A 57671-nucleotide genomic window follows, 5' to 3' on the forward strand; every position below is an offset into this window, starting at 1 on the left:
TTCCCCAACCCCGCAGATCACACCGTGTCGCTACACAACCTCAACCAACCTCCCTGGGCAGTACAGCTAGCGCTGTGCTAAGCAGCGGCTCGGCGTCGCCGGCGGCGAAGTCGGCCGCAGCGAGCGTGCTCGCGCAGACGGGTACCCGGGACCAGACCGGGGCACGAGCTGCGTCGAACGCCGCCCGCACGCTGTCGTCGCCAACCGCGACGAAAGCGCAGCGGTCGGCGGCCGGCAGCGCGCTGTCGCAGACGCCGTCCCGGAAGAGCCGCTAGCTCCTCCGTCGTCGCCGTCGGGACCGCCGGCCAGGACCTGCGCCGCAGGCTGGCGGTCCCCACGGTCGTCCGAGTCACTCGCGTGCCGTCATGCCGCGCGAGGTTCGCCGTGCCCCAGGTCGTGTTCTCGGCCTGCCCCACCTCACAGAAAGGGTCACTGCCGTGACCGCAGCACCCAAGAGCGTCGCGTCCGCGTTCGAGACGTTCAACAGCAACATCAGCCTCAATCCCGCCGACAGAGCCCGCGCTGAGCACCGACATCGCGACGTGGCGTCGGTGCTCGCCGATGCGCGTCTCGCGGCCAGCACGTTTCTCCAGGGCAGCTTCGCCCGCAAGACGATGCGCAAGCCGCTCAAGGACGTCGACATCGTCGTCGTGCTGCCCGCGGAGATGGAGCCGCGCTGGAGGACTGCGAGCGGGGCGCGCACCGTCCACGAGCTTTTCAAGGAACCCTTGCGTCGCCGCTACGGGGCGAAGATGAGCTTCGATCAGACCGCGCAAGCCGGCAAGGCGCTCCAGCTGTGTTTCGACGACGTCGACTTTACCATCGACCTGGTCGCCGCGTTCGACACGGGCGACCCTAATTGGGTCGACATCGCCAACCGCCACGAAGGCCTGTGGGAGCCGTCGAACATCCGCCAGCTGGTCCGTGTCGTCGCGGAGCGGAACCAGGCCACCGATGGGCGGTTCATCCACCAGGTGCGAATGGTCAAGGAGGCAGTCGCGCAGGACGACCGGCTGGATGGGCTCTGCGGCTTGGCGACCGAGTCGCTGACCTACGCCGCCGTCACGCAGAAGATGCCGCACTTACGGGCGGTGGCCGCCACCCTGCGGTACGCGGCCACGGCCGTTGCCGGCCAGGTGCTCGACCCGACCGGCGTCGATGACCTGTCGGCGAAGTGGACGCCGCAGCAGCGAGCTGCGTGGGCTTACGCGTTGGACGTCGCCGCACGCAGGGCCGAGGAGGCGCTGCGCCTGGAGCGGGACGGGCAGTTCACGGATGCGATCGCGACCTGGTCGGCACTGCTCGGCGAGGACTTCCCGGACGCGCCCGCCGGGCAGAGCGCCGCGGACATGATCGCGGCCATGGCATCCGGCGGGACCGTCACCTCGACCGGCCGGGTCACCTCGTCGGTCCACGGGGCCGGCGGCGGCCGCCCGGTGCGGGCATGGCGTACCCGCTGAGCGCGGTGCTCGCCGAACCTGGCACGGCGGCGCGCAACATCGAACACGACGGCATCGTGTTCGGCGTGCGCGCCGCCACCGGGCGCGCGACCCCCTATGGAGCCGCCATCCTCGAGCTGACGATGGAGCCGCAGGAGGCGTTGCGGGCCGAGGGCTACCAGCCCGAACGGGTCCGTGTCGTGGTGCTCCCTGACGAGCGCACCTTCGCCTACGTGCTGTCCGGGCGCGGGCGGCAGTTTAAGCACCGCAACCCCGCGCCGAGCCGCAGCCTGTGCTTGTTCTACGACAAGGACGACCCGGCGCTGCGATGGCTGCCGTCCGACGGGCTGGCCGAGTACCTCACCATCGTGCGCAGGCACCTGGTGTTCGAGGAGGTGTGGCGGCGCACCGGTAGCTGGCCGTGCGAGGACACGCCGCACGGCTCCGCGCCGCAGGGCGGCGCGCATCCGGTGTGCACCCCGCAGATGCGAGCTCTCGCGCGGGACTGGGCACGGTGGGCGGCATGAGCGCGCTGGTCCTCGCCTCCGGGTCCTCCTCCGGTGCGCTCACGGTGACCGTCGTGACGGCGGTCCTCGGCTCGAGCGTTGTCGCCGGGCTGCTGACCGCCTTCCTGACCGGCCTGCGCGGCTTGGCCACGGCGCGGCGTGACCAGTACGCGGCTGCCATCGAATCCCTCGTCGCGTGGGCGGAGTACCCGTACCGGGTCCGTCGCCGGGTCGATGACGCGCCGGAGACGCTGAGCCGGCTGGCCGGCCTGGGGAGTGACCTCCAGGAAAGCGTCTCGCGGCACCGCGCGTGGGTCGGGGCGGAGAGCCCGGCAGTTGGTGAGGAACTCGGAAGGGCCATCGAGGCCCTCCGGTCGCGGATCGGGCCGGCTATCGCTGAGGCGTGGCGTTCGGGTCCGGTGACCTCGGCGGCCGAGATGATCGTGGCGCCGTTCGGGCCGGGTGACCTGAGTCCGGGACTGGACCGGCTCCACTCGGCGATCAAGTGGCGCTTTGGGCTGCGGCGCGTCGTCCCGAACTGGTTCGTCCGCTGGCGGCTGACCTCGGCAGGACAGCTGACCCTGCCGCCGAGCCCCGGCCCGGCTCCGTCAACCGCGCCCAGTGGCGGTCCTGTCTGACGTCGTCGGCAAAGTCGCTCGCCGGCGCCACGTGCGTGGAGCTTCGCCCACGTGGCGCCGTCAGCCCCGCCGACCACCGTCACCAACGTCATGACCAAGTACAGCTAGAACGCAAGCTCGAACGGTACGAAGCCGAGGCCCACAAGTTCCGTAGTAGTGACCGGGGTACCGGGCAGTGGCGCGCTCACCTGGCTCACGGCTGCGCTCGACGCCAGCGGATAGGTCGTTCGTCAGGAACGCGCTCGAGCTGGCCGTGGCCTTCCGGTCCGGCCGAGGTGTTGTGCGCGTTCTGCTGCCGGAGCCCCAGTGACCGCGCCACCTCAGATGCGGAGAGTCCGTGGACGCTGTCGAATCCACCGAGCGCCAAGACGGCCTGCTGGCGAGGCCCGAAGCGCCGGGAGAGGATCGGACCCGACGCGGTGATGACTCCGCCTCCTTCGCAGCGTCAAGGGCGGCGGGCGGTTCCGGAACGTCGGCGGAGTGGATGTCCCGGAGTGGCGTGCTGAGCGTGGCGGCTACCCGGGACAGCCCCGCGAGCGCCTCGGCCCACCCGAGGCGCAGCGCTTCCTCGTCCTTCGGCCGATTCACTAAGTTCACCAGAGTGCCGTCGGCGACTGAGGCGAGCCCAGCAAGTCTGCAAGTCGTGTCCGGTTAGTTCTCGGACGGACATTCGGATGACCGTTGCCAGCTGAGGTCGACGCCGAGGGATGTCACCGGACCGCTCACCGGTGGCACTCCCCGGTGGCCACCATCACCGCAGTGGCCCGGAGATCCGGCGGCCTCGACGTGTCCCCGCCGAGGCGGGGAGGGGCCTCGTGTGGCGGGGCTCGGCCGCAGACGGTCCGGCGGCGACGGATGCTCGTCCGTCGGACGCGGACGCGGACGGACCCTGCTCGTCACGACGATGGCGTCACCGGTCGACGGTGACGTCCGTGCCTGCGCCCAGGCCCTGGACATCCGGAACGAGCCGGATCGCCTCGTCATCGACGCGGTCGAGCAGCCGGGCACGCTGCCGCTCCAGTGGTGCGCGGCGCTCCGCCGGCGCGACGGCGACGAGGTCGTCGAGCGCGGCAAGCAGGCGGCGCGCGACGAGTGGCGACGATTTCGACAGCTCGACGAGCTCGTCGAACGCGATCGCGACGTAGCCGTGCCATGCCACCTCGCGGGTGACGAGCCGCAGCACACCGTCCGCATCGTGGTGGAGCCCGTCCGGCAGCCGTCGCACGCACAGCTGTCGCAGTGCGTCGTGCAGCCGATCGATGGCCTGCACGGCAGTGACCGGGTCGTCGTACGGACTGGAAGCGATGCCGCGCTCGGCGATGTCGACGAGCTTTCGGAGCCCGTAGGACGCGTCACCGATGTGGCTGCGCTCGTTGTCCAGCAGGACTGCGCGGCGCACCAGGCGCCGATCGGGCGCGGTGCCCTTCCGGCTGCGGAGGAGCGGGGCGTCGCGAGGCACGAAGTCTCCCATCCTCACCAGCATCTCGAAGCAGTCGTCCCCGCGCCTGGCCGCATCCACCAGAGCGGCGGAGTCCACGACGACGACCACCCCCGCATCCCCGGACACCACCGTCGCGCTGTCCTGGAGCACCGGGTGCTCGACCGCGAACAGTCGGTCGATCTCCGCGCGCAGATTGTCCCCCACCAGGTCGATGAGCCCGGCGACCCGGAGCGACTGGCCCGCGACATGCACGTACCGGACCAGCGCGACCAGGCTGGCGAGCAGCAGCAGGTATGCGGCCGCGACCGTCACGGTCGGAACCTGGTGGCCGGGGTCCGCCTGGTCGTCGACCTTCGCGACGGTGACCATGCAGAACAGGAATGTCGCGGCGAACAAGCCGTGCGCCAACTGGCTGCGCCGGTCGGCCAGCAGCGCACGGACGATGCGGGGGGAGAACTGCTGCATCGCCAGCTGGACGCCGAGCGTCATCACGGTCAGCACGATGGTCGTGAGGGTGAGCATCGCCGACGCCGCGGTGCTCAGGACGGTCTGTACCGCGGTCGGCGTCCCGAGCACCGAGGTCGGGAGCAGGTCGTAGCCCACCGCGCCGTCCACGACGAGCAGGACGGCTGCCGCCACGGCGCCGGCGGCGATACAGGCCATCGGGACCAGCCACAGACTGTTGGCCCGCCAGCGGTGCTCCAGCGTCGGCCGTCGCGAGATCACGGCCGTGGCCACCGCGGGTCGGCAGCCCGACCCGTCCTGCCGCGGATGCCGCTCGATCCCGCCGACCCGCAACCCGCCGCTGTCGCCGGCCGCGGCGGAGAAGGGCGCCGGCAGCTGGGTCGTAGCGTCCCACCTGCGGCCGGCCCCGACCCGGTGGTGCACACCGGGCGACGGCCACTGCCGCCGCTGACGGCCGGATGCCGGCCCGGGCGCGGTATCCCGACGACTGCGCCCGTGGTGACCAGGCCCGTGCGGCCGCCGGGCCAGGACATCAGCCGGCCCTCGCGGACCGGGTCGGCTCCCATCGGGGTCCGCCGTCCGTGACACATTGAAGCGACCGGCTTCCGGGCGACGAGGTCGCGCACGGAGCGCACCACGGCGGGCTTCCCGCGCGGCCGGCCGGTGTCGACCGTGCAGCCCGGCAGCACCACCGCGTCGACGTCGACCGGCGACACGTCGATCGAGCCGTCGACGGCGCAGGTGTCGGCGCCCTCCGGATCCGGGTCATCAGGCGAGATGTGGCCCGGGTGGATCGAGAAGAACGGCGTCCCGGTCCCGACCCCGTCGAGCGCGCGGCGCGGCTGCACCCGCTCCACCCGCGCCCTCCGCTGCACCCGGTCGGCGGCCAGGAGTGCGGCCTGTCGCCCGGTCAGCCCGCCGGCCACGTCAGCCCGCCGGCCATGTCAGTTCGCCGGCCCGGTCAGCCCGCCGGCCACGTCAGCCCGCCGGCCACGTCAGCCCGCCGGCCACGTCAGGCACCGGCCATCGCCGGCTTGAGGACGACCTTGGTCCAGCCGTCGTCGCGGGCGTCGAAGTGCTGGTAGGCCTCCGGTGCCTGGTCGAGGGGCAGCTCGTGGCTGACGATGAAGGACGGTTCGGCTCTGCCGGCGGCGATGAGGTCGCGCAGCTGTCGGTTGTACCGCTTGATCGGTGCCTGGCCGCTGCCGATGTGCTGGCCCTTGAACCAGAACATGCCGAAGTCGAAGGCAACCTGGCCGTTGCGGGCGAGTTCGTCGGAGGCGCCGGGGTCCTGGGGCACGAACACGCCGATCGCGCCGATCCGCCCGGTGAACCGCACTGAGTTCACCAGCTTGTTGAGGGTGTCGTTGGGGTGTTCGTTGCCGTCGGGGTCGTGCGCCTGGTAGCCGACGCACTCGCAGCCGTTGTCGGCGCCCAGGCCCATGGTCTGGTCGAGGACGGCCTGGACGGGGTCGACCTTGGAGTCGTCGATGGCGATGGCGCCGATGGATTCGGCCAGCCGGAGCCGGTCGGGGTGCCGGTCGACGACCATCACCTTGCCGGCGCCGCGGAGGGTGGCAGACAGGGCGGCCATCAGCCCGACGGGTCCGGCGCCGTAGATGACGGTCTGGTCGCCGGGTGAGACGCCGGCCAGCTCGGTGGCGTGGTAGCCGGTGGGGAAGATGTCGGCCAGCATCACGTAGTCGCTGGCCCGCTCGTCGGCGTCCTCACCCAGGCGCAGGCAGTTGAAATCGCCCCACGGCACCCGCAGCAGCTCGGCCTGCCCGCCGGGCCAGGGACCCATGTCGGCGAAACCGTAAGCGGCGCCTGCCATGTGCGGTTCCGGTTGAGCGGTCAGGCAGTAGTTGGTCAGTCCGCGCTCGCAGTTCTTGCAGTGTCCGCAGGCCACGTTGAACGGCAGCACGACCCGGTCGCCGACCTGCACCTTGTCCACGCCGTCGCCGACCTCGACGACCTCGCCCATGTTCTCGTGCCCGAACCACCGACCTGGCTCGAAATCGGTCCGACCCTCGTACATGTGCAGATCCGAGCCGCAGATGTTCGTGGTCGTGATCCGCACCAACACATCCGTCGGCCGCTCGACCCGGGCATCCGGCACCTCCTGCACACTCACCCGACGCGGGCCCTCGTACACGACAGCTTTCACGGTGTGCCTCCTGGCGGAACGGTGAGGAGCGCGCCGGCCGAGCGCGGCGCGACGGACCGGTCGGACGACGGCTCCGGCCACCGCCCCACGCTGCTCCTCGGCGCGCCGCTGCGGAATCGGTCGTTCTGCCGATGGTGGCGGGCGTCGGGCGCCTGTTGGCTCACGTGGAACGGCCGCAGTGGAGGAGGCACGGATGATCAACGGCACCGTCACGGTGCACCCGCGGGCCGACTCCTCGCTCCGGCACGATCCTGTGACCCGCGGTCTCGGCTGGGTCAGTGCGGCACTGGGAGTCGTGCAACTCCTCGCACCCGCAAGGTTCGCCCGGAACCTGGGAGTGGGCGACGCGCCCCGTCACCGCCTGACCAGCACCCTGGTCGGGATCCGGGAGCTGGGCGTCGCGGGCGGGCTGCTGGGTCTGCCGCACCCGGCGTGGCTGTGGGCCAGGGTCGGCGGCGACGCCATGGACCTGAGCTTGCTGGTGCGGGCGCTGCACGACCACGACGGCCGCGGCCTGTCCCGCACGGTTGCCGGTACCGCCGCCACCGTCGCCATCACGCTGACCGACCTGTACGCAGCAGTCACCCGTACGACGAGGAGGACGTCGATGGAACTGAGATCGACCACCACGGTGACCGGGACCCCGGACGAGGTCTACCGGTTCTGGAGCCGGCTCGATCGGCTGCCGACCTTCATGGCGCACCTCGAGGACGTCCGCATGACCGGTGAACGCCGGAGCCACTGGCGCGCGGCCGCCCCCTTCGGTCGCGACGTCGAGTGGGACGCCGAGACGACCCAGGACGTACCGGGGGAGCGCATTGCCTGGCGGTCACTGGACGGTGCCGACGTCCCGAACTCGGGCGAGGTGCGCTTCGTGCCCGCGCCCGGGGGACGCGGCACGGAACTGCACGTCACCCTGACCTACGACCTCCCCGGTGGTGCCGTCGGCAAGGCGGTGACCAAGTACTTCGGCGAGGAGCCCGCCCAACAGCTCGACGACGACCTGCGCCGGTTCAAGCAGGTCTTCGAGGTCGGCGAGGTCGTGCGCAGCGACGGCGCGCCCCACGGCAAGCGGGCCCGCAAGGAATTCCCGCAGCATCCCGCCCGCCCGCTCGACGACGACGAACGCAAGGAGGTCCTGGCGTGAAGGCGAACTGCTGGATCAGCCCGAACACCGTCGAGGTCACCGACGTCCCGGATCCCACGATCCTGAACAGCCGGGACGCGATCGTGAGGATCAGCTCGACGGCCATCTGCGGCTCCGACCTGCACCTGCTCGACGGCTACGTGCCGACGATGCAGAAGGGCGACGTCCTCGGGCACGAGTTCATGGGGGAGGTGGTCGAGGTCGGCCCGGGCGTCGATCGGGACAAGCTGCGGGTCGGCGACCGCGTGGTGGTCCCGTTCCCGATCGGCTGCGGCGCCTGTTCCGCCTGCCGGAACGAACTCTGGTCCTGCTGCGAGAACACCAACCCCAACGCCGGCGTCGCGGAGAAGATGTTCGGCCACCCGGTGGCCGGCATCTACGGCTACTCGCACCTGACCGGCGGCTTCGCCGGCGGGCAGGCCGAGTACGCCCGCGTGGTGCTCGCCGACGTCAACCCGTTGAAGATCGAGTCCGACCTCACCGACGAGCAGGTGCTGTTCCTCTCCGACATCCTGCCCACCGGCTACATGGGTGCGGACATGTGCGAGATCACCGACGGCGACGTGGTGGCGGTGTGGGGTGCCGGGCCGGTGGGTCAGTTCGCGATGGACAGCGCCCGGGTGCTGGGTGCGGCCATGGTGATCGCCATCGACGACGTCCCGTACCGGCTGGAGATGGCCGCGTCCCAGGGCTACCGCACGATCGACTTCTCCGACACGGACGTCCGGTCGGCGCTGCTGGAGCTGACCGGCGGCCGCGGCCCGGACAAGTGCATCGACGCGGTCGGTCTCGAGGCGACCCACGGCGCGGCTCACGTCGAGCTCTACGACCGCGTCAAGCAGGCCGTCCGGTCCGAGACCGACCGGCCGCACGCGCTGCGACAGGCGATCACCTCCTGCCGCAGTGGGGGCATCGTCTCGGTCATCGGCGTCTACGGAGGCTTCGTCGACAAGTTTCCGGCCGGCTCGTGGATGAACCGGTCGGTGACCTTGAAGACCGGACAGTGCCACGTCCAGCGGTACATGCGCCCGCTGCTCGAACGGATCGAGGCAGGTCAGCTCGACCCCACCCGGGTGATCACCCACCGATTGCCGCTCGTCGAGGCCCCGCGCGGCTACGACATCTTCAAGCACAAGCAGGACCGGTGCGAGAAGGTGGTTCTCAAGCCGTGACCCGGGCAGCGACGACGACCATTCCCGGTGCCGGGTCGAAGGACTGCCCGCTCCACTCGTCGGCCTCCACACGGCAGGACGCCCCGTCCGGGGTCTACCATCCCCAGCGCGGGGTCAGCGACGGCGAACAGACGACCAGTTCCGCTGCGCCCCTGCACCGGGAGCCTCGATGGGCGATGTGCGTGCCCTTGAACTGGCCGAGATCGCAGCCTCGGCGGGGACGTTGCGTGAGCGGGCCGAGGAGATGCTGGACCGGCTGGGTCGTCTGACGCCGTTCGACGCCGCCTGGATGGCGCTGACCGAACCGCTCGGCACCGGGTACCGGTCCCTGGCATCGATCGCCCTCGACGAGGTGACCGACCGTTTCCTCGGCGGGCCGACGATGGCGGACGACATCGACAGGACGCGGACGAACCGTCCCGGGCCTCCGCTCAGTCCGTCCGACCTGCCGTTCCCCGCCGCGGAGTTGGTCACCTGGGCCGAGTGCCTGGTCCCCGCCGGTTTCCAGCAGGCCCTCGCGGTGGCGCTGTACACCTCCGACCGTCGCCACGTCGGCTTCCTGACGCTGCTCTCCAGCTCCGCCCGGCCCCCGTCGCCGGCCAGCCGGCAAGTACTGCAGGACCTGACGCCCGTCCTCGCCCGCGCCATCGACCCCCTGCGGTCCCTGGCCATCTCCGCCCGACTGCTGAACGGCGCGACCGCCGGTGCGGCGCTCTGTCGTGACGGGAGCCACTGCCTGCTCCCGGGACTCCGGCAGGACGAGCTCCTGGTCGACGGCTCGCCGGTCACCGAAGTGGCGCGGGCGTACCTGGCCGACGGTCAGGTCTTCGCCTCCTTCCTGTGGCCGTCCAGGGATCGCCAGGCGCCCGACAGCCATGTCCGGGTGACTGTCCTGGCCGCGTCCGGGGACACCCCGGCGGGCCTCATGGGCGCCGTCGTGCTGAGCCGGGCGATGGACGTGCACGGCCTGACGCCCCGTGAACTGGTCGTACTCGGGTTGGTGATCGAAGGGCGGTCCAACCAACAGATCGCACATGCCCTGGTGGTGACGCCGCGGACCGTGGCCACCCACCTCGAGCACATCCTGGTCAAGCTCGACGCGCCGACCCGGACGCTCGCCGCCGTGCGGGCTCATGCCCAGGGCCTGTACGTCCCCTCGTACCCCGCCGCTTCCTGACCGGCGTCCCCACCGTCCCGGGCAGGCACCCAGCGTCGTCGCTGTCGCAGCGAACGGTCCGACACGCCGCACCGCTATCCGTCCGCCAGCCGGCCGAGCGCTGCGTCGCGGGGCCGGCACGTCTGTCGGGTCGTGCCGACCGGCCGCCCCACGGCGACGCGCGACGCCGGCGATGGCAGGCTGGAGGTGGACCACCCGGTGGCCTGCCGACGACATTGCTGCCGGCCGCGTCCGTCGCCGCTGGTACCGCCGGGCCCCGAGCTGAGGAGATGTCATGGGTGCGCTGATGAGGGTGATCGAGCGGCTGGTGTCGATGCTGGCCCGCCGCAGGGTGCGCCGGGACGAGACGGGCGGCGGCCGCCGCCGCTGACCGCGCGGAACGCGAGGGAGCGTGGGGATCGGCTCCCGGTCACGCCGGCTCCCGGCGGTACGGTCGGCCCATGGGTTCCCCGTCGACGTCGACCGAGATCACCGCCATCTCCGATCAGCTGGTCGCGGACATGGCGGCGGCGAGCCCGATCCTCGCCACCTACGTGGGCGTGCGCGGTCACGACCACGTGCTCGACGACCTGTCGCCCGCGGGGCTGGAGCGCAACCACCAGATCGCCGTCGACGCGCGTCGCCGGTTCCAGGACGCCGTCGCGGTCGACGAGCGGGACGAGGTCGCCCGGGCCGTCGCCGTCGAGCGTCTCGAGGTGGAGATCGACCGGTACGAGTCCGGGTGGGCGCACGCCACCCTCAACGTGATCGAGTCGCCGGTCCAGCTCGTCCGGCAGATCTTCGACCTGATGCCGACCGACACGGCCGAGGACCGCGAGGCCATTGCGGCCCGCCTCACCGCCGTCCCCGCGGCCCTGGCCGGCTACCGGACGTCACTGGCTCTCGCTGCCGATCGCGGCCAGGTGTCCGCGGTCCGGCAGATCGACAAGGCGGCGGAGCAGTGCCGCGTCTTCGCCGGACGGGACGGCGGCGGCTTCTTCACCGAACTGGTCGCCGGGATGGGCCAGGAGGGGACGCTCGGCGAGCGGCTGCGATCCGGTGCGGACGCCGCCGCCGCCGCCTACGCCGACCTGGCCGTGTTCCTCGTCCGCGAATTGCGCGGCGTCGCCCCGGAGCGCGACGCGGTCGGCCGCGAGCGCTACGTGCTGGCCTCCCGCGAGTTCCTCGGCGCCACGGTCAATCTCGAGGAGACCTACCGGTGGGGGTGGGACGAGTTCCTATCGCTGGAGCGGGAACTCACCGAGGTCGCTCACCGGATCACCTCCGGCGAGGGGCCGGTGCGGGCGGCCGAGGTGCTCGACGCGGACCCGTCCTACCGGGTCGAGGGCACCGACGGGCTCGCCGCGTGGATGCAGCAGCTGTCCGACCAGGCGATCGACGAGCTCGGTCGTTCCCACTTCGAAATCCCCGAGCCCATCCGGACCCTGGAATGCCGGATCGCACCGCCGGGCGGCGGGGTCGGGGCGTACTACACCGGTCCCAGTGACGACTTCTCCCGCCCCGGCCGGATGTGGTGGTCGGTCGAACCCGGCCGGACGACCTTCCCGACGTGGCGGGAGGCGACGATCGTCTACCACGAGGGCGTGCCCGGCCACCACCTGCAGGTGGCCACGGCGGTGCACGAGCGCGGGCTCACGGACTTCCAGCGGCTGCTCGCCGGCACGTCCGGGCACGCCGAGGGCTGGGCGCTGTACGCCGAGCGGCTGGTGCGCGAGCTCGGCTACCTCGAGGACGACGGGCGTCTGCTCGGGCTGCTCGATTCGCAGCTGTTCCGCGCGGCGCGCGTCGTCGTGGACATCGGGATGCACCTGGAACTGCCGATCCCTGCGGGCACCGGCTTCCACGAGGGCGAGCGCTGGACGCCGGCGCTCGGCCTGGAGTTCCTGCTCACCCGGACCCTGACGGACCCGGCGCACGTCCGCGACGAGGTGGACCGCTACCTCGGCTGGCCGGGCCAGGCGCCCAGCTACAAGGTGGGGGAGCGGGTCTGGCTCACCGGTCGTGAGGACGCGCGCCGCCGGCACGGCTCCGCGTTCGACCTCAAGGACTTCCACACCCGCGCCCTGCGGCTCGGCGGCATGGGCCTCGACCCGCTCGCCGCCGCGCTCGGCCGGCTGTAGCCGCCGCGGCGGAGGGCGCAGTCACGGCCGCTCCGGCGCGTGCGGGCACACCCGCCGGTCGGCCGGCGCACCGGCCCGTCAGTGCTGGGTGCCGGCCGCGTCGAGCGGCAGGGTCCGCCCCAGCACGCCGAACGGCCGCGGGTCGCCGGTGAACCGGTAGTCGCGCAGCAGATCCCCGAAACCCATCCGGCGGTACAGCCGCCACGCCCGGTTGGTGCCCTCCGGGGTCGACAGCAGCACGGCGGCCTCGCTCCGGTCGCTGAGCAGGGCGGTCAACACCGCCTGGCCCAACCCGGCGCCCTGGCTGTCCGGCCGCACGTGCAGCTCGGTGAGCTCGAAGAAGTCGGCCAGCCAGCCCCGGCCCTGCTCGCCGAGTCCGCGGCCGACCTCGGTGTACCACCACTGCCCCGGGCGACCGGTGTACCCGTAGCCGACGGCGTGCGCCGCCCCGGCCGCGTCCACCGCCACCACCGACGCGAACCCGTCCCGGCGGCTGTGCTCGTCCCAGAGCGCGACGCGCGCCGACTGGATGCCGTCCGGATACCGCATGGCGGCCAGGTACAGCTCGACCAGCTCGGGCAGCCGCGCCCGGAAGTCGGCCGGCCGGAGACGCTGCAGCGTCACCGCGGGCCTGGCACCGACAGCGGATCGCGGTTCGCCCGACGACATGAACTCATCCCATCACGGCGTTGCACGACAGCAGACGGGTGGTCGGGATCCCGCGGGTCGCGTCCCGGAACGGATCCTGGCGCCTGCGGACAACAGTGGGTAGTATCGAACACAAGTTCGAAGACGCGGGGAGGCTGTCGTGGTGGTCGTGGCGATGGACGAGCGGCGAGCGGCCCGGCCCGCCGGCCGGCAGACGGTGTCCCGGGGCCGGCGGGCTTCCGCGGTCGACCGGACGGGGCAGCTCACGCTCACCGGCTCGGTCGCCGGCCCCGCCCGGTCGGCGACCGCCGTGCGCCGTGGACCGGTGCCACAGGCGGCCCGGGATCTGCTGGCCGATGCCGGACGCGGGCTGGGTGCGGCCATCCGGGCCACCGAGCCGGCCGACCGGTATGCGACGGCACACCTGGCAGCGCTGCGTGGTGCCGCCGCCGTCCTGGCTGCCCGGGCCCGCCCGCGCCGGGGACGCCGCGCCAGCGCGTGGGACCTGCTGGTCGGGGTGGCGCCGGAGCTCTCCGAGTGGGCTGCTTTCTTCGCCAGCGGCTCGGCGAAGCGGCAGGCCGCGCAGGCCGGGATCGGCCGGTCCATCTCGATCCGCGAGGCGGACGACATGGTGCGCCAGACCGGGGCCTTCCTGGACCTGGTGGAGGCTGCGATCAGCTGACCGGTAGGCCCGGAAGGTGTGCCGGCGGGCGACGGCGGGTGATGCGCCGGGGTCGCGCCGGGGTCAGGCCGGGGTGGCGGCGGCCACGGGGGGTCGCTTGCCTGCCTTGGCGCCGGTGCGGAGCAGCCGGTCGAGCAAGGTGTCGAACATGCCCGCCACCTCCTTGGCGCCCGGCGTCGGCCAGCGGTGGATCGGGACGGCGGCGCCCTCGGCCTGCTGCACGGCGCTCCGGTCGGGGAGCACCGGGTTGAGCACCAAGGGCCCGAACAGCTCGCGGAGTTCGGCCAGACGGAACTCGTGCTCGGCGGCCCGGGGTCGCACGCGGTTCACCACCACTCCCAACGGCTGCAGCCGGCCGCGCCCGGTGCGTTCCCGCTGCACCGCCTCCAGTGCCCGTTGCACGCCGGTGACGGCGTACAGCGACGGTTCGGTGACCAGCACGGCGCGGTCGGCGGCCACCAGCGCGCTTCGGGTGAGCTGGCCGAGCGAGGGCGGGCAGTCGACGAGGACCAGATTCGGCAGTGGGTCGAGCTTCTCGAGCCCCTCGGCCAGCCGCGCCAACCTCTTGTTGCCGGGATCGGGGTCGTTGTGGGCCTCGGTCTGCTCGCTGCCCGGCAGCACCCGCAGGTGCTCGCTCCACGGGGAGGTCACCAAGGCCTTGCGCACCACCGACCGCCGCGGATCGGCCAGCACCGAGGCGACACCGATCGCCGACGGGGTGACGTCGACGGTGGCGGTGGCATTGCCCTGCGGGTCCAGGTCCACCAGCACGGTCTCGATCCCGCGGTGGATCGCGGCCGACGCGAGCCCGACGGTCACCGTCGTCTTGCCGACGCCGCCCTTGAGGCTGAGGACGCAGGCGACGAGCACCGGGCCACGCTAGCCGACGTCCGCGGCGCTGACCGGGAACCGGCGCCGCGCCGGCCGGGTGCGCCTGCGTCACATCCGGCCACACAGGCCGGACCCCGACGCGGCCGCCCTGCCGGCGGGTCCGGCGACGTGGCGGCGGCGACCGGATGTGCGGGAGGGCTCGTCGCCGTGCCGGTCGCGATGCACGTCGCGCGGGGACACCCGATCCCTTCGAGGAACTCGTCCCGGTACCGGCCGAGCTGCCCGCGGCACACCGGTCGACTCGTGCGCTGCACACCGGGCACCGGCCGCCGTACCGTGCGGCGGACGGCCGGGGCACGGTCACAGCGGGCACAATCCGAGGCATCGTGCGGAGAGGGGACAGCGTGGACATCAGCAGCCGGTGGGGCGCCGACCCCGTCTGGCGGGTGCTCGCCGACCTCGTCGCAGCCCGGCCGGGCCTGCACGTCCTGGACGTCGGCGGCGGCAGCGGCACGGTGGCCGTGCCCCTGGCGCTGTCCGGCTGCCGGGTCACCGTCATCGACACCTCGATCGACGCCCTGGCCATCCTGCGCCGCCGGGCGGTCGACGCCGGCGTCGCCGACCGGGTCGAGTCGGTGCAGGCGGACGCGGACGGGGTCGGCGACGTGGTGGCGGCCGGGACCGTCGACCTGGCGCTGTGCCACCACGTCCTCGAGGAGCTGGACGACCCGGCACGGGCGCTCGCCGGCGTCGCGGCGACCCTGGCGCCGGGAGGGACGGTGTCCATGCTCGTCGCCGGCCGGTTCGCGGCCGTGCTCGCGCAGGCGATGGTGGGCCGGTACGCATCCGCCGCCGCCGTGCTCACCGACCCGGCCGGACGCTGGGGAGCCGACGACCCGCTGCGCCGGCGGTTCGGCGCGGACGAGGTCTCCGAGCTGGTGGCCGCGGCCGGCTTGACGGTCCGCCGGATCACCGGCGTCGGTGTCGCGTCCGGGCTGGTCCACGCCTGCGCCCGGTCCGGCTCCGCACCCGACGACGACGCACTGGCCGAGCTGGAGATGCTGCTCGGCGAGCACCGGCCGCTCCTGGAGATCGGCACCGACCTGCACGTGCTGGCCGGCCCGGCCGGCTGAGCCGATGGGCCAGACGCCGGGCCCCCGCCGGCACGTCACCGCCGACCCGGACGCCGTCGACGACACCGCGTGCACCGTGCTGCACGTCGACATGGATGCGTTCTTCGCCTCGGTCGAGCTCCGCCGGCAGCCCGAGCTGCGCGGCCGCCCGATGATGGTCGCCGGGCCGAGCCAGCGGGGAGTGGTGCTGTCGGCGACCTACGAGGCCCGCCGGTACGGCATCCGCTCGGCCATGCCCACCTCCCGCGCCCGGCTGCTGTGCCCGGACGTCGTCGTGGTCGCTCCGGACCACGACGCCTACCGCGCCGCGTCGCGGGACGTGATGCGGCTCTTCCACGACGTGACGCCGGTCGTCGAGCCGGTGTCGATCGACGAGGCGTTCCTCGACGTCACCGGCGCCCGCCGGCTCGCCGGCCGGCCCGGGGCGATCGCCCGCGACCTGCGGCGCCGCATCGCCGACGAGCTGGGGCTGACCGCCACCGTCGGAGCCTCAGCGACCAAGTTCGTCGCCAAGCTCGCGTCCGGGCTCGCCAAGCCCGACGGGCTGCTCGTCGTGCCGCCGGCCGACGTCCGGGCGCTGCTCGGACCGTTGCCCGTCCGGGCGCTATGGGGCGTCGGGCCCAAGTCCGCGGCGGTGCTCGAGTCGCTGGGCATCCGAACGGTCGGCGAGGTGGCCGACACGGATCCGGCCCTGCTGGCCAGGGCGCTCGGGCCGGCCGCGGGCGCCAAGGCGCACGAGTTGGCCCGGGGCATCGACCCTCGCGCTGTCGAACCCGACGTGGCCGAAGGCTCCATCGGGGCCGAGTCCACCTTCGAGACGGACATTGCCAGCCGGACGCGGATGAGCCGTGAGCTGCTCGCCCTGGCCGAACGCACCGGGCGGCGTGCCCGCCAGGCCGGCGTCAGCGGCCGGGTCGTCGTGCTCAAGGTGCGCTACTCCGACTGGTCGACGGTCACCCGCGCTGTGACCTTGGACACAGCCACCGACACGAGCCGGACCGTGCACCGCACCGCCGAGCAGCTGCTGGACCGGCTGGGCTGGGCCGGGCGCCGGGTGCGCCTGCTCGGCGTCCGGCTCGAGGGACTGGTGCCGACCGCGGAGGTGACCGAACAACTGCAGTTCGGCGCCCCGGAGGGACCGCCGGAGTGGCGGGTCGCCGAATCGGTGATGGACCGCGTCAGCGAGCGCTTCGGGCCGACCGCCGTGCGCCCGGCGTCGCTGGTCAGCGGGGGTCCGCGGCCCGATCGCGAGTCACCCCCAAAGAGAGACCCGGTCCGCTAGAACAAGCCGCCCCGTGCTCGTATCCTGGTGTCGAAGGCGCCGATCGGCGTCCCTACGTGACCACAGTTGGTCCGGTGCCGGAGGAGGTCCGATGCCGCTCTCCGAGCACGAGCAGCGAATGCTCGAGGAAATTGAACGGGCGCTGTACCAGGACGACCCGAAGTTTGCGACGAGCGTCAACGTCGGCCGGTTGCGCCGGCGCCGGCCCATCCTGGCCGGGGTCGCCTTCGTCATCGGGCTGTTGATGCTGGTCGTCGGCGTGATCGCCACCCAGTCCGTGCTGGCTCTCGGCGTCGTGGTGAGCGTCCTCGGCTTCTTCGTCATGGTGGGGTCGGTGGCCCTGTTCATGTTCGGCCAGCCCGGCAGCCGGGCCGCCAAGACCACCTCGACCGAGAACACCCGGACCTCGTCGTCGCTGTCGGAGCGGATGGAAGAGCGCTTCCGCCGCCGCTTCGACGAGCAGAGCTGACGCCGGCCGCACCGATCCGCCGGTCGTAGCGGGGACGTCCCGGTCCGACCACCCGGGCAGGAGTCGCTCGGCGCCGGACCAGGCCGTCCGCACCCGGGCGCCCGGTGTCGTCGCCCCGGTCAGCACTCTGCTACGCGCCGACAGCACCTCGGCCGCCGGGACCGGTCCTCACCACGCCCGCCCGAGTTCCAGCAACGAGCCGCTATCCGCGGTGCGGCCCCGGGACCGTATCTGGTGCCGTCAGAGCCTGGCCCGACCGTCCGGCCGCGGCCCTGTCCCGCCAATGCATGAGCAAGGCAGCCCGCGCACTGTCCGGCCACCTCCCGACTCGCTCTGTCGCCCGCCCGCCACGTCCGCAGCAACGACCGCGCAGCGTCGCGCGAGTCCACCGCCGAGGACGGTCCGAGCGGCGCGCGCCGACGGTCGACCCGATGCCTTCCGGAACTGGCGTTCCGGACGGCCCTGCCGCGACGTGAGCCGGAGCCCCGGACCGGGCCGCGACCAGCCGGCGACCGGGCCGACCGGAGCCGACCCGTCGGCCGGTGGTCCTCGTTGCGTGGCGCCGGCGGTCACCCACCCGTGGCCCTCGTCGAGAACGGCCCGTCCCGGATACCGGTCGACAGCCCGACGGTGGCGGTCACCTGCGCAGGAACAGCCGCGGAGCAACGCCGGGCCCGCGGACGAGCCGGGACGCAAGCGGGCGTGCCCCGCGTCCCCGCCCGATCCCGGGTCAGCTCCGGCGCAGCGACCGGGGGAACCAGCGGTCCAGCGGGCGCAGCGGCTCCTGCCGGGCCAGGCCCTCGGTCACCGCGCGCACCGCACCGACCAGTTCGGCCGGTCGGGTCGCCACCGCGGTGCCTCCCTCGGCCACCCGGCGGACACCTTTGGCACCGGCGTCGACAGCGCCGGCCGCGGTCGCGTCTGCCCCGCCCGCCGGTCGGCCACCGCGGGCAGGGCCGCCGGCAGCGCCGCCGGAAAGGCCGGCGGCAGCACCGTCCGGGCCGTCCGCGCTGCCGCCACCCGGGCCCTGCCCGGAGCCGTCCGCGCTGCCGTACCACTCGGTCTCCACCGCCTGCACCGCGGCGCGCAGCAGGCCGCGACCGTGGTCGTCCAGGTGGGCGCGCCGGGCGAGGCGGTTGGCCACCACCCGCGCGGACTCCGTCGGTTGCGCCAGGATGCCGTGGTCGGTGGCCACGTCCTCGATCTCCGCCCATGCCGCGGCGGCCGCTCCCGGCCCGTGACCGGCAGCCAGCTCGAGCCGCCGGCGTCGCCGGGCGGACCGCAGCCAGGTCGGGGCGCCCAGCAGGGCGCCGACCACCACGATGACCGCCAGGGTCCAGAGCACGACGCGCCAGCCGGTGGACGACCCGGGATCGGCGGCGTCGGCGACGCCCTGCGCGCTGGCCTGCGTCGACGGTGCCGTCCTGGTGCGCTCGCCGTCCGGGTTCGCCGTCCGGCCGGTCGAGGAGGTCTCGGTGTCCTCGGTCGGCGCCGCGCTGCTGCTCGACGCCGTCCCCGCGGCCTTCGGGGAGAAGCCCTGCTCGCCGCCCTGCCCGTTGGTCAGCGGCGTCGGGTCGAACCGCACCCAGCCGTTGGTGTCGAACGCGACCTCGACCCACGCGTGGGCGTCGTTGCTGTCGATCAGGTAGGAGCCGTCCGGCTGCTGCTTGCCCTGGGTGAAGCCGATACCCACCCGCGTCGGGATGCCCAGCGCCCGCAGCATGACGGCCATCGCCGTCGCGTACTGCTCGCAGTAGCCCTGCTTGTTGTTCAGGAAATCGACCAGGGCGTCGCCGCTGTCGCCGGTGGGCACGGTGAGCGAGTAGGTGAACCCGTTCGACGGGTCGGTGAAGTACTGCTGCAACGCCAGCGCCTTGTCGAACGCCGTGCTCGCCGACGCCGTCACGTCCTGGGCCAGCTTGCTGACCGAGGGGGACAGGCGTCCGGTCTCGGTCAGCGCGCCGCCGGGGGTGACGGTGTCCTGCTCGAGCTCGGCGTCGGTCGGCCGCTGGGTGCGGACCTGCAGCCGGTACGTCCCCGGGTTGACCGGGTCGGTGCGGTGCGCCGTCCCCAGCGCGACGTCGTAGTCCCAGGCCTTGCCGAGGCCGGTGATCGCGTCCGTGCCGCCGTACAGCGGGAGGAAGCGGTCCCGGAACGCCGGGTACGACGTCACGGTGACCGTCGCGTCGTCGATGGTGTCCTGGCTGCCCGGCAGCGAGCCGTTGATGTCGCTGGCGTCCGACCGCAGGTCGCCCAGGGACCAACCCTGACCCGGCGTCCAGGTGGTCAGGGCCACCGTCCGCAGGTAGTCGGGCTGTTTGAGACCGCTGACCCGCAGCACGTCCTTGGGGTCGCCGCGCAGCAGCGTGCCGTGCAGCGTGGTGAACGGCGACAGCCCGACGGTGCTCGCCTGGACGTCGCTGCGCGGCAGCCGGCCCTCGGTGCCCACCCCGGTGACGGCGTCGGCGAGGGCCAGCGCCACCACCACGGCGAGCGCGCCGATGACCACGCCGCGCCCGGCCAGCCCGACCCCGGCGCGCACGTCGGACCGGCGTCCCGGGTGACCGGCCACCGCGAGCAGCACCAGGTACGCCGCGGCGGGCGCGACGAAGCTGTACCAGGGCAGCATCTGCCCGGCGATCGCGGCCGGCACGGAGTACAGGCAGAGCAGCGGCAGGGCCACCAGGGCCGGCGCCTTGGCCTCGGCCACCAGGAAGTCGACGATCAGGGCCGCCAGCCCCACCGACAGCGCGATCAGGAATGCCAGCTCCGGCGTGGACGGGGCCGGTGGCACCGTCGTCCGGATCTGCTCCCACGCGCCCGACAGCAGGGTCTGCGCCTCATGGTACGCCGACACGGACGGCAGCACGCCGCCGATCCCGGACGCGGTGAACAGCGACGTCAGCGCGATGGCCATGGCGACGAGCTGGGCGAGCACGGTGACCACCGGGGGCGTGCGGATCATCCGGCAGCCCAGGCCGATCAGCACGACGACCAGCACGACCTCGACCAGCGGCAGCACCCAGCTGGTGCCGTCCAGGACGGTGGGCAGCGCGGTCGTCCCGGCGAGCAGCGCGACGGCGCCCACCAGCGAGGCGGCGACGGGCACGCTGTCACCCCGTCGCGGCTGCGGCGCCGGACGGGGTCCGGCCGGGGGACGGCCGGCAGGACCGCCGAGCCCCGGGTCCGGCGGCACTCTCCGGTCGAGGGTCGGCGCGCTCACCGGCGACCTCCTGCTGCGACGTACTCGGTGCCGACGGCGCAGGCCCGCCGCCAGGCGGCGGCCAGGTCGTCGCCGCGGCGGACGGTGACGACCCGCCAGCCCGCCGAGCCCAGGACGCGGGCCGCCGTGGGCGGCGCCAGGTCGACCGGTGGCTGCGGGGTGGGGGAGGCCCAGTCGTCGGCCGCCAGCACCAGGGCGATGCCCTCGGCCGACCGGGGACGGGAGGAGGCCAGCAGCACCGCGTCGGCCGCCGTCATGTCGGCGACGACGGCGACCACGAGCCCGGACCGGCCGACGCCGCCGGGCTGCAGCGCGGCCGAGGGGTCCGCGGACAGGTCGGCGAGACCGGCGAGCACGTCGTCGGCGACGTCGTGGCCCTGCGCCAGGACGGACCCGCGGTGCGACACCAGCCGCAGCTGGTGGTCGGCGGCCAGCAGGTGCAGGGAGACGGACGCGGCGAGCACGACGGCCGTCTCCAGGCTCGACCCGGTGTCGACGCCGCGGTGCGCCGCGGCCCGGTGGTCCAGCAGCACGGTCGCGCCGCCGTGCGACACCGGCTCCTCCAGCCGGACGACGAGGTCCTCCTGGCGGGCGGAGGCGCGCCAGTGGATGGTTCGGATGTCGTCGCCGGTGCGGTACGGGCGGACGCCGACGTCGGGATCCCCGCCGACCGTGCCGACCCGGGCGCGGCCCGACGCGGCCGACCGGGTCCCGGAGCTGCGCGGCATGCCGGTGAGCGGCACCACGGTCGGGACCACCAGGACCTCCCTCCGGGACGTCAGGGACCGGTGGTCCTCCCACAGGTCGAACGGGTCGTACACGCGCACCAGGGGCGGGCCGAGGGTGAGCCGGCCGCGGCGAGTGGCGGTGAGCGGATAGCTGACGGCCACCTGCTCGCGGGGCCGGACGGCGGGGAGCAGCGCCCGGGTGCCGGCGGTCAGACCGGGCACCGGCTGCTCGACCAGCTCCAGCGACGGCGTGCGGGTGGCGCCGTCGTTGGTCAGCACGAGGGTGACCTGCCCGGCGGTGCCCGGCCGCAGCCGGTCCGGCAGCACTTGGTGCTGCGCGCTCACCTTGACCGGCCGCAGCGCCGTGACCAGGACGGCGACGACCGGCAGCGCGCAGGCGAGCAGCGCGACCCGGAGCAGGTCGCGCTCGTCCAGCACGACGGCGCAGATGCCGGCGGCGACACCGCCGGCGAGCAGGCAGCGGCCCCGGGTGGTGAGCCCGCGGGCGACGGCGCGGCGGCCGGTGGTGCGGTCAGCCACGGGCACCCCGGGGGACCCGGAAGCGGCCGAGCACCGCCCGCACGACGTCCTCGCCGGACCGGTGCGCCGCGTGCGCCTCGACCGTCAGCAAGAGGCGGTGGGCGAGCACCGGCCCGGCCAGCCGCTGCACGTCGTCCGGCAGCACGAACGCGCGTCCGTCGAGCGCGGCAGCGGCCTTGGCGGCGCGCGCCAGGTGCAGCACGGCGCGGGGCGAGGCGCCCAGCCGCACCTCGGGCATGGTGCGGGTGCCGCCGACGATGTCCACGACGTACTGCCGCAGCTCGGGAGCCAGGTGCACGCGGGCGACGGCGTCGATCAGCGCGGCCACGGTGGCGGCGTCGGCCACCGGGACGATCCGGTCGAGCGGGTCGACCAGCTCCCGCCCGGCCAGCATGGCCACCTCGGTGGCGGGGTCCGGGTACCCGATCGACGTCCGCGCCAGGAACCGGTCGCGCTGCGCCTCGGGCAGGGGGTAGGTGCCCTCCATCTCGACCGGGTTCTGCGTGGCCAGCACCAGGAACGGGCGGCGGAGCGGGTACGTGGTCCCGTCCACCGTCACCTGCCGCTCCTCCATGCACTCCAGTAGCGCCGACTGCGTCTTGGGCGAAGCCCGGTTGATCTCGTCGGCGACGACCACGTTGGCGAACACCGGGCCGGGCCGGAACTCGAAGGTGCTCTTCTGGCGGTCGAAGATGCTGGCACCGGTGACGTCGCTGGGCATCAGGTCCGGGGTGAACTGCACCCGGGACACCGGCACGTCGACGGCCCTGGCCAGCGCCTTGGCCAGGGAGGTCTTCCCGGTGCCGGGCACGTCCTCGATGAGCAGGTGTCCCTCGGTCAGCAGGGCCACGACGGCCAGCCGCACGACGTCCGCCTTGCCCAGCACGACCTGGCCGACCGTCGCCGCGATGCGCCCGCCGATGCCGGCCACGGCATCGACGCCGAGCTGGGGGGTCGGGTGCGGGGACCCGTTCGCCAGGTCGACTCCGTGGGGCAGGGGTCGATCCATGTCGAGGTGCTGAGCCACTGTGGCGTTCTCCGGTCCGTCGAGCGATGTCCGGCCGGACCTGCGGCAGGTGGCGGACGTCGGGGATCCGCGGAGGCCCCCGTGTCCGGCCCCGCCTCACAAGTCTGCCAGCCGTCCGCGTCGGGCACCGGGTCTCCGAGCCACCCGGCAGCGCGACCGCGCGGTGGTCGATCGACGTCACCACCGCCGGGCGCCCGGCCGCGGTGCACGGGTGGGACCTGAGTGGCGCACGGTGCGCGCAGACGTCCCGACGCAGCCTGCGGGGCGGTGCTGGCGACGGTGGTCGCGACGGTGCCGGTGACGATGCAGGACGCCGCGGACACCGTCCGGGCGCCGCCCCCCACTTCGCCCCACCGCTTCACCGCCCCGTGCCCGCGCTCCGGGACGCCGCCGACGTCATCGCAGCTCACGAGCCTGGGGACGGGCTCGACGGCCTGGGCGGCTCGGGGGCGCGGAGCGTTCGTCGCCAGCGCCGCGAAGGCGGCCCAGCTGGGGAAATGGCCCGCCGGGACGACGCGCGGAGGAAAGGGGCAGAGAGTGGGGGACGGTGGGGTAAAGTGTGGCCAACCGATCGGGAGGAGGGCTCCGTGACGACACCACTCGCCACGGAACTCGGCGGCTCCCGGCGGAGGTCCGGACCGGGGGAGGTGCGTGCTGACCGATCGATTCGTCGGCACCTACACCCCTCGGCTGGACGACAAGGGCCGGGTCACCCTGCCGGCCAAGTACCGCGATGCGTTCGCCCCCGGTGTCGCCGTGAGCCGGGGGCAGGACCACTGCCTGTACGTCTTCACCCCCGACGGCTTCCAGCGGTTCGCGGAGCCGGCGATCACCGCGTCGGTGACCGACCAGGGCGCACGCGCCTTCCAGCGCTACCTCCTGGCCAACACCGATGAGCAGCGCCCCGACGCGCAGGGCCGGATCAGCATCCCGGCCCGGATGCGCGAGTACGCGGGACTGGTCAAGGACGTGGTGATCCTCGGCGTCGGCGACCGGATGGAGATCTGGGACGCCCAGGCCTGGGCGGACTACGAGGCAGCCCAGGAGGCGGCCTTCGCGCAGCCGGAGACCGGACTGCTCGGCGGCTGACGCAGGACCGCACCACCGCACCACCGGCACCACCGCACCACCGCCCTGCCTGCACCACCACCGCACCGGGCACCACACCGCACCACCGGCACCACCAGCAGCAATCGGCAGCACAGCGGGCCGGACCTGTCGTCCGGCTCCGGGTCGCTCCCCGCGGCCCGGCCCGCATCCGCAGGTCCTGGCACGACTTCCCCCATGCCAGGCCCGTGCGGATGGGGACCCGACCGCGGGGCCCACCCACCGACGTCGGAGAGCGAGGACGGCATGGCGGGTGTGGACCCCGGATCCGCCACCCCGCCCCAGCCGTCCCGTCCCGACCCGGCCTCCCCGGCCGATCCGGCCCCTGCGGACATCGGGGCACTGGACCGGCTGCACGTCCCCGTGTTGGCCGACCGGGTCGCCGAACTGCTCGCCCCCGCCCTTGACGGACCGTCCCTCCTGGTCGACGCCACGCTCGGGATGGGCGGGCACACCCTGCTGCTGCTCCGCGCCCACCCCGAAACCCGGGCCGTCGGCATCGACCGCGACCCGCAGGCCCTGCGCATCGCCGGCGCCCGACTGGCCGCGGCCGGCGTCGCCGACCGCGCCGTGCTGGTGCACGCCGTCTACGACCGGATCGGCGAGGTGCTCGACGAGCACGGCCCCGCCGACGGCGTCCAGGCCGTGCTGTTCGACCTGGGCGTCTCGTCGCTGCAGCTGGACGAGGCCGACCGCGGCTTCGCGTACGCGCAGGACGCGCCGCTGGACATGCGGATGGACCCGACCACCGGGATCACCGCCGCGGACGTGCTGAACACCTACTCGGCCGGCGAGCTGGCGCGGGTGCTGCGCGAGTACGGCGAGGAGCGCTTCGCCGGCCGGATCGCCGCCGCCGTCGTCCGCGATCGGCAGCACGCGCCGTTCGACCGCAGCGCCCGGCTGGTCGATCTGGTCCGCGCGGCCATCCCCGCGCCGGCCCGGCGCACCGGCGGCCACCCGGCCAAGCGGACGTTCCAGGCCTTGCGCATCGAGGTCAACGACGAGCTGGGCGCCCTGCGGCGCGCGGTGCCGGCTGCCGTGCGTCACCTCGCAGTGGGTGGCCGGATCGTCGTGCTGTCCTACCACTCGCTCGAGGACCGGATCGTCAAGCAGGCACTGGCGCCGCTGACCCGCTCCACCTCGCCGGTGGACCTCCCCGTCGACCTGCCGGGCCACGAGCCCGAGCTGGCCTGGATCACCCGTGGCGCCGGCGCGCCGTCGGACCAGGAGATCGCCGTCAACCCGCGGGCGGCCTCCGCCCGGCTGCGGGCCGCTCGACGCCTACGGAAGGCCGCTGCATGAGCCAGGCGCTGACCCGACCACCGCGGGACCCGGAACACCGGACACCCGACGACCCGGCGATCGAGCCGCAGCGGGATCGCGATGCGGGACCCGCCCGGCGCGCCGCGGCGTCGAGCCGGTCCGGCAGCCGGGCCTACGACCGCCGGGAGCGGCGGGTCGGCCGGATCAGCGGCGACCGGCTGCGGTCCACCGGCGCGCCGATCCGCGCGGCCCTGGCCCGGGCGCCGTTCGTGCTGCTGGTCATGGCGCTGCTGGCCGGGGGTGTGGTCGGGGTGCTCTGGCTGAATACCATGTCCGACGAGAACGGCGTCCGCGCCGACCGCAGCCGGCAGCACCAGGCGGCGCTGCAGCTCGAGATCGAGGCGGCGCAGCGCGACGTCGCCTCGCTCGGGTCGATCCCGCGGATCGCCGCGGCCGCGGCGGCGCTGGGCCTGGTACCGGCCGGCGGCGACCCGGCGATGATCGTCCCCGATCCGAACGGCGGCGCCGCGAAGGTCTACGGCACGCCGACCCCGGTCCCGGAGCCGGCCTCCGTGCTGGCCGCCAAGGCGGCGCAGGCGGCCAAGGACGCCGCGGCCCGCAAGGCCAGGGCCGACCAGGTCAAGGCCAAGCGGGCCGCCGCTGCGGAGGCCGCGCGCAAGGCCGCCGAAGCAGCCGCGCTGGCCAAGCTGACCCCCGAGCAGCGCGCCGCCCGGGCCGCCGCCGAGAAGGCGGCGCAGCAGGCGGCGGCGAAGAAGGCAGCGCAGCAGGCGGCGGCCCAGAAGGCAGCACAGAAGGCGGCGCAGCAGGCGGCGCAGAAGGCGGCGCAGAAGGCAGCGCAGCAGGCAGCAGCGAAAAAGGCGGCGCAGCAGGCTGCAGCCCAGCAGGCAGCGCAGCGGGCGGCAGCGCAGCAGGCAGCGCAGCAGGCCGCAGCCCAGCAGGCGGCACAGCAGCGGGCCGGCCAGCAGCAGGCCGCCGCGCAGCCGACCACGCCCGGCACCCAGGCCCGCACCTCGCCAGCCGCCGGACAGCCCGACTCCGGTCTCGGCGCCGCCGGCCAGCTCGCCGAGCAGCAGCTCGCCGCCGCGTCCGGCGCCGGCAGCAGCACGCCGCCCACCACGGGCGGGACCGCACCGACCACCGCAGCGACAGGGGGCACCAGGTGACCGTGCAGTGGTCGGACCGGCGGACGGACGCGGCACCCCGGATCCCCGCCCAGGGCTGGGGTCCGGACCGGGGCGGTGACCCGCGCCGGGACGGGGCGCCGCGACGCGGAGCGGTCGCGCCGCAGCGCCCCCGCCCGGCCGACGGCGCACCGGATCCGCGCCGGGCGGCGGACCCCACCGGCCGCGCTGCCCGTACTGATCGCACCGGCGGCACCGGCAGCACTGCCCGGACCGGCCGTGCCACCGCGACCGGCCGCGGCTCCACCGCCGACCGCGCCACGGCGACCGGACGCGCCGCCGGCCGCACCGCCGACGACGGCCGCAGCCTCCGCCGGCCCGGTCCCGGCCGCCGGGACGCCGCGGCCGCCCCGGACGGGCTGGACCGTCCGACCCCTGGTCGCCCCGCCGGCGCCGCGGCGCCGCAGTCCCGGTCCGGACGCCGGCCGGGGGCCGCGCCGCTGCGGTCCGCGCGGCCCACCCGCCCGGCGCCGTCCGCCGGTCGCGTCGCGGACGCCCGGGACGGCGGCCCTCGGCCGGCCCGCCGGTCCCGCCCGGCCGCCTCGCACCGCGGCCGCCGGACCCGGCGGGACCGCGCAGGCCGTCCGGTCTCGCCGTGGCGCACCCGTGGGGCGCTGGTCGTCCTGGTGCTCATGCTCGGCGCCGCGCTGGTCAAGTTGACCTTCATCCAGGGCGTCGACGCCCACGCGCTCGCCTCGGTGGGCATGGAGCAGCGCGAGACGACGACGAAGCTGTACCCCGTCCGCGGGTCCATCGCGGACCGCAACGGCACCCAGCTGGCCTTCACCGTCGAGGGACGGGCCGTCGCCGGCCGCCCGCAGCTGTTCACCGACGACCCCGCCGGCAAGCCGACCTACGACCTCGACGGCGATCCGCGCGCAGCCACCACGGCGGACCAGAAGCGCCAGCAGGTGGCCGACATCCTGGTGCAGATGCTCGGCGCCAAGACCGCGTCCGGCACCGGTGTCGACCGGGCCGAGGTGCTGACCCGGCTGCGCGACACCAGCAAGAAGTACGTCTACCTGGCCCGCGGGTTGATGCCGGCGCAGGCCGACGCGGTCATGGACCGGATCGGCACCGTGCTGCCCGCCGCCGACATCGACGCGGTGGCGCTGGAGCGGCAGGACCTGCGGCAGACCCCCGACGGCGACGTCGCCGCCCCGATCGTCGGGTCGACCGGCTGGGGTGGCGTCGGGGCCTCCGGCATCGAGGCCTGGTTCGAGAAGCAGCTCGCCGGCTCCGCGGGCTCGCGGGTGCAGCAGGTGGACCAGCACGGCCGCCCCATCCCGGGCACCGTCAGCGACGACGTCCCGGCCGTCGACGGCACCGACCTGACGCTGACGCTGGACGCCGACCTGCAGTACACGACCGAGCGGATGCTCGCGGCGCAGGTCGAGGCCTCCAAGGCGGTCCGCGGCTGCATCGTCGTCAAGGGCATCAGCGACGGACAGATCTACTCGATGGCCTGCTACCAGCCGGGCAAGACCACGCGCGAGGTGGGCAACCTCGCCATCTCCGCGCCGATCGAGCCGGGCTCGGTGAACAAGGTCGTGACGTTCGCCGCCGCGATCGAGCGCGGCCTGATCAAGCCCGACACCGTGCTCCACGTCAAGGACAACATCCTGATGGGCGGGCACGTCGTGCACGACGCCTGGGGGCACGACCCGGTCGACATGACCGCCACCGGCGTCCTCGCCAAGTCGTCCAACGTCGGCACCCTGATGATCGCGCAGAAGCTCGGCGAGGACGCGTTCGCGCAGGAATTGACCCGCTTCGGGCTCGGGCGCAAGACCGGCATCGAGCTGCCCGGCGAGTCGTCCGGCCAGGTGCCCAAGCAGAGCCAGTGGTCGGCCACCAGCTTCGCCAACCTGCCCATCGGGCAGGGCCTGTCGATGACGCTGCTGCAGCTGGTGGACATGTACCAGGCGATCGGCAACAAGGGCGTCATGATCGCCCCGACGGTGGTCAAGTCCAGGACCACCGACGGCGTCACCACCGCGACCACCCCGCGGGTGACCGGCCGGGTGATGTCGGCCGGCACCGCGAGCACCCTGCTCACCATGCTCAAGGCCACCGTGCAGGGCGGCAGCCTGGCCTACGACGGCACCGGCGCCAGGGCCGCCATCCAGGGCTACCAGGTGGCCGGCAAGACCGGCACCGCGCAGCAGGTCGACCCCAAGACCGGCGGCTACTCGCGGACGAAGTACAACGCCACTTTCGCCGGCATCGTGCCGGCCGACAACCCCAGGTTCGCCATCGCGGTGTGGATGGACGCGCCGCAGGTGGAGACGGAGGGTGGCGGCGCCGCCGCGCCGCTGTTCCACGACGTCGCGTCGTACGCGTTGCGCGCGGAGAGCGTGCCGCCGTCCAAGGAGGCGGCGCCCGTGGTCCCGCTCTACCTGAACCTCGACAGGTAGCCTCGTCGTCCGTGTGTGCCGCCTCCGCTCCCGCGCCGCCGCGGCCCCGCCGGGTCGTGCCGGTGCCGCTGACCCGGCTCGCCGCGGTCGCCGGCGCCGCCGCGCCGCCCGGTGCGGCGGACGTCGCGGTGCAGGGCATCACCCTGCGGGCGCAGCACGTCCGGCCCGGTGACCTGTTCGCGGCCCTGCCCGGCACGCGCGTGCACGGCGCCGCGTTCGCCGACGACGCCCGGCAGGCCGGCGCCGTCGCGGTGCTCACCGATGCGGCCGGCGCGGCCGCCGTGGCGACCAGGGACGCCGCCGACGGGGCTGACCGCGCCGACGGCGCTGGAGGCGCTGCCGCGCTGCCGGTCCTGGTGTGCCCCGACGTCCGGGCGGTGCTGGGGGACGTCGCGGCCGCCGTCTACGGCGATCCCAGCCGCCGGCTGGCCGTCCTGGGGGTCACCGGGACGTCCGGCAAGACGACCACCTGCTACCTGCTGGAGGCTGCGCTGCAGGCCGGCGGCGATCCGGTCGGCCTGATCGGCACCGTGCAGACCCGGATCGGCGGCCAGGCGTCGCCCAGTGCGCTCACCACCCCGGAGGCACCGGACCTGCAGGCCCTTTTCGCGGTGATGGCCGAGCAGGGGGCGCGGGCGGTGGCGATGGAGGTGTCGTCGCACTCGCTGGAGCTGGGCCGGGTCGCCGGCACCCGGTTCGCGGTCGGCGCGTTCACCAACCTGTCGCAGGACCACCTGGACTTCCATCCCGACATGGAGTCCTACTTCCGGGCCAAGTCGCTGCTGTTCGACGGCCGGTCGGACCGGGCCGTCGTCGACGTCGACGGCCCCTACGGCCGCCGCCTGGCCGCGACGGTGCCCGGTGCGGTGACCGTCTCCGGGACGGGGTCGACGCCGGCCGACTGGAGCCTGGCCGAGCTGCGGCCGGTTGCCGGCGGCACCCAGCAGCTGTGCATCCGGCGCCCCGACGGTCCGGTGCTCGACGTGTCGCTGGCGCTGCCGGGACCGTTCAACGCCGCCAACGCGGTGCTGGCGCTGGCCTGCGTCGCCCGCTCCGGCACCGGCGTCGACGTCGATGCGGCCGCACGGGCGCTGGCCACCGTGGTGGTGCCCGGCCGGATGGAGCGGGTGGACGCCGGGCAGCCGTTCCTGGCGGTCGTCGACTACGCGCACAAGCCGGCCGCGCTCGAAGCCGTGCTGGAGGCGGTCGGGGCCGGCCTGACCGGCCGGCTGATCGTGGTGGTCGGCGCCGGTGGCGACCGCGACCGCGGCAAGCGCCCGCTGATGGGCGCCGCCGTCGCGGCGTGGGCCGACCTGGTCGTGGTGACCGACGACAACCCCCGGTCCGAGTCGCCCGCCGCCATCCGCGCCGCGGTGCTGGCCGGCACCCGCGGTGCGATGCGCCGGCGCCCCGGGCAGGCCGACGTCCGCGAGGTGGGGGACCGGCACGAGGCCATCCGTGCCGCCGTCGCCGCCGCCCGTGCCGGCGACGTCGTGGTGGTGGCCGGCAAGGGCCACGAGACCGGCCAGGAGGTGGCCGGCGTGGTGCACGAGTTCTCCGACCGCGACGAGGTCCGGGCCGCGCTCGCCGGCCGGGGCTTCGACGCCGGGCACGACGGGACCGCCGCATGATCCCCTTGACCGTGCGGCAGGTCGCCGAGGTCACCGGCCTGCCGGTGCCCGACGCCGGCGACCCTGCCGTGGACGACGTGGTCACCTCGGTGGAGTTCGACACCCGCCGGGTCGTGCCCGGTGCGCTGTTCGTGGCCCTGGCCGGGCAGCGCGTCGACGGTCACGACCTGGCCGGCGCCGCCCGGGCGGCCGGTGCGGTCGCCGTGCTCGGCAGCCGGGACCTGCCGCCGGACGCCGGCCTGCCGCTGCTGCGCGCGGCCGACGGCACCGCCGTCCTGGACGCGCTGGCCGCGCTCGCCCGGCACAGCGTCACCGAGCTGGTCCGCGCGACCGGGCTGACCGTCGTCGGGCTGACCGGGTCCTCGGGCAAGACCTCCACCAAGGACCTGGTGGCGGCCGTGCTGCGCGCCGGGGTGGCCGGTGCCGACCCGGAACGGGGCGGCAGCCCGGTGGATCCGGCGACCGCGGTGGTGGCACCGCCGGAGTCCTTCAACAACGAGCTCGGACATCCGTACACCGTGCTGCGGGCCGACGCCTCCACCCGCTACCTGGTCCTCGAGCTGTCCGCCCGCGGCCGCGGGCACATCGCGGCGCTGACCCGGATCGCGCGACCGCGGATCGGCGCGGTGCTCAACGTCGGCTCCGCGCACCTGGGCGAGTTCGGTTCGGTCGATGCCATCGCGCAGGCCAAGGGCGAGCTGGTCGAGGCCCTGCCCTCGGCGGCGGAGGGCGGCGTCGCCGTCCTGAACGCCGACGACCACCGGGTCCTGGCCATGGCGAGCCGCACGGCGGCCCGCGTGGTCACCGTCGGCACCGGGGACGCCGACGTCCGCGCCGAGGACGTCACGGTCGACGACCTGGCGCGGGCCGGCTTCCGGCTGGTCACCCCGCAGGGGTCCGCCCAGGTCCGGCTCGCCGTCGCCGGGGTGCACCAGGTCGGCAACGCGCTGTCCGCCGCCGCCGTGGGGCTGACCGTCGGCATGTCGCCGGACGCCGTCGCCGGCGCGCTGTCCGCCGCCCGGCCGGCGTCGCGCTGGCGGATGGAGATCCGCGAGCGTCCCGACGGGGTCACCGTGATCAACGACGCCTACAACGCCAACCCGGACTCGGTGCGCGCCGCGCTCCGGTCCCTGGCCACCATCGGCGAGCACCGCAGGACCGTCGCCGTGCTCGGCGAGATGGGCGAGCTGGGCGACGCCGCCCGGGACGCCCACGACGCCATCGGCCGGCTGGCCGTGCGGCTGGGCATCGACCAGGTCATCGCCGTGGGCGACGGGGCCCGGGCGCTGTACCTGGGAGCGCACCTGGAAGGCTCCTGGAACGGGGAGAGCCGGCTGGTGCCGGATGTCGACGCCGCCGTCGCGGCGGTGCTCGAGACGGTGCGACCGGGAGACGTGGTGCTGGTGAAGGCGTCCCGCGCGGTGGGGCTGGAACGGGTGGCGCAGGCGCTGCTCGCCGACGGGCCCGGTGGGGATCCGGCCGGCGACGCCGGGCCGCCGGCGGCGGGGGACAGCGCGTGAAGTCGATCCTCGTCGCGGCCGTCGTCGGGCTCGTCGTCTCGATCCTGCTGACCCCGTACCTGATCAAGGTCTTCTCGCGGCAGGGCTTCGGCCAGGAGATCCGCGACGACGGCCCGAAGACCCACCTCGGCAAGCGCGGGACCCCGACGATGGGCGGCACGGCCATCGTCATCGCCATGTGGGCGGGGTACGCCGCCGCCATCGCGGTGCAGCTGTTCACCGGCGGCATCGGCCCGACCCTGTCCGGCATCCTGCTGCTGTACCTGACCACCGGGCTGGGCGTGGTCGGCATGCTCGACGACTGGATCAAGATCCGCAAGCAGCGCAGCCTCGGTCTCGGCAAGCGGGCGAAGCTGATCGGCCAGACCTTCGTCGCGGTGTCCTTCGGCGTGCTGGCGCTGCTCGGCCGGACGACCGCCTACCAGCGCAGCGACGGCACCACCTCGCCCGGCCTCACCCCGGCGTCGACCGCCCTGTCGTACACCCGGGACCTGCGGTTCCTGTCCTTCGGCGCGGTCGGGTTCGTCATCCTGGCGGTGCTGCTCATCGCCGCCTGGTCGAACGCGGTGAACTTCACCGACGGCCTGGACGGGCTGGCCGCCGGGACCACGGTCATGGCGCTGGGCACGTACGTCTTCATCGGCTTCTACCAGTTCCGCAACGCCTGCTGGAACCCCGACCTGTCCGGCGCCGCGCTCGGCGGCTGCTACGAGGTCCGCGACCCCCTGGACATCGCCGTGGTCGCCGCCGGTGCGCTCGGCGGCTGCATCGGGTTCCTGTGGTGGAACGCCCACCCGGCGCGGATCTTCATGGGCGACAGCGGTTCGCTGGCGCTCGGCGGGCTGGTCGCGGGGCTGTCCATCCTGACCCGCACCGAGCTCCTGATGGTCGTCGTGGCCGGGCTGGCCGTCGTCGAGATGCTGTCCGTCGTGCTGCAGATGCTGGTCTACAAGGCCCGCAAGGTCCGGGTGTTCAAGATGGCACCGTTCCATCACCACTTCGAGGTCGGCGGGTGGACGGAGACCACGGTGATGGTCCGGTTCTGGCTGCTGGCCGCCATGTCCGCGGCCCTGGGCGCCGGGCTGTTCTACGCCGACTGGCTCGCCCGCACCGGCGGATGACCGGCTCCGACGCCGGTGCCGGTACCGGTGGCGGCCCCGAGGCCGGTGCCGGTGCCGGTACTGGTGCCGACGGACCTGCCGCGGCGGTGCCCGGTACCGGCCGGGTGCTCGTCGCCGGCGCCGGCGTCTCGGCGCTGCCGGTGCTCCGTCACCTGCGCAGCCTCGGCCGGCCGGTGACGGTCTTCGCCGACCGGGCGGTCCCGCAGCTGCCGGCCGACCTGGCCGGCGACCCCGGCGTGGTCGTGGCCGGCGCGCTCGCCGCACCGCCGGCCGGCGTCGACCTGGTCGTCACCTCGCCGGGTTTCCCGCCGACCACCCCGGTGCTGCAGGCGGCCGCGGCCGCCGGCATCCCGGTCCTCGGCGAGGTCGAGCTGGCCTGGCGGCTGGACAACACGGGCACCGGTATCACCCACGGCACCGGCACCACCCACGGCACCGGCACCACCGACGGCACCGACGGCACCGCAGCGGCTCCCGGCGACCGGGGCAGCCGCCGGCCCTGGCTGGTGGTCACCGGCAGCAACGGCAAGACCACCACCGTCGGGATGCTAGAGTCGATCCTGCGGGCCGCCGGCCGCCGGGTGACCGCCTGCGGCAACGTCGGCTGGCCGGCGCTCGAGGCGGTCCTGGCGTTCCCGCCCCAGGACGTGCTCGCCGCGGAGCTGTCCAGCTTCCAGCTGCACTGGTCGCCGTCGGTGCACCCGGACGCCGGCCTGGTGCTCAACGTCGCCGAGGACCACCTGGACTGGTACGGCGGCTCCATGGCCGCCTACGCCGCGGACAAGGCCAGGGCACTCACCGGGGCGGTCGCGGTCGCGGTCGTCGACGACCCCGGCGCGGCGGCGCTGCTCGAGGCCGCCCCCGCCGGCCGCCGCGTCCCGGTGACCGCCGGCCCGCCGCCGCCCGGCGGCCTCGGCGTCCGGGACGGAGTGCTGGTCGACGACGCCTGGGGTGCCGGCCCGCTGCTGCCGGCGGCCGACGTGCGGCCGGCCGGCACGCACAACGTCACCAACGCGCTGTCGGCCGCGGCGCTGGCCCTGTCGGTCGGCGTCGACGCCGCGGCCGTCGCCGCCGGGCTGCGGTCCTACGCGCCGGGCGCGCACCGGAACACCGTGCTGGCCACCGTCGACGGGGTCCGGTACGTGGACGACAGCAAGGCCACCAACCCGCACGCGGCGCTGGCCTCGCTGACCGCCTACCCGAGCGTCGTGTGGATCGCCGGCGGCCAGCTCAAGGGCGCGTCCGTGGACGAGCTGGTGCAGACCGTGCGGGACCGGTTGCGCGGCGTGGTGCTGCTCGGTGTCGACGCCCCGGTGATCGACGCCGCTCTGGCTCGACACGCCCCCGAGGTCCCGCGGATGCACGTCCCGGGCACCGATCATCGGGTCATGACCGAGGTGGTGCGCGCGGCCGCGCGGGTGGCGACGACCGGCGACACCGTCCTGCTGGCCCCGGCCGCCGCATCGCTGGACATGTTCCCGTCCTACGCCGCCCGCGGCGCCGCGTTCGCCGAGGCGGTCTCGCAGCTGGCCGGGACGCCGGCGGGTGCGGCGGAGTGAGCGAGCTCACCACCGGTCGACCCGCACGCCCCGCCTCCGGCGGTCCCGCCCGCCCGTCGGGTGGGCGGCCTCCGGCGGCCCGGGCCGGCGCGCCCGCGAAGCGCCCGCCGAGCCGGGTCCGCCGCGTGCTGGGCGGGGTCCGCGGGGCCGCCCGGGACTGGCTGGACCGGCCCATGACGTCCTGGCACCTGATCCTGGCCGTCTTCGCGCTGCTGCTCGGCTTCGGGCTGCTCATGGTGCTGTCCGCGTCGTCGATCGTCTCGTTCAAGCAGGGCTCGGGATCGGCGTTCGCGACGTTCGAGAGCCAGGCGGTCTACGCGGTCATCGGCTCCGTCGGGTTCGTCTTCGCGGCCCGGGTGTCGCCCCGGTTCATCCGCGGGGCGTCCTTTCCCGCCGTGCTGGTGTCGCTGTTCCTGCTGGCGGCCGTGCTGGTGATCGGCAAGAAGATCAACGGCGCCCGCAGCTGGATCGGCGTCGGCTCCGCCACCTTCCAGCCCAGCGAGCTGGCCAAGGTGGCGCTGCTGGTGTGGATGGCCCACGTGCTCGCCGCCCGCCGGCACACCCTGCGGTCGCTGCGGTCGCTGCTGTTCCCGGTGCTGCCGGTGTTCGTCCTGATGGTGGCGCTGATCATGATGCAGCCCGACCTCGGTACGACGGTCAGCCTGTGCATCGTGTTCTTCGCCGTGCTGTGGTTCGCCGGCGCGCCGATGTGGATCTTCGGGCTGCTCGCCGCCGGCGGCATCGCCGGCGTCGTGTACCTGTCGACCTCGGCCGGCTACCGGGCCGCCCGCATCCTGGCCTTCCTGCACCCGTTCGACCCCGCCTACCAGGCGTGGACCTACCAGGTGCAGCAGGGCTGGTTCGGCATGGGCCACGGCGGCCTGTTCGGCGTCGGCCTCGGCCAGTCGATGGTCAAGTGGAGCTGGCTGCCCAATGCGGACTCCGACTTCATCTTCGCGGTCATCGGCGAGGAACTCGGACTGATCGGCACCGGCCTGGTGCTGCTGCTGTTCGGGCTGCTGGCCTACACCGGGCTGCGCATCGCCCGGCGCAGCGTCGAGCCCTGGAACAAGATCGTCGCCGCCGCCGCGACCGTGTGGCTGGTCGGGCAGGCGGCCATCAACATCGGCTACGTCGTCGGGCTGCTGCCGGTGACCGGCATTCCGTTGCCGATGATCTCCGCCGGCGGCACGTCGCTGGTCGTCACCATGCTGGTGTTCGGGTTGCTGGCGAACCTCGCGCGCCGCGAACCGCAGGCGGCCGCGGCGCTCTACGCGCAGGGCCCGGGACGGATCGGGCGCTTCCTCGGCATCGACGTCCAGCGACCCGGCGACCCGCGACCGCCCAGCCGCCGCACCCTGCGCCGGCGCGCCGCCGCCGCCCGCCGCGAGGCCGCCCAGCAGGAGCGGGCCGACCGCCGGCACCGCCGCGCCGAGGTCCGGGTCGCCAAGGCCGAGGCCGGCACCCAGGCCGCCCGGCGCTCCCGCGAGGAGCGCGCCGCGGCCGCGGCCCGCGCCGCCCGGCGCCCGGCACCCCGCCGCGGGGCGTCGCCGGTGGATCCCCGCCGCGCCGGCCGCCCGGTCGCCGACCGCGGGCGTCCCGACGAGGCCAGGACGCGGCGGACCGCACCGCCGGTCGAGCCGGGCCGCCGGGCAGCGACGCCCGACGCGCGCCGCGCACCGGCGGACCCGCGCCGCCGCGCCGAGGGACCCGACCCGCGCCGCCGCCCCGACGGCACCGACCGTCGCCCGGCCGGCGCCCGCACCGACCCGCGCCGCCGCCCCGACGCCGCTGCCACCGGTGGGCGCCGCCGCGGCGCGCCGCCGGAGCTGCGGCGGGACGGCGACCGCCCCTCGCACTTCGGCGACGACGGGTGGTCCCCGGCCGCCCAGCCCACTCGCGACCGGCGGCCGTCCGCGGGCGAGCGTCGCCAGCCCTCGACCCCGGACCGGCGGTCCGCGAGGATGCGCCCGTGAACGGCTTCCCCGTGGACGCCCGCGTGCTCGTTGCCGGCGGCGGGACCGCCGGTCACGTGCAACCCGCCCTGGCCGTCGCGCAGGCGCTCACCACCCTGGCCCCCGGCACGTCGATCACCTTCCTGGGCACCGCCCGCGGGCTCGAGACCTCGCTGGTCCCGGCGCACGGCTACGACCTGGAGCTGATCCCCGAGGTCAAGTTCACCCGGCGGATCGACGCCGGGACGCTGGCCCTGCCGGCGCGGCTGCGCGGCACGGTGCGGGCGGCGCGCCGGGTCGTCCGGGACCGCGGCATCGAGGTGGTCATCGGGTTCGGCGGCTACGTCGCCCTGCCGGCCTACCTGGCGGCCCGCGGCCGGCTGCCCGTCGTGGTCCACGAGGCCAACGCCCGCGCCGGCATCGCCAACCGCATCGGCGCCCGGTTCGCCGACGTGGTGGCCGCCGCGGTGCCCGGCTCCGGGCTGCGCGGCGCCCGGGTGGTGGGCAACCCGGTGCGGCGCGAGCTCACCGACCTGGACCGGCACGCGCTGCGCGCCGAGGCGCGCCGGTTCTTCGACCTGGACCCGGACCTGCCGACGCTCGTCGTGGTGGGCGGGTCGCTGGGCGCCGTCCGGTTCAACGAGGTGTTCGCGTCGGTCGCCCGGGAGCTCGGGGCGGCCGGCGTCCAGGTGCTGCACGCGCACGGCCGCGGCAAGGACATCCACCTGCCGGAGCCGGAGCCGGGCGCGCCGCCGTACCGCGCGGTGCCGTACATCGACCGGATGGACCTGGCGTACGCGGCCGCGGACCTCTTGGTGGCACGGTCCGGCGCGATGACGGTCAGCGAGATCGCCGCCACCCGCACCCCGGTGCTCTACGTGCCGCTGGCCTTCGGCAACGGCGAGCAGGCGCTCAACGCCCGGCACCAGGTCGCGGCCGGCACGGCGCGGATGATCGAGGAGGACCGGCTCACCCCCGCCGCGGCGCTGGACACCGTGGTGCCGCTGGTCACGGACCCGGACGCGCTGGCGGACATGGAGCGGGCCGCCGCCGGCAGCGACACCGCCCACGCCGACGAGTTGCTGGCCCGCATCGTGCTGGCCGCCGCCCGGAAGCACCGCGCCCGGTGACCGGCGCCGGCGGCACCGCCGCGTCCACCGCGGTGCCGGTGACCCACGACGGCAGCTCGCTGGCCCGCACCCACCTCGTCGGCGTGGGCGGCGCCGGGATGAGCGCCATCGCCCGCATCCTCGCCGACCGCGGGCTGCCGGTGTCCGGATCCGACGCCAAGGGCTCGCACGTGCTCACCGGCCTGGCGCACCGCGGCGTCCGGACCGCCATCGGCCATGACGCCGCACACCTGGACCTGGTGCCGGACGGCCCGACGGCGGTCGTCGTGTCCACCGCCATCCGGGCCGACAACCCCGAGGTCGCCGAGGCCCGCCGTCGCCGGATCCCGGTGGTGCTGCGCGCCGAGGCGCTCGCCGCCCTGATGGCCGGCAGCCGCAGCGTGTGCGTGGCCGGCACGCACGGCAAGACCTCGACGACCTCGATGCTCACCGTCGCGCTGCAGCGCTGCGGGTTGGACCCGTCGTTCGCCATCGGCGGCGAGCTGAACGAGTCCGGGTCCGGCGCGCACCAGGGGACCGGCGACGTCTTCGTGGCGGAGGCCGACGAGTCGGACGGCTCGTTCCTGGCCTTCTCCCCGCACGGCGCGGTGGTCACCAACCTCGAGCCGGACCACCTGGACCACCACGGCACCGCCGAGGCCTACGAGGCCGTGTTCGAGCAGTTCACCGCGCGCATCGCGCCCGGCGGCTTCCTCGTCGCCTGCACCGACGACCCCGGGGTCCGCGCGCTCGTCGAGCGGGTCGGTGCCGGTCCCGGCGCGCCGCGGATCGTCCGCTACGGGCTGTCCGCCGGCGCGGACGTCCGGATCGCCGGGCACACCACCGTGGGGCACGGCAGCGCGGCGGTCGTCGAGCTGCCGGGTGGCCGCTCCGTCCGGCTGACCCTGTCCGTGCCGGGCGAGCACATGCTCGTCAACGCCACCGGGGCGCTGGCCGCGGGTGTCGCGCTCGGCGTCGACCCGGAGGACATGGCGGCCGGGCTGGCCGGCTACACCGGTGTCCGGCGGCGCTTCGAGTTCAAGGGCCGCGAGGCCGGCATCACCGTCTACGACGACTACGCGCACCACCCGACGGAGGTGGCGGCGCAGCTCCGCGCCGCCCGTGCCGTGCTCGACGGCACCGACGGCGCCGGCCGCCTGGTCGTGGTCTTCCAGCCGCACCTGTACTCCCGGACCACCGCGTTCGCCGCCGAGTTCGGCCGGGCGCTCGGCGCGGCCGACGTCGTGGTGGTGCTGGACGTCTACGGCGCCCGCGAGGACCCCCGGCCGGGCGTCACCGGCGAGCTGATCAGCTCCCGGGTCCCCGGCGACGCGGACGTGCACTACCTGCCGTCGCTGGCGTCGGTGCCCGAGCGGGTCGCCGGGATCGCCCGCCCCGGCGACCTGGTGATCACCATGGGTGCCGGCGACGTCACCATGCTCGGCCCGCAGCTGCTGGAGGTGCTCGCCCGCCGATGAACGACCGCCCGCTCCCAGGGAGCCGCCCGGCGCGCCGGCCCGCGACCACCCCGCGGCGTGCCGGCCGCCCGCTCGACCGCACCGACCCCGTCGCCGTGGCCGACCGCGAGTATTTCGCCGGCCAGGACCGGCGCCGCGGGGTCGACGTGCTCCCGGTCTTCGACGACGTCCCGGACGGGCGGGTCGCGGCGCCCGGCACCGCCCGACCCGCACCCCCCGCGGTCCAGCGGCGCGGGCAGCCTCGGTCGGACGAGCACGACGGGCACCGCGTCCGCGGCCCGCGCGTCACGCGCCGCCCGGCGACCACCGGACCGGCGCGTCCGGCCACGTCGCCGACCTCCACGCCGCGCGTCGAGCCCGCCGAGCAGGACCCGCCCGGCGGCATCACCGACACCGGCGACCCGGCCACCGTCGAGCTCCAGGACGGGGACGCCGACGGGGAGGCTGCCGCGTCGCTCGACGAGGACCTGCCCGGCCGCCGCCGGCGCTGGCCCCTGGTGCTCGCCGCCGGGCTCGTCGTGGCGCTGCTCGCCGCCGCCGGCTGGGTGCTGTACGCGACGTCCGTCTTCGGCGTCCGCACCGTCCAGGTCGCCGGCGTGGACGACGGGGTGGCCGCGGACATCCGGCAGGCGGTGGACGACGTCGCACCGCCCGGCACGCCGCTGCTGCGGGTGGACCTGGACACGGTGCGGAGCCGTGTGGAGGCCCTGCCGCAGGTCGCGTCGGCGACGGTGACCCGGCACTGGCCGGACGCCGTCGTGGTGGCCGCGCTGGCCCGCACGCCGGTCGCCGTCACCAGCGCCAACGGCACCTTCTGGTTGCTGGACTCCGGCGGCCGCCCGTACCAGCAGGTCGACCGGGCGCCGGGCGGGCTGGTCACCGTCGAGCTGGCCACCCCGGGCCCGCAGGACCCGGCCACCACGGCGGCACTCAAGATCGTCGGGGCGATGACCTCGGACTTCCGCAAGCAGGTCAGGACCGTTCGGGCGTCGTCCGCCTACGACGTCCGGGTGTTGCTGCGGGACGGACGCACCGTGATCTGGGGCGGCTCCGCGGACGACGCCACCAAGATGCAGGTGCTCGGCGCGCTGCTGCAGCAGCCCGGCACCGTCTTCGACATCTCCGACCCGACGCTGGCCACGGTCCGCTGACCCCGGGGGACCGGCGCCAGCGTCGACCCGTCCCCGTCCGCTCCGGCCCCGAATCCCCACCCGACCGGTGCCCGTGCGCTTCGCACCGCGCCTCCCGACCGCGGTCCGCCGGGGCGCCGCGGGTGCCGGTCTCCTCCCGGCCCGGACCACCTCCGGTCCTGCAGTCCGTCCGTCCTGCCGTCCTGCGTGTGGTCGGCGTCCCGTCCTGGATCCGCCTCCCGGCGTGTCGCGCGGCATGTTCCGGCGCGTCCCGGCGTGCCTTCCGGGCGTCCCGAGCCGCGACACCTACCTTCATGTCCAGCGCTACTTGACATAACTCTGACGGTCTGGTTCAGGTTGAGGGTTGACCGGGACGGACGGCGGAGGCTCGGGCACCGCTGCCGAAGCCGCACAGGGTGGCCCCGGCATCGCATCGCACTGACATGTCAGTGACACCAGTGACACCAGTGACACCAGTGACACCAGTGACATTCGTGACATTCGGTGACATGAAGGACATGTCCCAGGACAGTCGCAACGACACAGGGAAAGGACCGGGCAGATGACGCCACCGCACAACTACCTCGCGGTCATCAAGGTCGTCGGCATCGGCGGCGGCGGCGTGAACGCGGTCAACCGGATGATCGAGGTCGGGCTCCGCGGGGTGGAGTTCATCGCGATCAACACGGACGCGCAGGCGCTGCTGATGTCGGACGCCGACGTCAAGCTGGACGTCGGCCGCGAGCTCACCCGCGGGCTGGGTGCCGGGGCGAACCCGGACGTCGGCCGCAAGGCCGCGGAGGACCACCGCGAGGAGATCGAGGAGGTGCTCAAGGGCGCGGACATGGTCTTCGTCACCGCTGGGGAAGGCGGTGGCACCGGCACCGGTGGTGCCCCGGTCGTCGCCTCGATCGCCCGCAAGCTCGGCGCGCTGACCATCGGCGTGGTGACCCGCCCGTTCGCCTTCGAGGGCAAGCGGCGCGGCGGCCAGGCCGAGGACGGCATTCAGAACCTGCGCAACGAGTGCGACACCCTGATCGTCATCCCGAACGACCGGCTGCTGCAGCTGGGCGACCTCGGGGTCTCGCTCATGGACGCCTTCCGCAGCGCGGACGAGGTCCTGCTCAACGGTGTCCAGGGCATCACCGACCTGATCACCACGCCCGGCCTGATCAACGTCGACTTCGCCGACGTCAAGTCGGTCATGGCCGGCGCCGGCACCGCGCTGATGGGCATCGGGTCGGCCCGCGGCGAGGGCCGCGCCGTGCAGGCCGCCGGCAAGGCGATCAACTCGCCGCTGCTGGAGGCCTCCATGGACGGTGCGCACGGCGTCCTGCTGTCCATCGCCGGCGGCAGCGACCTGGGCCTATTCGAGATCAACGAGGCCGCGTCGCTGGTGCAGGAGGCCGCCCACGAGGAGGCCAACATCATCTTCGGGACGGTGATCGACGACTCGCTCGGTGACGAGGTCCGGGTGACCGTCATCGCCGCCGGGTTCGACTCGACGCCGTCGGTGCGGCCGCCGATGCTCGACCGCCGCGCCCGGACCACGTCGGAGCCCGCGCCGGCCCCGTCGCGTCCGGCCGCCCCGCCCGCTCCGTCCTACGAGCCGGCCAACGGCCACGGCGGCAGCCAGCCCGGCGGCGGCTACGGCCGCCCGGCCCAGCCGGCACCGCAGGCCTACCCGCACCCGTCGACCAACGGCTACGGCCAGCAGGCGCACACCCCGCCGCTGTCCAGCCGGGCCGTCGACACCCTGGACGACGACGACGTGGACGTGCCGCCGTTCATGAAGCGGTGACCACGCTGGTCCGGGCGGGGGTCGGTCACCTGCTGACCGGCCGGGACGGCGGTGTCTCGGCGCCGCCGTACGACGCCTGGAACCTGTCGGACGGCGTCGGAGACGCGCCCCCGGCGGTGGCCCGGAACCGGGAGCTGCTCGCCGAGCGCACCGGCGTGCCCGCGGCGCGGACGGCCTGGATGCACCAGGTGCACGGGACCTCCGTGGCCGGGGTCGGCGACCGGATCGACGGACCGTTCGAGGCCACGGACGGGTTGGTCACCGACCGGCCGGGCACGGCACTCGCCGTCCTGGTGGCGGACTGTGTCCCGGTGCTGGCCGCGGATCCGGTCGCCGGCGTCGTCGGCGTCGCCCACGCCGGGCGGCGCGGCGCCGCCGCCGGGATCCTCGGCCGGCTGCTGGCCGCGCTCGAGGACCTGGGCGGCTCGACGGGCCGCACCCAGGTGCTGCTCGGTCCGGCCATCTGCGGGCGCTGCTACGAGGTGCCGGACGACCTGCAGGACGAGGTGGAGCGGCAGCTGCCGGGGTCGGCCTGCCGCACCGCGGACGGCACCGGGGGTCTCGACCTGCGTGCCGGGCTGGCCGCGCAGCTGGCCGGCCTGGGCGTTGCCCGGTGGCGGGTCGATCCCCGCTGCAGCCGGGAGGACGGCACGCTGTTCAGCCACCGCCGGATGGGCGGGGCCCGCACCGGCCGGTTCGCCGGTGTGGTCTGGACGGCGCCGGAGCACACGCCGGCCGACCCCGGCGGCCCCGGCGCAACGGACGTGTTCGCACCGCCCGGCGGGGGCGGAGCCTGACCCCGCGGCACCGGGGTGTGTCGCAGCCGGACCCCGTCCGGCCCGCCCGATAGCCTCACCAGGACAAGGACTCCCGCATCGATCGAGCGGGACCGGGAAGGGACGACTCCGATGGGTTCATGGCGCAAGGTGGGGGCCTTCCTGGGGCTGGTCCCGGAGGACCAGCGGCCGTACGACGACGACGGCGGCTACGAGGGCGAGTACGAGGGGTCCTACGACCGCGACTACGGCTCGTTCGACGGTCCCGCCTATGCCGACCACGACCGTCCGGCGCGTTCGGCCTACGCGGCCGCCGTCCCGGCCGACCAGTACCCGGCTCGCACCGAGCGGCGCAGCGAGCCGATCACCCACGGCGCCCTGGCCGTCGCGCACGCCGAGGCGGTCCGCCGCGACCCGGACGGCGCCGCCCGCCCGGCCACCGTCAAGCTGACCGGCTTCGCCGAGGCCCGCGTCATCGGCGAGAAGTACCGGGACGGCCAGTCGGTGATCCTGGACATGACCGACATGTCCGACGCCGACGCCCGCCGGCTGGTCGACTTCTCCGCCGGGCTGGCGTTCTCGCTGCGCGGGTCGATCGAGAAGGTCGCCCCGAAGGTGTTCATGCTGCTCCCGGCGGACTCGGACGTCGCCGCTCTCACCGCGGCGGCCTCGTCCGGCCGCTGACCCACCCCGAGCCCCTCGCGAGGCGCCTGCCCCGACCCGGCAGGCGCCTCGCGGCGTGCCGGGGTCCGACCGCCGCGAGGAGACCCGGTGACCGCCGCGCCGCCACCCGCCGTGCTGGGTATCGACCTGGGCACCAGTTCCGTCAAGGTCGTGCTCACCGGTCCCGACGGCGCCGTCCGGGCGCAGGCCGGGGCCGACTACCCGGTGACCCGCCCGCACCCCGGTTGGTCCGAGACCGACCCGGCCGCCTGGTGGTCGGCGATCCGGTCGGCGGTCGCACAGGTGCTGGCGGCGGAGCCCGGTGCCGCACCGGTCGGCATCGGCCTGTCGGGGCAGATGCACGGCGTCGTGCTCGCCGACGCCGACGGGCGGCCGACCCGCCCCGCGGTGCTGTGGGCCGACGCCCGCGCCGGCGCCGAGACCGCGCTGTACCGCGAGCTGGGCCCGGACACCCGGCCCCGGCTGGGCAACCCGGTGGTGCCGGGCATGGCCGGCCCGCAGCTGGCCTGGCTGCACCGGCACGAGCCGGCGGTCGTCGCCGCGTCCCGCTGGGCGCTGCAGCCCAAGGACTGGGTGCGCGCCCGGTTGACCGGCGTCGTGGCCGCCGAGCCCAGCGACGCCTCGGCCACCCTGCTCTTCGACGTCCTGACCGGGGACTGGTCCGACGACGTGGTGGCGGCCCTCGGCGTGCGTCGCGAGCTGCTGCCCGACCTGCTGCCGTCCGCCGGCGCGGCGGCCGGGGCCCTCACCGGTGACACCGCAACGGAACTCGGGCTGCCCGCCGGCATCCCGGTGGCCGCCGGGGCCGCCGACACCGCGGCCGCCGCGCTCGGCTCCGGCCTGTTCGTTCCCGGCAGCGTGCAGCTGACCGTCGGGACCGGAGTGCAGGTGGTGAGCCCGGCGCCGACGCCGACCGCCGCGTCGCTGTCCGCCGATCCGGTGGCCCACCTGTACCGGTCGGCCACGGCCGACGGCTGGTACGCCATGGGCGCCAGCATGACCGGCGGCCAGACCCTGGACTGGGTGCGCCGGATGCTGGGCGCCGAGTGGGTCGAGCTCTACGCCGCGGCCGGCCACCGCCCCGAGCCGGGCGACCCGGTCTTCCTGCCGCACCTGGTCGGCGAGCGCACGCCGTACCTGGACACCGGCCTCCGCGGTGCCTGGACCGGGCTCGCGGCCCGGCACGACCGCGACCTGATGCTGTACGCGGCGCTGGAGGGCGTGGCGTTCGCGGCCGCCGACGCCCTCGAGGCGCTGCCCGGGGTCCCCGACGACGGGCGCGTGCTGCGCATCGCGGGGGGCGGGTCCGTCCACCCCGCGTGGCGCCGGTTGCTGGCCGACGTGCTCCGGGCCGACCTGCACGCGGTGGACGTGCCCGGTGCCTCCGCGCGCGGCGCCGCCCTGCTGGGCGCCCGCGCCGCCGGGCTGCTCGACGACCGGACCCTGGAGACGGTCGCGCAGGTGCCGGCGACGCCGGTGGCCGCGCCCGGTGACCGTGTCCCGGCGCTCGCCGCGCGACGCCGGCGGTACCTGGACACCCTCGCCGCGCTGCGGCCGCTCACCCCCGAGGACGGCGCGGACGGCGACGGGTGACCCCGCTGCCGCGGGTGACCGCGTCCCGGCGGGTGACCCGGACTGCCGGCACCGCCGGTCCGGCGCGGCGATGCGCCAGACTGGGGAGGTGAACATCGTCTGGCAGGTGGTGTACCTGCTGCTGTGGATCTTCCGGCTGCTCCTGCTGGCGCGCATCGTGATCGAGTTCGTCCGGGTGCTGGCCCGCCAGTGGCGTCCTGCCGGGCGTCCCGCGGCCACCATGGAGATCGTCTATGCCGCCACGGACCCGCCGGTGAAGCTGCTGCGGCGGCTGATTCCGACCGTCCGACTGGGCGGGGTAGGGTTCGACCTCAGCATCATCGTCCTGCTGGTCGTCATCTACATCCTCATGTCGGTGGTCATCAGCGTGCTGGTTCCCTGATCTCGGGATCGGCGAGGGTCGCGGCGCGGAGCGCGCGGACGGCGACCGACTGCAGCAGCGGCACGAGCAAGGAGTTATCGAATGCGGCTCACCCCGGCCGATGTCCACAACGTTGCCTTCAAGAAGCCGTCGCTGGGCAAGCGCGGGTACGACGAGGACGAGGTCGACGCCTTCCTCGACCTGGTCGAGGCGGAGCTGGCGCGCCTGATCGAGGAGAACAACGAGCTGACCCAGCGGCTCGCCGCCGCCGGCGGCGACGGAGCGGCGGCCGCGGCCGCCCCGGCGCCCGCATCCCAGGACTCCGCCCCGCAGCCGGCGGCCGCCCCGACCGTGCAGCCCGCCGCCGAGCCGGCGCCGGCCCCCCAGGCCGCCACTGCCGCTGTCGCCACCGGTGACGCCTCCGTCCAGGCCGCGCGGCTGCTCGGGCTGGCGCAGGAGACCGCCGAGCGGCTGACCAGCGACGCCGCCGCGGAGGCCGAGGCCACCCGGGCGAGCGCCCGCGCCGAGTCCGAGAAGCTGCTGTCCGACGCGCACACCGAGTCCGACCGGATGCTGACCGAGGCTCGCAACGAGTCCCAGCGGCTGGTCTCGGACGCGCAGGCGACCTCGGACAAGCTCGTCAACGACGCCACCGCCAAGGCCGAGTCGCTGGACCGCGAGGCGCAGGCCAAGTACGCGCAGTCCATGCAGCAGCTCACCGACCAGCGCGGGAGCCTGGAGAAGAAGATCGACGACCTGCGGGTGTACGAGCGCGAGTACCGCAGCCGGCTCAAGGAGTGGCTGAACGAGCAGCTCAACCAGCTCGACAGCAGCGCCACCGGCAACGGTTCGCCCACCGCGGCGCCGGTCGGGCAGCTCAAGAAGGGCTGATCGCGGCACGGGTCCGGACCACTCCGGCCCGGCGGTACAGTGGAGGCCTCACCGACCCGACCGGTCGGTGAGGCCTCCGTCGTCCGCGGCGGTGGCGGCGACGACCCGGCCATCACCGGCGAGCCATCCGGAAGAACGGGACGGCGGGCCGGTGCCCGGCGTCCTCACTAGACCCGGACGGGTCGGGCCCGAGACAGCCCGGCAACGGAGCGGTCCGGCGCGTGCGCCGGGCAAGCGGGGTGGTACCGCGGGAGCAGGCCGAAGGCCGGCGCCCGTCCCCGTGCAGGCGACACGCTGCCGGGAGGTACCCGTTGACCGCACCGTCCACCCCCCACGCCCGCTACCCGCTCGCCGGTGCGGATGCCGTGTCGGCGCATCCGAGCTTCCCGGAGCTCGAGGCGCAGGTGCTCGAGTACTGGCGCCGTGACGACACCTTCCAGGCCTCGGTCGACGCCCGCCCGGCCGGCGAGGCGGGCAGCAACGAGTTCGTCTTCTACGACGGGCCACCGTTCGCCAACGGCCTGCCGCACTACGGGCACCTGCTGACCGGGTACGTCAAGGACGTCGTGCCGCGGTACCGGACCATGCGCGGCCGCCGGGTCGAGCGCCGGTTCGGCTGGGACACCCACGGCCTGCCGGCCGAGGTGGAGGCCGAGCGGCAACTCGGCATCAAGCACAAGAACGAGATCACCGAGATGGGGATCGAGGCGTTCAACGACGCCTGCCGCAACTCGGTGCTGCGCTACACCCACGAGTGGGAGGAGTACGTCACCCGGCAGGCCCGCTGGGTCGACTTCGCCCACGACTACAAGACCCTCGACCTGCCGTACATGGAATCGGTGCTGTGGGCGTTCAAGACGCTCTGGGACCGCGGCCTGGTCTACGAGGGCTACCGGGTGCTCTGGTACTGCTGGCGCTGCGAGACCCCGCTGTCGGCCACCGAGACGCGGATGGACGACACCTACCGGTCGCGGCAGGACCCGGCGGTCACCGTGGCGCTGCCGCTGACCGTGCCCGGCGACGCTGCGCTGGACGGGGTCTCGGCGCTGATCTGGACGACGACGCCGTGGACCCTGCCGTCCAACCTGGCCGCGGCCGTCAACCCGGAGGTCGACTACGTCGTCGTCCGCACCGGCGAGGACGCGGAGGTCGGCGCGGGCCGCCGGTTCCTGCTGGCCCGTGCCCGGGTGGCGGCCTACGCGCGGGAGCTCGGGACGGAGCCGGAGGAGCTGGCGACCTACCGCGGCGCGGACCTGGTCGGGCTCCGCTACACCCCGCCGTTCGACTTCTTCCTCGGGCGGCAGAACGCCCACCAGGTGCTGGCCGCCGACTACGTCACCACCGAGGACGGCACCGGTGTCGTGCACATCGCCCCGGCGTTCGGCGAGGAGGACAAGGTCGTCACCGACGCCGCCGACATCGAGGTGGTGAACCCGGTGAACGCGCAGGGGGTGTTCACCGCGGCGGTGCCGCCGTACGAGGGCTACCAGGTCTTCGACGCCAACCCGCACATCATCGGCGACCTGCGGACCGCCGGGCTGCTGGTCCGGCGGGAGAGCTACGAGCACCCGTACCCGCACTGCTGGCGCTGCGAGACCCCGCTGATCCAGCGTGCGGTGACGTCGTGGTTCGTCGCGGTGACCAGCTTCCGTGACCGGATGGTCGAGCTGAACCAGGAGATCACCTGGGTACCGGCGCACATCCGGGACGGGCAGTTCGGCAAGTGGCTGGCCGGTGCCCGGGACTGGTCCATCTCGCGCGACCGTTTCTGGGGATCGCCCATCCCGGTGTGGGTCTCGGACGACGATGCGTACCCCCGGGTCGACGTCTACGGCTCGCTCGACGAGCTGGAGCGGGACTTCGGCGTGCGCCCGGCCGACCTGCACCGGCCGTTCATCGACCAGCTGACCCGGCCGAACCCCGACGACCCCACCGGCCGGTCGGTGATGCGGCGCGTGCCGCAGGTGCTCGACTGCTGGTTCGAGTCGGGGTCCATGCCGTTCGCCCAGGTGCACTACCCGTTCGAGAACTCGGGAGGACCGCTTGCGGGTCCGACCAGAGGGCACGGCTGGTTCGACGATCATTTTCCCGGCGACTTCATCGTCGAGTACAACGGCCAGACGCGCGGGTGGTTCTACACGCTGCACGTGCTGGCGACCGCGTTGTTCGATCGGCCGGCCTTCCAGACGTGCGTCGCGCACGGCATCGTCCTGGGTGACGACGGGCAGAAGATGTCCAAGTCGCGCCGGAACTATCCCGATGTGGGGGAGGTGTTCGCCCGCGACGGGTCCGACGCCATGCGCTGGTTCCTGATGTCCTCGCCGGTGCTGCGCGGCTCCGACCTGGTGGTCACCGAGGGCGGCATCCGCGAGGGCGTGCGGCAGGCGGTGCTGCCGCTGTGGAACGCCTGGTACTTTTTGTCGCTGTACGCGGGCGCCGCGGGGGTCGTCGGCCGCACCCGGACCGACAGCCCGGACGTGCTGGACCGGTACATCCTGGCCAAGACGGCCGAGCTGACCGCGTCCGTGACCGACGCCCTGGACGGGTACGACCTGTCCGGCGCCTGCGCCACCGTGCGGTCGTACCTGGAGGTGCTGACCAACTGGTACATCCGCCGGTCCCGGGACCGGTTCTGGGCCGGTGACCAGGACGCGATCGACACCCTGCACACCGTGCTGGAGGCGGTGTGCCGGACGGTGGCGCCGCTGCTGCCGCTGACCGCGGAGCAGATCTGGCGCGGGCTGACCGGCGGCCGGTCGGTGCACCTGACCGACTGGCCGGAGCTGTCCGGGGAGGGCGCGCTGCCGCGCGACGCCGCGCTCGTCGCCGCGATGGACGAGGTGCGGGAGGTGGCGTCGGTGGCGCTGTCGCTGCGCAAGTCCGCGAAGGTGCGGGTGCGGCAGCCGCTGGCCACGCTGGCCGTCACTGCCCCGGATGCCGCTGCGCTGCAGCCCTTCTCGGCGATCCTGGCCGACGAGGTCAACGTCCGGGAGGTGCGGCTGTCGGCCATCGCGGACGCGGCCGACACCGCGGTGACCCGCCGGCTGACCGTCAACGCGCGGGCGGCCGGTCCGCGGTTGGGCAAGGCGGTGCAGCAGGTCATCAGGGGCGCCAAGTCCGGGGACTGGAGCGTCGCCGACGACGGCACCGTGGTGTGCGCCGGGGTGCCGCTGCGGGACGGCGAGTTCGTGCTCGAGACGGTCGCGACCGGCGCGGGCCGGGACGACGTCGCGGTGGCCGTGCTGCCGTCCGGTGGTGTCGTCGAGCTGGACCTGGTGCTCACCGACGAGCTGCGCGACGACGGCCTGGTCGCCGACCTGGTCCGGTTGGTGCAGCAGGCGCGCAAGGATGCGGGACTCGACGTCTCCGACCGCATCTCACTGCGGCTGGAGCTGCCGGCGCCGGTGGTGCACGCGGTCCGGGCGCGACTGGAGCATGTCCGGTCCGAGACCCTCGCCGTCGCGGTCGACTTCGCGCCACCGGACGGGGACGGGGCCGTGGCCGGGACCGTCGGGGACGGCATCGACGTGCGGCTCGCCGTCGCGGGGGTGCAGTCGTGACCGGGACCACCGCCCGCGGGCTCGATGTCGACCGTATCCGCGCCGACTTCCCGGCACTGGACTCCGGTGTCGCGTTCTTCGACGCGCCCGGCGGCACGCAGGCGCCGCGCGCGGTCGCCGAGGCGATGGCCGGCGCCCTGACCGGGCCGCTGTCCAACCGGGGGCGCCGGACGCCGGGGGAGGTGCGCGCGGACGACATCGTCGCGGCGGCTCGCTCGGCGATGGCGGACCTGCTGGCCGTGCCACCGGACGAGGTGGTGTTCGGCCGCAGCGCCACCCAGCTGACGTACGACCTGGCGCGGATGCTCGCAGCCGGATGGGGAGCCGGGGACGAGGTGCTGGTGTCGCGGCTGGACCACGACGCCAACGTCCGGCCCTGGGTGCAGGCCGCCGAACGGGCCGGTGCCACGGTGCGCTGGATCGACGTCGACCCGGACACCGCCGAGCTGACCGCGGACCACGTCCGGGCGGTGCTGTCCGACCGGACCCGGCTGGTGGCGGTGACCGGGGCGTCGAACCTGGTCGGAACGCGGCCGCCGCTGGCCGAGATCGCGGCGATGGTGCACGGTGTCGGCGCGCACCTGCACGTCGACGCGGTGCACCTGGCGGCCCACGTGCTGGTGGACCGGGACGCGCTCGGCGCGGACACCCTGGTGTGCTCGCCGTACAAGTTTCTCGGTCCGCACCTCGGTGTCCTCACCGGGCGGCGGGCCCTGCTCGAGTCGCTGCACCCGGACAAGCTCCTGCCGTCCACCGACGCGGTGCCCGAGCGCTTCGAGTTCGGGACGCTGCCGTACGAGATGCTCGCCGGCGTCACCGCGGCGGTGGACTACCTGGCGGGACTGGCCGGTGCGGACGAGGTGTCCGGTGCGGACGGGCCGGGCGGTGCGGTCGGCTCGGACGGCTCGGACGGCTGGGGCGGCACGCACGGCTTGAGCGGCTCGGACGGCTTGGACGGTGGGGACGGCTCGGGCGGTGGACGACGGGAACGGCTGGTCGCGTCGTTCGAGGCGTTGGAACGGCACGAGGAAGCGCTGCGCGGGCGGCTGGAGTCCGGGATCGCCACGCTGCCCGGTGTGACCGTGCACTCCCGGGCCGCGCTGCGGACGCCGACCCTGCTGCTCACCTTCGACGGCCGGGACGCCGCCGACGCCTACGCCTTCCTCGCCGACCGCGGCGTGGCCGCGCCGGCCGGGTCGTTCTACGCCATCGAGCCGTCCCGACGCCTCGGCCTCGGCGACGCCGGCGGCCTGCGGGTGGGCCTGGCGCCCTACACCAGCGCGGACGACGTCGAGCGGCTGCTCTCGGGATTGCAGGAGTTCCTGGGCTGAGAGCTGGTGCACCGGCTGCCCTGTCCGTCTCGTGCGTCGCGGTCACCGTGGCCGGGCGGTCGGGCCGGCCGGCGGTTGGGCTGGCCGGGCGGTTGGGCCGGCGGGCTGGCCGGGCGGTTGGGTCGGCGGGCTGGCCGGGCGGTTGTGCTGGTCGGCTGACTGGCGGTTGGGCCGGCGGCTGGCCGGGCGGTCGGGCTGGCCGGGTGGTTGGGCTGGCCGGGCTGGCCGGGCGGCTGGCTGGCGGTTCGGCCGGCGGGCTGGCCGGGCGGTTGGGCTGGTCGGCTGGCCGACGGTTCGGCCGGTGGGCTGGCCGGGCGGTCAAGCTGGTCGGCATCGCTCCGCGTCGGTCGGCCGGTTGGGTTCCGGGCCTTCGGGCGCACGTCCGGGCGCCGGGCGCCGTCGGGCGCTGGGCTGGTCGTCCGATGATGGCGGCGCCCTTTGGTGCCCCTGGTGGTCCCTACGCATTGGAGGCCGGAATCGTCGTCCGACTTGCGGTTCCTTGCGGTCATCCTGGTTGTTGCGGGCGTCGCGGTCGGGCCCGAGTCGCGTCCTCCAAGTCCGGCGGCCGGACGTGCTGGCCGTCGGCCCGCCGTGCTGGAGTTGTTTGTGTTTCGATCCTGTAGTCGGTCGTGCGTTCCGTCCGGGCATCTCTCCCACGGTCGCCACCTCTACCGTCCGCTGGTCACCGGGCCGGCGGGCGCTTCCTGCGGGTGTCCCCTTCGCCGCAGGAGCGGCGATGTACGGCCACGCTCGTGCGTTTGTCCGGCCACCTGTCCTTCGGTTACCACCTCTCCCGTCCGCTGTTAACCGTCCCTTCGCCGCAGAATCGGCAACGCACGGGCACGCCGGTGGATCCGCGTCCTCTGCGTCGTCGCCCGCTGTGGAAGGCCGTCGGCGGTGCGGTAAGTCCGCGCTGGTCGCTCAATGTGTCTGCCTTCGTGCGTCCTTCCACCGTCCTCGGTGCTCGCCCATCCACATCGACCTGTGTCATACACATGTTCGAGAAAATCGACTGAACTGCAACGATGGGCCGTAGACTGGCGGTGTCGAGCACTCCCGGAGGAGGTGTCGGATGGACGAGGACGGGCTGTTGCGGCCGGCGGCGCCAGGCTGGGAGGACGAGCGGTGGGTGGCCGTCCGGAACGCCCGGACGGTCGCCGCTTCTGCCCACGAGCTGTTGCAGACCGTCGTCGACACGGAGCGGCTGCTGTCCCATCTCCAGGCGCGGCAGGCACAGGCGCTTGCTGCACTGGCGGTCCCCGGGTGCGCCGGCGACGTCAGCGACCTCGTCGATGCCTTTCTCGGACGTGGACCCGAGCGAACGGAGGCGGTGAACCCGGAGGCGGCGAGCCCCGACCTCGCACGCCTGGAAACCCTCGTCGCGCATCGGGCCGAACAACTGGCCGCCGCGGAGGTCGGCCTTGCACTGGGTGTCTCGCCGCTGGCGGCCGGCCGGCGCGTGCGCTCGGCGGTCGAGCTCGTCACCGAACTCCCGGGCACGCATGCCGCCCTGCGGGACGGCTTGATCGACAGGGTGAAGGCTTGGGTCATCGCCGACCGCACCTGCGTGCTGTCACCCGAGGAACGCGTCGTCGTCGAGGATCGGGTGCTGCCGCTCGCGGGTAGTCGGACCGCCAGCCGACTCCGGACGTTGACCGACCGGGCTGTCATCTCGGTGGACCCGGCCGCCGCGGAGGAGCGCGCGCGGCGAGCTCGCCGGTCGCGGGACGTCCTGCACCGTCCACTGCAGGATGGGCTCGGCGGGATCGACGCCACGTTGCCGGCGGAAGGTGCAATAGCGGTGGCGACCTTGGTCGACATGGTGGCGTCGGCCTGGCGGGGCGACGGTCGATCCGCCGGTGAGCGCCGCGCCGACGCTCTCACCGACGTGGCGGAGGCACTGCTCGGTACCGGGTACCTCGACCTGCGGGATTTACTGCCCCCGTCGCCCGCGCCGCCGATCGCGGCCGGTGCAGCCGACGCGTCGGTGGCCGTCGCCCAGCCGCCCGGTCAGTCTTCGAGTGCGGAGTCCTGTCCGACGCGACCAGCCCATGCAGCGGCAAGGCGACTCGACTGCGAGCTCGGCGGGATCGTCACGGGTTGGTCCGGTGGGCCGTCGGTCGCCGATGCCGAACAGGCGAGCCACAAGCAGGGGAACGGACAAGTCGTGGAAGCACCGATCCGTTCGTCGGCCGTCCTCCCGCCGCCACTCTTGCCTGCGGTCGGGTCGAGACTGGCCTCTGAGCCTCAGAATCCGGCTGATTCGCGCGAAGAAGACCTCGCTTCGATGCCCGACACGTACGGCGACACCTTCCGCTCGTCGTCTGCGGCGGACATCGACGCGGAGCGTCCGACATCCGTCCACCCAGCGCTGTCCAGGCCCACTCGCCAGGGCCGGCCGGTCGACCTGGTCGTCACCATGTCCCTCGCCACGCTGGCAGCCCTCGACGACGAGCCGGCGCACCTCGAGGGACACGGTGCGGTGACGGCCGGCTGGGCGCGCATCCTGGCGCAGGCAGCCAGGTCGGTGACCATCCTCGTCACCGATCCGTCGACCACCGCGGCCATCGGTGTCGGAGACCGGACGTACCGGCCACGGCAGCGCCTGCGGGACCGGGTCATCTCGGTCGACCGCCAGTGCGTGTGGCCGGGCTGCTCGGCTCCTGCCTGGCGGTGCGATCTCGACCACCGCACGCCGTTCGACCATGCCCGTCCTGATCGCGGCGGACCGACGGCCGCCGGGAACCTGGATCCGCTGTGCCGTCAGCACCACGTGCTCAAGACGCACGGCGGCTGGGATGTGCAGCGAAGGCCCGACCGCACCGTGGTCGTGACATCACCGGCTGGTCGGCGGACCAGTCATCCGCCGGTCGAGTTCGGCGTGCCAGCAGTCGACGCGTGGATCCGTCCGCCGAGAAGTCGCCCGGAGCCGAGCCCGTCGGCACCGAGCGAGAGTCAGCACCCAGGGACGAGAACACCCGCCGTGCTGGCAACCCCAGCAACCGCCACTGCGACACTACTTCTCGACCCGCCGTTCTGAGGACACGATCACCGGGTGGATGGCCGAAAGCAATTGCCCAGGAAAACCTGTGGCCGGCCAACGTGCAGGAGGGAGGCACTCCAGGACTGGGCCCTCGGTCAACCGGGCGCCAGGTGCCCGGTCACCGCCTCCGGGTTCCCGATCGATCGGAGTCCGGTGCCGCTGGGTCGTGCCCTCCAGGCGGAGGTGCACGCCCGTCTCGCGTGGCGCATGCCCGCGTCACGACAGCAGATCCGGACGGCCTACAACGCCTACAACGCCTACAACGCTTGCAGTGCTGTTGCGACGGCGGTGAGCGTCGGGGTGCAGCCGGCGTCGAGCTTGACGATGGGAAGGTCGTCGGCGCGGGTGGGCCCCCGATTGATGACCAGGACCGGGATGCTGCGCTTGACGGCGTGCCGGACGAAGCGGAATCCGGACATCACCGTCAACGACGACCCGGCCACCAGCAGGGCTTCGGCGTCGTCCACCGCGGCGAAGCAGCGGTCGACGACCGGCCGCGCGACGCTGCCGCCGAAGAAGACCACGTTCGGCTTCAACGCCCCGGCGCAACGGCGGCAGGCCGGAACGCGGAAGGCTGCAGTGTCGGAGAACTCGACGTCACCGTCCGGAGCAACCACGACGTCGGCGTCCGCCCCGAAGTCCGGATTGAGTCGGGACATCCGCTCGTGCAACGCAGCTCGCGAACTGATCTGCCCGCAATCCAGGCACACCACCTCGTCGATGCGCCCGTGCAGGTCGACCACCGTCCGGCTGCCGGCCTTGCCGTGCAGGCCGTCCACGTTCTGCGTGATCAGCAGGTCGACGACGCCGGCCTGCTCCAGCGCTGCGAGTGCCCGGTGCCCGCCGTTCGGCGTCGCCTCGCCCATCCGCTGCCACCCGAGGTGGCTGCGGGCCCAGTAGCGCTGTCGGGCAACGGGTCCCGACCGGAACTCCTGCTCCGTCATCGGCGACCTCGGCGGTGCGCCGGGACTGCGGTAGTCCGGGATGCCCGAGTCCGTCGACAGGCCCGCGCCGGTCAGCACGAGGACACGACCCGCAGCCACGATGTCCGTCACCAGGGCGAGCGCAGCAGCCTCCGGACCCGCGTCGGTGCGCGCCGACGGTGACAGAGGTGCGCGAGCGGCAGGCCCGACCGGGACGCGCGCCGCGGGGGACAGCGGAGCACAGGCCATCTGGTCGACCGGGACAGGTTTCGCGGGGGACAGCGGGACACGAGCCATTGGATCGGCGAGCGCGGGCGGCGCGCCGGAACGGACGTCGGTCACCACACCTGCACGGTACCTGCGACCAGCCGACCCGGTCGGCGACGGAGAGGGGGTCCGCCTGCAAGCCGTCGCCCGGCCGTTCCCCGGTGTTGCCCGGACATCAGCACCGACCGGCACGCTGGGCGGCGGCGGCGTTCGCCCGCCGTTCCATGGACAGGCTCCTGGAGTGATGCTCGGTGCCGGACCCAGTGGCGACGATGGACGGCCGTTTACGGTATTGCCCGGACGTCAGCACCGGCCGGCACGCTGGGCGGCGGCGGCGTTCGCCCGCCGTTCCAAGGACAGGCTCCGGGAGCGATGCTCGGCGCCGAACCCAGCGCTGACGATGGACGGCCGTTCCGGCGTTGCCCGGACATCAGCCCCGACCGGGACGCTGGGCGACGGCGGCGTCCGCCAACCGGTCCCTGGACAAGCCCCTTGGAGTGGTAGCTCAGCGCGCGAGACCCAGGGTCGAGGAGGGACAGTCGTTCCCCCGGCGCACCTCGCGGCGGTTCCGCACCGACGGGGCGGGGGTGCAGCGCGAGCGGCTCAGCCGGCCGGTCGGCGGTGGAGCGCGAGCGGCTCAGCCGGCCGGTCGGACGTGGATGCCGTGGGCGATGGCGCGCGGCAGTTCGGTCGTCACCGGCCCGTCGGGGGTGACCGCCAGCAGCATCCGGTCCCGGGTCGCGAACTCCAGCACCGCGCCCGGAACGACCCCGCCCTCCTGGAGGCGGTCCATCACGTCGGGCTGGTTCTGCACGATCTCGATGATGCGGCGGACCTCGTAGCGTCCGCCCCGCGCCGCCGCCACGTCCGCGCCGATCAGGTCGGCGTGCGTCTCGCCGTCCGCCGGCACCTGCACGCCCAGCGAGTCCAGCCCCGGGATCGGATTGCCGTACGGCGAGGTCTGCGGCTCGCCGAGCAGGGCGACGAGCTTCTGCTCGACCTCGTCGCTCATCACGTGCTCCCACCGGCACGCCTCGACGTGCACGTCCCGCCAGTCCAGACCGATCACGTCCAGCAGCAGCCGCTCCGCCAGCCGGTGCTTGCGCATCACCGACACCGCGCGCTCCCGGCCGAGGTCGGTCAACTCGAGGTGCCGGTCGTCCGACACCACCAGCAGACCGTCCCGCTGCATCCGGGCCACCGTCTGGCTGACCGTCGGACCGCTCTGCGCCAGCCGCTCCGCGATGCGGGCACGCAGCGGGAAGATGCCCTCCTCCTCCAACTCGAAGATGGTCCGGAGGTACATCTCGGTCGTGTCGATCAGGTCGTTCACATCAGCCCTTTCTGGCAGACGGATTCTACCCGGACGGGACCACCCGACCGGGTGATCACGATCCGGGGCAGGATGATCCGGTGCCCCTGGATGAGCCCGCCGAGGCTGCCCGCGCTACCGCCACCAGCACCGACTCCGCGATCAGCAGGGACTCCGCGACCAGCACCGAATCACCTGCTCGCACCGGTTCACCTGGGACGGCACTGCCCCCGGACCTGGCCGATCCGGCGTGGCTCGCCGCTCGGTTGGGGTCCCCGGGCGTCGTCGTCCTCGACGTGCGCTGGCGCGTCGGCGCCGGGAGCGACCACGCCGGCTACCTGGCCGGTCACATCCCGGGTGCCCGCTTCGTCGACCTGGACCGGGAACTGGCCGCGCCGCCAGGCGCGGGCGGCCGGCATCCGTTACCTGATGCCACTGTGCTGCAACAGGTCTGGCGCCGGCACGGCATCGACGACGGCAGCACCGTCGTGGTCCACGACGACGCCGACGGGTCCGGAGCCGTGCGCGCCTGGTGGCTGCTCCGCTGGTCCGGTCTCGAGGACGTGCGGGTGCTCGACGGCGGCCTGCGCGCCTGGACCGGTGCGCTGGAGACCGGGGAACCGGCGCCGTCCCGGCCGGGGACGGTGACCGTCCGACCGGGTGCGATGCCCACCGTGGACATGGCCGAGGTCGCTGCCCGGAGCGGTGCCGGGCACGGCCTGCTGCTCGACGCCCGGGCCGCACCGCGCTACCGCGGCGAGATCGAGCCGCTGGACGCCGTCGCCGGGCACATTCCGGGAGC

At 74.4% G+C, this 57671-nt stretch carries 43 protein-coding genes (1 of these 43 running past the window's edge); 33 read left to right on the forward strand and 10 right to left on the reverse strand.

Features of this window, described 5'->3' with window-relative positions:
• The first annotated feature begins 437 nt into the window (after positions 1-437).
• Genes IEY37_RS16745 through IEY37_RS16755 form a run of 3 tightly spaced genes read left to right on the forward strand, consistent with a single transcriptional unit; the run spans position 438 to position 2583 of the window.
• Entirely contained in the window at positions 438-1460 is a 1023-nt protein-coding gene (locus tag IEY37_RS16745) for a nucleotidyltransferase domain-containing protein (protein WP_188943613.1), read from the forward strand.
• Positions 1445-1966, forward strand: coding sequence for a hypothetical protein (locus IEY37_RS16750; RefSeq protein ID WP_188943799.1), 522 nt, complete (start codon positions 1445-1447; stop codon positions 1964-1966). The genes IEY37_RS16745 and IEY37_RS16750 overlap by 16 nt, the downstream gene beginning before the upstream one ends.
• A gap of 44 nt (positions 1967-2010) precedes the next feature.
• Entirely contained in the window at positions 2011-2583 is a 573-nt protein-coding gene (locus IEY37_RS16755; RefSeq protein WP_188943616.1) for a hypothetical protein, read from the forward strand.
• 910 nt (positions 2584-3493) lie between these two features.
• On the opposite strand, the gene IEY37_RS16760 is transcribed toward IEY37_RS16755, so the two are convergent.
• The 3 genes from IEY37_RS16760 to IEY37_RS16770 all read right to left on the reverse strand — a co-directional run bounded on the left by IEY37_RS16760 (position 3494) and on the right by IEY37_RS16770 (position 6656).
• Complete coding sequence (locus tag IEY37_RS16760; RefSeq protein WP_229674539.1) at positions 3494-4762, reverse strand: DUF2254 domain-containing protein; 1269 nt, start codon at positions 4760-4762, stop codon at positions 3494-3496.
• Entirely contained in the window at positions 4747-5415 is a 669-nt protein-coding gene (locus IEY37_RS22860; protein ID WP_373298374.1) for a DJ-1/PfpI family protein, read from the reverse strand. The genes IEY37_RS16760 and IEY37_RS22860 overlap by 16 nt, the downstream gene beginning before the upstream one ends.
• A gap of 86 nt (positions 5416-5501) precedes the next feature.
• The gene (locus IEY37_RS16770; protein WP_188943620.1) at positions 5502-6656 is read right to left on the reverse strand and encodes a glutathione-independent formaldehyde dehydrogenase; all 1155 of its coding nucleotides are present in this window, start codon (positions 6654-6656) and stop codon (positions 5502-5504) included.
• A 193-nt stretch (positions 6657-6849) separates the two neighbouring features.
• On the opposite strand from IEY37_RS16770, the gene IEY37_RS16775 reads away from it, so the two are divergent.
• The 4 genes from IEY37_RS16775 to IEY37_RS16790 all read left to right on the forward strand — a co-directional run bounded on the left by IEY37_RS16775 (position 6850) and on the right by IEY37_RS16790 (position 12272).
• Positions 6850-7803, forward strand: a complete 954-nt coding sequence (locus tag IEY37_RS16775) for an SRPBCC family protein (RefSeq protein ID WP_188943622.1) — start codon at positions 6850-6852, stop codon at positions 7801-7803.
• Positions 7800-8975, forward strand: a complete 1176-nt coding sequence (locus IEY37_RS16780; RefSeq protein ID WP_188943624.1) for a zinc-dependent alcohol dehydrogenase — start codon at positions 7800-7802, stop codon at positions 8973-8975. Before IEY37_RS16775 ends, IEY37_RS16780 begins: the two co-directional genes overlap by 4 nt.
• Before the next feature lie 169 nt (positions 8976-9144).
• Entirely contained in the window at positions 9145-10152 is a 1008-nt protein-coding gene (locus IEY37_RS16785; RefSeq protein WP_188943626.1) for a helix-turn-helix transcriptional regulator, read from the forward strand.
• 440 nt (positions 10153-10592) lie between these two features.
• Entirely contained in the window at positions 10593-12272 is a 1680-nt protein-coding gene (locus tag IEY37_RS16790; protein ID WP_188943628.1) for a DUF885 domain-containing protein, read from the forward strand.
• A gap of 78 nt (positions 12273-12350) precedes the next feature.
• Here IEY37_RS16790 and IEY37_RS16795 read toward each other — a convergent pair whose 3' ends face one another.
• Positions 12351-12941, reverse strand: coding sequence for a GNAT family N-acetyltransferase (locus tag IEY37_RS16795; protein ID WP_188943630.1), 591 nt, complete (start codon positions 12939-12941; stop codon positions 12351-12353).
• A 139-nt stretch (positions 12942-13080) separates the two neighbouring features.
• Between IEY37_RS16795 and IEY37_RS16800 the strand changes: the two genes are divergently transcribed.
• Positions 13081-13602: an SAV_6107 family HEPN domain-containing protein gene (locus IEY37_RS16800; protein ID WP_229674541.1), complete on the forward strand. Its 522-nt coding sequence runs from the start codon at positions 13081-13083 to the stop codon at positions 13600-13602.
• Between the two features lie 63 nt (positions 13603-13665).
• Here IEY37_RS16800 and IEY37_RS16805 read toward each other — a convergent pair whose 3' ends face one another.
• A complete protein-coding gene (locus tag IEY37_RS16805; RefSeq protein WP_188943632.1) occupies positions 13666-14472 on the reverse strand; it encodes a ParA family protein in 807 nt (268 codons plus the stop codon).
• Between the two features lie 347 nt (positions 14473-14819).
• Here IEY37_RS16805 and IEY37_RS16810 point away from each other — a divergent pair, with 347 nt between their 5' ends.
• The 3 genes from IEY37_RS16810 to IEY37_RS16820 all read left to right on the forward strand — a co-directional run bounded on the left by IEY37_RS16810 (position 14820) and on the right by IEY37_RS16820 (position 17317).
• Positions 14820-15566, forward strand: a complete 747-nt coding sequence (locus tag IEY37_RS16810) for a class I SAM-dependent methyltransferase (protein ID WP_229674542.1) — start codon at positions 14820-14822, stop codon at positions 15564-15566.
• A 4-nt stretch (positions 15567-15570) separates the two neighbouring features.
• Positions 15571-16848 (forward strand): DNA polymerase IV, encoded by a 1278-nt coding sequence (gene dinB, locus IEY37_RS16815; protein WP_188943641.1) that lies wholly within the window; start codon positions 15571-15573, stop codon positions 16846-16848.
• A 91-nt stretch (positions 16849-16939) separates the two neighbouring features.
• Complete coding sequence (locus IEY37_RS16820) at positions 16940-17317, forward strand: SCO2097 family morphological protein (RefSeq protein ID WP_188943643.1); 378 nt, start codon at positions 16940-16942, stop codon at positions 17315-17317.
• A 730-nt stretch (positions 17318-18047) separates the two neighbouring features.
• Here the strand turns inward: IEY37_RS16820 and IEY37_RS16825 are convergent.
• From IEY37_RS16825 to IEY37_RS16835, 3 genes are all read right to left on the reverse strand, one after another.
• Positions 18048-20426, reverse strand: coding sequence for a transglutaminase TgpA family protein (locus tag IEY37_RS16825; RefSeq protein ID WP_188943645.1), 2379 nt, complete (start codon positions 20424-20426; stop codon positions 18048-18050).
• Between the two features lie 110 nt (positions 20427-20536).
• Entirely contained in the window at positions 20537-21808 is a 1272-nt protein-coding gene (locus tag IEY37_RS16830) for a DUF58 domain-containing protein (protein ID WP_188943647.1), read from the reverse strand.
• Positions 21801-22817, reverse strand: a complete 1017-nt coding sequence (locus IEY37_RS16835) for an AAA family ATPase (RefSeq protein WP_188943649.1) — start codon at positions 22815-22817, stop codon at positions 21801-21803. Before IEY37_RS16835 ends, IEY37_RS16830 begins: the two co-directional genes overlap by 8 nt.
• A 672-nt stretch (positions 22818-23489) precedes the next feature.
• On the opposite strand from IEY37_RS16835, the gene mraZ reads away from it, so the two are divergent.
• The 21 genes from mraZ (at position 23490) to IEY37_RS16940 (ending at position 54364) form a co-directional block, all read left to right on the forward strand.
• Positions 23490-23924, forward strand: coding sequence for a division/cell wall cluster transcriptional repressor MraZ (gene mraZ, locus IEY37_RS16840; protein ID WP_188943763.1), 435 nt, complete (start codon positions 23490-23492; stop codon positions 23922-23924).
• Positions 23925-24188: 264 nt separating this feature from the next.
• Positions 24189-25244 (forward strand): 16S rRNA (cytosine(1402)-N(4))-methyltransferase RsmH, encoded by a 1056-nt coding sequence (rsmH, locus tag IEY37_RS16845; protein ID WP_188943651.1) that lies wholly within the window; start codon positions 24189-24191, stop codon positions 25242-25244.
• A complete protein-coding gene (ftsL, locus tag IEY37_RS16850) occupies positions 25241-26389 on the forward strand; it encodes a cell division protein FtsL (RefSeq protein ID WP_188943653.1) in 1149 nt (382 codons plus the stop codon). Before rsmH ends, ftsL begins: the two co-directional genes overlap by 4 nt.
• A gap of 650 nt (positions 26390-27039) precedes the next feature.
• Positions 27040-28824 (forward strand): peptidoglycan D,D-transpeptidase FtsI family protein, encoded by a 1785-nt coding sequence (locus tag IEY37_RS16855; RefSeq protein WP_229674571.1) that lies wholly within the window; start codon positions 27040-27042, stop codon positions 28822-28824.
• Between the two features lie 68 nt (positions 28825-28892).
• Positions 28893-30455: a UDP-N-acetylmuramoyl-L-alanyl-D-glutamate--2,6-diaminopimelate ligase gene (locus IEY37_RS16860; RefSeq protein WP_373298380.1), complete on the forward strand. Its 1563-nt coding sequence runs from the start codon at positions 28893-28895 to the stop codon at positions 30453-30455.
• Positions 30452-31975, forward strand: a complete 1524-nt coding sequence (locus IEY37_RS16865) for a UDP-N-acetylmuramoyl-tripeptide--D-alanyl-D-alanine ligase (protein WP_188943660.1) — start codon at positions 30452-30454, stop codon at positions 31973-31975. Before IEY37_RS16860 ends, IEY37_RS16865 begins: the two co-directional genes overlap by 4 nt.
• Complete coding sequence (mraY, locus tag IEY37_RS16870) at positions 31972-33096, forward strand: phospho-N-acetylmuramoyl-pentapeptide-transferase (RefSeq protein ID WP_188943662.1); 1125 nt, start codon at positions 31972-31974, stop codon at positions 33094-33096. The genes IEY37_RS16865 and mraY overlap by 4 nt, the downstream gene beginning before the upstream one ends.
• Positions 33093-34655 (forward strand): UDP-N-acetylmuramoyl-L-alanine--D-glutamate ligase, encoded by a 1563-nt coding sequence (gene murD, locus IEY37_RS16875; protein ID WP_188943664.1) that lies wholly within the window; start codon positions 33093-33095, stop codon positions 34653-34655. The genes mraY and murD overlap by 4 nt, the downstream gene beginning before the upstream one ends.
• A 173-nt stretch (positions 34656-34828) precedes the next feature.
• Positions 34829-36631, forward strand: a complete 1803-nt coding sequence (gene ftsW, locus IEY37_RS16880) for a putative lipid II flippase FtsW (RefSeq protein ID WP_188943666.1) — start codon at positions 34829-34831, stop codon at positions 36629-36631.
• The gene (locus IEY37_RS16885) at positions 36628-37740 is read left to right on the forward strand and encodes a UDP-N-acetylglucosamine--N-acetylmuramyl-(pentapeptide) pyrophosphoryl-undecaprenol N-acetylglucosamine transferase (protein ID WP_188943668.1); all 1113 of its coding nucleotides are present in this window, start codon (positions 36628-36630) and stop codon (positions 37738-37740) included. Before ftsW ends, IEY37_RS16885 begins: the two co-directional genes overlap by 4 nt.
• Positions 37741-37838: 98 nt before the next feature.
• On the forward strand, positions 37839-39197 hold the full coding sequence (gene murC / locus IEY37_RS16890; protein ID WP_188943765.1) for a UDP-N-acetylmuramate--L-alanine ligase: 1359 nt from the start codon (positions 37839-37841) through the stop codon (positions 39195-39197).
• On the forward strand, positions 39194-40348 hold the full coding sequence (locus IEY37_RS16895) for a cell division protein FtsQ/DivIB (protein ID WP_188943670.1): 1155 nt from the start codon (positions 39194-39196) through the stop codon (positions 40346-40348). The genes murC and IEY37_RS16895 overlap by 4 nt, the downstream gene beginning before the upstream one ends.
• Positions 40349-40889: 541 nt before the next feature.
• On the forward strand, positions 40890-42128 hold the full coding sequence (gene ftsZ / locus IEY37_RS16900; RefSeq protein ID WP_188943672.1) for a cell division protein FtsZ: 1239 nt from the start codon (positions 40890-40892) through the stop codon (positions 42126-42128).
• Positions 42125-42925 carry a peptidoglycan editing factor PgeF gene (gene pgeF, locus IEY37_RS16905; RefSeq protein WP_229674547.1) on the forward strand — a complete coding sequence of 267 codons (801 nt, stop codon included), beginning with the start codon at positions 42125-42127 and terminating at the stop codon, positions 42923-42925. The genes ftsZ and pgeF overlap by 4 nt, the downstream gene beginning before the upstream one ends.
• A gap of 111 nt (positions 42926-43036) precedes the next feature.
• Complete coding sequence (locus IEY37_RS16910) at positions 43037-43588, forward strand: cell division protein SepF (RefSeq protein WP_188943674.1); 552 nt, start codon at positions 43037-43039, stop codon at positions 43586-43588.
• Between the two features lie 87 nt (positions 43589-43675).
• Positions 43676-45181, forward strand: a complete 1506-nt coding sequence (locus tag IEY37_RS16915) for a xylulokinase (RefSeq protein ID WP_188943676.1) — start codon at positions 43676-43678, stop codon at positions 45179-45181.
• 88 nt (positions 45182-45269) lie between these two features.
• Positions 45270-45563, forward strand: coding sequence for a YggT family protein (locus IEY37_RS16920; RefSeq protein ID WP_229674548.1), 294 nt, complete (start codon positions 45270-45272; stop codon positions 45561-45563).
• Positions 45564-45644: 81 nt separating this feature from the next.
• Positions 45645-46433, forward strand: coding sequence for a DivIVA-like cell division protein Wag31 (wag31, locus tag IEY37_RS22285; protein ID WP_229674549.1), 789 nt, complete (start codon positions 45645-45647; stop codon positions 46431-46433).
• Between the two features lie 311 nt (positions 46434-46744).
• Positions 46745-49993: an isoleucine--tRNA ligase gene (ileS, locus tag IEY37_RS16930; RefSeq protein WP_188943680.1), complete on the forward strand. Its 3249-nt coding sequence runs from the start codon at positions 46745-46747 to the stop codon at positions 49991-49993.
• A complete protein-coding gene (locus IEY37_RS22290) occupies positions 49990-51324 on the forward strand; it encodes a cysteine desulfurase-like protein (protein WP_229674550.1) in 1335 nt (444 codons plus the stop codon). Before ileS ends, IEY37_RS22290 begins: the two co-directional genes overlap by 4 nt.
• 1072 nt (positions 51325-52396) lie before the next feature.
• The gene (locus tag IEY37_RS16940; RefSeq protein WP_188943682.1) at positions 52397-54364 is read left to right on the forward strand and encodes an HNH endonuclease signature motif containing protein; all 1968 of its coding nucleotides are present in this window, start codon (positions 52397-52399) and stop codon (positions 54362-54364) included.
• 260 nt (positions 54365-54624) lie between these two features.
• Here the strand turns inward: IEY37_RS16940 and IEY37_RS16945 are convergent, their stop codons facing one another.
• The gene (locus IEY37_RS16945; protein ID WP_188943769.1) at positions 54625-55539 is read right to left on the reverse strand and encodes an NAD-dependent protein deacetylase; all 915 of its coding nucleotides are present in this window, start codon (positions 55537-55539) and stop codon (positions 54625-54627) included.
• Between the two features lie 655 nt (positions 55540-56194).
• The gene (locus IEY37_RS16950; protein ID WP_188943685.1) at positions 56195-56890 is read right to left on the reverse strand and encodes an iron-dependent transcriptional repressor DtxR; all 696 of its coding nucleotides are present in this window, start codon (positions 56888-56890) and stop codon (positions 56195-56197) included.
• Positions 56891-56970: 80 nt separating this feature from the next.
• Between IEY37_RS16950 and IEY37_RS22295 the strand changes: the two genes are divergently transcribed.
• Positions 56971-57671, forward strand: the 5' portion of a protein-coding gene (locus IEY37_RS22295; protein WP_229674552.1) for a sulfurtransferase. 442 nt of this gene lie beyond the right edge of the window; 701 of the gene's 1143 nt are visible here — the first part of the coding sequence; the start codon lies at positions 56971-56973; its stop codon lies beyond the right edge, outside the window.

Source organism: Nakamurella endophytica, assembly GCF_014646215.1.
Taxonomy (GTDB): Bacteria; Actinomycetota; Actinomycetes; order Mycobacteriales; family Nakamurellaceae; genus Nakamurella; species Nakamurella endophytica.

Coding starts and splice junctions, on each gene's coding strand:
- IEY37_RS16750 (WP_188943799.1), top strand. CDS start 1,445: ATGGCGTACCCGCTGAGCGCGGTGCTCGCCGAACCTGGCACGGCGGCG.
- IEY37_RS16775 (WP_188943622.1), top strand. CDS start 6,850: ATGATCAACGGCACCGTCACGGTGCACCCGCGGGCCGACTCCTCGCTC.
- IEY37_RS16785 (WP_188943626.1), top strand. CDS start 9,145: ATGGGCGATGTGCGTGCCCTTGAACTGGCCGAGATCGCAGCCTCGGCG.
- IEY37_RS16790 (WP_188943628.1), top strand. CDS start 10,593: ATGGGTTCCCCGTCGACGTCGACCGAGATCACCGCCATCTCCGATCAG.
- IEY37_RS16795 (WP_188943630.1), bottom strand. CDS start 12,941: ATGTCGTCGGGCGAACCGCGATCCGCTGTCGGTGCCAGGCCCGCGGTG.
- dinB (WP_188943641.1), top strand. CDS start 15,571: ATGGGCCAGACGCCGGGCCCCCGCCGGCACGTCACCGCCGACCCGGAC.
- IEY37_RS16820 (WP_188943643.1), top strand. CDS start 16,940: ATGCCGCTCTCCGAGCACGAGCAGCGAATGCTCGAGGAAATTGAACGG.
- IEY37_RS16835 (WP_188943649.1), bottom strand. CDS start 22,817: ATGGATCGACCCCTGCCCCACGGAGTCGACCTGGCGAACGGGTCCCCG.
- rsmH (WP_188943651.1), top strand. CDS start 24,189: ATGGCGGGTGTGGACCCCGGATCCGCCACCCCGCCCCAGCCGTCCCGT.
- ftsL (WP_188943653.1), top strand. CDS start 25,241: ATGAGCCAGGCGCTGACCCGACCACCGCGGGACCCGGAACACCGGACA.
- IEY37_RS16855 (WP_229674571.1), top strand. CDS start 27,040: ATGCTCGGCGCCGCGCTGGTCAAGTTGACCTTCATCCAGGGCGTCGAC.
- IEY37_RS16865 (WP_188943660.1), top strand. CDS start 30,452: ATGATCCCCTTGACCGTGCGGCAGGTCGCCGAGGTCACCGGCCTGCCG.
- murD (WP_188943664.1), top strand. CDS start 33,093: ATGACCGGCTCCGACGCCGGTGCCGGTACCGGTGGCGGCCCCGAGGCC.
- ftsW (WP_188943666.1), top strand. CDS start 34,829: ATGACGTCCTGGCACCTGATCCTGGCCGTCTTCGCGCTGCTGCTCGGC.
- murC (WP_188943765.1), top strand. CDS start 37,839: ATGAGCGCCATCGCCCGCATCCTCGCCGACCGCGGGCTGCCGGTGTCC.
- IEY37_RS16895 (WP_188943670.1), top strand. CDS start 39,194: ATGAACGACCGCCCGCTCCCAGGGAGCCGCCCGGCGCGCCGGCCCGCG.
- ftsZ (WP_188943672.1), top strand. CDS start 40,890: ATGACGCCACCGCACAACTACCTCGCGGTCATCAAGGTCGTCGGCATC.
- IEY37_RS16910 (WP_188943674.1), top strand. CDS start 43,037: ATGGGTTCATGGCGCAAGGTGGGGGCCTTCCTGGGGCTGGTCCCGGAG.
- wag31 (WP_229674549.1), top strand. CDS start 45,645: ATGCGGCTCACCCCGGCCGATGTCCACAACGTTGCCTTCAAGAAGCCG.
- IEY37_RS16940 (WP_188943682.1), top strand. CDS start 52,397: ATGGACGAGGACGGGCTGTTGCGGCCGGCGGCGCCAGGCTGGGAGGAC.
- IEY37_RS16945 (WP_188943769.1), bottom strand. CDS start 55,539: ATGGCCTGTGCTCCGCTGTCCCCCGCGGCGCGCGTCCCGGTCGGGCCT.